Annotated in this window: 48 protein-coding genes (2 of these 48 cut by a window edge); 16 read left to right on the forward strand and 32 right to left on the reverse strand. The window is 33.7% G+C overall.

Annotated features, from left to right (window positions below):
- Nucleotides 1-462, reverse strand: the 5' portion of a protein-coding gene (locus ASF10_RS00965) for an LD-carboxypeptidase (RefSeq protein ID WP_056244143.1). 438 nt of this gene lie to the left of the window's left edge; the window shows 462 of its 900 coding nt (coding positions 1-462); its start codon is at nucleotides 460-462; its stop codon lies off the left edge, out of view.
- Between the two features lie 228 nt (nucleotides 463-690).
- Here ASF10_RS00965 and ASF10_RS00970 point away from each other — a divergent pair, with 228 nt between their 5' ends.
- The 3 genes from ASF10_RS00970 to ASF10_RS00980 all read left to right on the forward strand — a co-directional run bounded on the left by ASF10_RS00970 (nucleotide 691) and on the right by ASF10_RS00980 (nucleotide 3,027).
- On the forward strand, nucleotides 691-1,791 hold the full coding sequence (locus ASF10_RS00970) for a hypothetical protein (RefSeq protein WP_056244146.1): 1,101 nt from the start codon (nucleotides 691-693) through the stop codon (nucleotides 1,789-1,791).
- Nucleotides 1,792-1,904: 113 nt separating this feature from the next.
- A complete protein-coding gene (locus tag ASF10_RS00975; protein ID WP_056244149.1) occupies nucleotides 1,905-2,444 on the forward strand; it encodes a 3-hydroxyanthranilate 3,4-dioxygenase in 540 nt (179 codons plus the stop codon).
- Nucleotides 2,445-2,715: 271 nt separating this feature from the next.
- Entirely contained in the window at nucleotides 2,716-3,027 is a 312-nt protein-coding gene (locus tag ASF10_RS00980; protein WP_056244152.1) for a hypothetical protein, read from the forward strand.
- Nucleotides 3,028-3,036: 9 nt separating this feature from the next.
- On the opposite strand, the gene ASF10_RS00985 is transcribed toward ASF10_RS00980, so the two are convergent.
- Nucleotides 3,037-3,315, reverse strand: a complete 279-nt coding sequence (locus tag ASF10_RS00985) for a type II toxin-antitoxin system RelE/ParE family toxin (protein ID WP_056244155.1) — start codon at nucleotides 3,313-3,315, stop codon at nucleotides 3,037-3,039.
- A gap of 81 nt (nucleotides 3,316-3,396) precedes the next feature.
- Complete coding sequence (locus tag ASF10_RS00990) at nucleotides 3,397-4,356, reverse strand: MBL fold metallo-hydrolase (protein WP_056244158.1); 960 nt, start codon at nucleotides 4,354-4,356, stop codon at nucleotides 3,397-3,399.
- A 181-nt stretch (nucleotides 4,357-4,537) separates the two neighbouring features.
- Here ASF10_RS00990 and ASF10_RS00995 point away from each other — a divergent pair, with 181 nt between their 5' ends.
- Complete coding sequence (locus ASF10_RS00995; RefSeq protein WP_056244161.1) at nucleotides 4,538-6,091, forward strand: aldehyde dehydrogenase family protein; 1,554 nt, start codon at nucleotides 4,538-4,540, stop codon at nucleotides 6,089-6,091.
- Between the two features lie 105 nt (nucleotides 6,092-6,196).
- Here the strand turns inward: ASF10_RS00995 and ASF10_RS01000 are convergent, their stop codons facing one another.
- The 19 genes from ASF10_RS01000 to aspS all read right to left on the reverse strand — a co-directional run bounded on the left by ASF10_RS01000 (nucleotide 6,197) and on the right by aspS (nucleotide 29,645).
- Nucleotides 6,197-9,046 carry a T9SS type A sorting domain-containing protein gene (locus ASF10_RS01000; protein WP_056244165.1) on the reverse strand — a complete coding sequence of 950 codons (2,850 nt, stop codon included), beginning with the start codon at nucleotides 9,044-9,046 and terminating at the stop codon, nucleotides 6,197-6,199.
- Between the two features lie 519 nt (nucleotides 9,047-9,565).
- The gene (locus ASF10_RS01005; protein ID WP_056244168.1) at nucleotides 9,566-12,112 is read right to left on the reverse strand and encodes a T9SS type A sorting domain-containing protein; all 2,547 of its coding nucleotides are present in this window, start codon (nucleotides 12,110-12,112) and stop codon (nucleotides 9,566-9,568) included.
- A gap of 567 nt (nucleotides 12,113-12,679) precedes the next feature.
- Entirely contained in the window at nucleotides 12,680-13,453 is a 774-nt protein-coding gene (locus ASF10_RS01010) for a Bax inhibitor-1/YccA family protein (RefSeq protein WP_056244172.1), read from the reverse strand.
- Between the two features lie 162 nt (nucleotides 13,454-13,615).
- On the reverse strand, nucleotides 13,616-15,007 hold the full coding sequence (locus tag ASF10_RS01015; RefSeq protein WP_056244177.1) for an NADH-quinone oxidoreductase subunit N: 1,392 nt from the start codon (nucleotides 15,005-15,007) through the stop codon (nucleotides 13,616-13,618).
- Between the two features lie 64 nt (nucleotides 15,008-15,071).
- Complete coding sequence (locus tag ASF10_RS01020) at nucleotides 15,072-16,511, reverse strand: NuoM family protein (protein WP_056244180.1); 1,440 nt, start codon at nucleotides 16,509-16,511, stop codon at nucleotides 15,072-15,074.
- Between the two features lie 10 nt (nucleotides 16,512-16,521).
- Nucleotides 16,522-18,405, reverse strand: coding sequence for an NADH-quinone oxidoreductase subunit L (gene nuoL / locus ASF10_RS01025; RefSeq protein WP_056244183.1), 1,884 nt, complete (start codon nucleotides 18,403-18,405; stop codon nucleotides 16,522-16,524).
- 6 nt (nucleotides 18,406-18,411) lie between these two features.
- Entirely contained in the window at nucleotides 18,412-18,732 is a 321-nt protein-coding gene (gene nuoK, locus ASF10_RS01030) for an NADH-quinone oxidoreductase subunit NuoK (RefSeq protein WP_017494599.1), read from the reverse strand.
- Nucleotides 18,732-19,271 (reverse strand): NADH-quinone oxidoreductase subunit J, encoded by a 540-nt coding sequence (locus ASF10_RS01035; protein ID WP_056244187.1) that lies wholly within the window; start codon nucleotides 19,269-19,271, stop codon nucleotides 18,732-18,734. The genes nuoK and ASF10_RS01035 overlap by 1 nt, the downstream gene beginning before the upstream one ends.
- The gene (locus ASF10_RS01040) at nucleotides 19,272-19,817 is read right to left on the reverse strand and encodes a NuoI/complex I 23 kDa subunit family protein (protein ID WP_056244190.1); all 546 of its coding nucleotides are present in this window, start codon (nucleotides 19,815-19,817) and stop codon (nucleotides 19,272-19,274) included.
- Between the two features lie 165 nt (nucleotides 19,818-19,982).
- The gene (gene nuoH / locus ASF10_RS01045; protein ID WP_198529560.1) at nucleotides 19,983-21,041 is read right to left on the reverse strand and encodes an NADH-quinone oxidoreductase subunit NuoH; all 1,059 of its coding nucleotides are present in this window, start codon (nucleotides 21,039-21,041) and stop codon (nucleotides 19,983-19,985) included.
- Entirely contained in the window at nucleotides 21,041-22,072 is a 1,032-nt protein-coding gene (locus tag ASF10_RS01050) for a 2Fe-2S iron-sulfur cluster-binding protein (protein ID WP_056244194.1), read from the reverse strand. Before ASF10_RS01050 ends, nuoH begins: the two co-directional genes overlap by 1 nt.
- Before the next feature lie 97 nt (nucleotides 22,073-22,169).
- Complete coding sequence (gene nuoF, locus ASF10_RS01055; RefSeq protein ID WP_056244198.1) at nucleotides 22,170-23,540, reverse strand: NADH-quinone oxidoreductase subunit NuoF; 1,371 nt, start codon at nucleotides 23,538-23,540, stop codon at nucleotides 22,170-22,172.
- Nucleotide 23,541: 1 nt separating this feature from the next.
- A complete protein-coding gene (locus ASF10_RS01060; protein ID WP_055097774.1) occupies nucleotides 23,542-24,072 on the reverse strand; it encodes a complex I 24 kDa subunit family protein in 531 nt (176 codons plus the stop codon).
- Nucleotides 24,073-24,214: 142 nt separating this feature from the next.
- Complete coding sequence (locus tag ASF10_RS01065; RefSeq protein WP_056244203.1) at nucleotides 24,215-25,453, reverse strand: NADH-quinone oxidoreductase subunit D; 1,239 nt, start codon at nucleotides 25,451-25,453, stop codon at nucleotides 24,215-24,217.
- A gap of 25 nt (nucleotides 25,454-25,478) precedes the next feature.
- Complete coding sequence (locus ASF10_RS01070; RefSeq protein ID WP_056244206.1) at nucleotides 25,479-26,000, reverse strand: NADH-quinone oxidoreductase subunit C; 522 nt, start codon at nucleotides 25,998-26,000, stop codon at nucleotides 25,479-25,481.
- A 1-nt stretch (nucleotide 26,001) separates the two neighbouring features.
- Nucleotides 26,002-26,550: an NADH-quinone oxidoreductase subunit B gene (locus ASF10_RS01075; protein WP_056244209.1), complete on the reverse strand. Its 549-nt coding sequence runs from the start codon at nucleotides 26,548-26,550 to the stop codon at nucleotides 26,002-26,004.
- A 160-nt stretch (nucleotides 26,551-26,710) separates the two neighbouring features.
- Nucleotides 26,711-27,076 (reverse strand): NADH-quinone oxidoreductase subunit A, encoded by a 366-nt coding sequence (locus ASF10_RS01080; RefSeq protein ID WP_055097501.1) that lies wholly within the window; start codon nucleotides 27,074-27,076, stop codon nucleotides 26,711-26,713.
- A gap of 243 nt (nucleotides 27,077-27,319) precedes the next feature.
- Nucleotides 27,320-27,514 carry a cold-shock protein gene (locus ASF10_RS01085; protein WP_007137066.1) on the reverse strand — a complete coding sequence of 65 codons (195 nt, stop codon included), beginning with the start codon at nucleotides 27,512-27,514 and terminating at the stop codon, nucleotides 27,320-27,322.
- A 382-nt stretch (nucleotides 27,515-27,896) separates the two neighbouring features.
- Nucleotides 27,897-29,645 (reverse strand): aspartate--tRNA ligase, encoded by a 1,749-nt coding sequence (gene aspS / locus ASF10_RS01090; protein WP_056244212.1) that lies wholly within the window; start codon nucleotides 29,643-29,645, stop codon nucleotides 27,897-27,899.
- 157 nt (nucleotides 29,646-29,802) lie between these two features.
- On the opposite strand from aspS, the gene ASF10_RS01095 reads away from it, so the two are divergent.
- Both ASF10_RS01095 and ASF10_RS01100 read left to right on the forward strand, forming a co-directional pair.
- The gene (locus ASF10_RS01095) at nucleotides 29,803-30,798 is read left to right on the forward strand and encodes a TlpA family protein disulfide reductase (RefSeq protein WP_056244215.1); all 996 of its coding nucleotides are present in this window, start codon (nucleotides 29,803-29,805) and stop codon (nucleotides 30,796-30,798) included.
- 210 nt (nucleotides 30,799-31,008) lie between these two features.
- Nucleotides 31,009-31,356 carry a toxin-antitoxin system YwqK family antitoxin gene (locus ASF10_RS01100; protein ID WP_056244219.1) on the forward strand — a complete coding sequence of 116 codons (348 nt, stop codon included), beginning with the start codon at nucleotides 31,009-31,011 and terminating at the stop codon, nucleotides 31,354-31,356.
- 437 nt (nucleotides 31,357-31,793) lie between these two features.
- Here the strand turns inward: ASF10_RS01100 and ASF10_RS01105 are convergent, their stop codons facing one another.
- From ASF10_RS01105 to ASF10_RS01135, 7 genes are all read right to left on the reverse strand, one after another.
- Nucleotides 31,794-32,909, reverse strand: a complete 1,116-nt coding sequence (locus ASF10_RS01105; protein ID WP_056244222.1) for a PepSY-associated TM helix domain-containing protein — start codon at nucleotides 32,907-32,909, stop codon at nucleotides 31,794-31,796.
- A 63-nt stretch (nucleotides 32,910-32,972) separates the two neighbouring features.
- Entirely contained in the window at nucleotides 32,973-34,523 is a 1,551-nt protein-coding gene (locus ASF10_RS01110; protein ID WP_056244226.1) for a PepSY-associated TM helix domain-containing protein, read from the reverse strand.
- Between the two features lie 3 nt (nucleotides 34,524-34,526).
- The gene (locus ASF10_RS01115; protein WP_056244230.1) at nucleotides 34,527-34,829 is read right to left on the reverse strand and encodes a hypothetical protein; all 303 of its coding nucleotides are present in this window, start codon (nucleotides 34,827-34,829) and stop codon (nucleotides 34,527-34,529) included.
- 18 nt (nucleotides 34,830-34,847) lie between these two features.
- Nucleotides 34,848-35,180, reverse strand: a complete 333-nt coding sequence (locus ASF10_RS01120) for a hypothetical protein (RefSeq protein ID WP_056244233.1) — start codon at nucleotides 35,178-35,180, stop codon at nucleotides 34,848-34,850.
- A gap of 63 nt (nucleotides 35,181-35,243) precedes the next feature.
- A complete protein-coding gene (locus ASF10_RS01125) occupies nucleotides 35,244-37,727 on the reverse strand; it encodes a TonB-dependent receptor (RefSeq protein ID WP_056244238.1) in 2,484 nt (827 codons plus the stop codon).
- Nucleotides 37,728-37,943: 216 nt separating this feature from the next.
- Complete coding sequence (gene odhB / locus ASF10_RS01130) at nucleotides 37,944-39,188, reverse strand: 2-oxoglutarate dehydrogenase complex dihydrolipoyllysine-residue succinyltransferase (RefSeq protein ID WP_056244241.1); 1,245 nt, start codon at nucleotides 39,186-39,188, stop codon at nucleotides 37,944-37,946.
- Nucleotides 39,189-39,268: 80 nt separating this feature from the next.
- Nucleotides 39,269-42,043, reverse strand: a complete 2,775-nt coding sequence (locus ASF10_RS01135) for a 2-oxoglutarate dehydrogenase E1 component (RefSeq protein WP_056244245.1) — start codon at nucleotides 42,041-42,043, stop codon at nucleotides 39,269-39,271.
- A 116-nt stretch (nucleotides 42,044-42,159) separates the two neighbouring features.
- Here ASF10_RS01135 and ASF10_RS01140 point away from each other — a divergent pair, with 116 nt between their 5' ends.
- Both ASF10_RS01140 and ASF10_RS01145 read left to right on the forward strand, forming a co-directional pair.
- Nucleotides 42,160-42,711: a hypothetical protein gene (locus tag ASF10_RS01140; RefSeq protein WP_056245529.1), complete on the forward strand. Its 552-nt coding sequence runs from the start codon at nucleotides 42,160-42,162 to the stop codon at nucleotides 42,709-42,711.
- A gap of 35 nt (nucleotides 42,712-42,746) precedes the next feature.
- Nucleotides 42,747-43,334: a hypothetical protein gene (locus ASF10_RS01145; protein ID WP_056244249.1), complete on the forward strand. Its 588-nt coding sequence runs from the start codon at nucleotides 42,747-42,749 to the stop codon at nucleotides 43,332-43,334.
- Nucleotides 43,335-43,348: 14 nt separating this feature from the next.
- Here the strand turns inward: ASF10_RS01145 and ASF10_RS01150 are convergent, their stop codons facing one another.
- Entirely contained in the window at nucleotides 43,349-43,702 is a 354-nt protein-coding gene (locus tag ASF10_RS01150) for a hypothetical protein (RefSeq protein WP_056244254.1), read from the reverse strand.
- A gap of 40 nt (nucleotides 43,703-43,742) precedes the next feature.
- The gene (locus ASF10_RS01155) at nucleotides 43,743-44,768 is read right to left on the reverse strand and encodes a LacI family DNA-binding transcriptional regulator (RefSeq protein ID WP_056244257.1); all 1,026 of its coding nucleotides are present in this window, start codon (nucleotides 44,766-44,768) and stop codon (nucleotides 43,743-43,745) included.
- Between the two features lie 163 nt (nucleotides 44,769-44,931).
- Between ASF10_RS01155 and ASF10_RS01160 the strand changes: the two genes are divergently transcribed.
- The 3 genes from ASF10_RS01160 to ASF10_RS01170 all read left to right on the forward strand — a co-directional run bounded on the left by ASF10_RS01160 (nucleotide 44,932) and on the right by ASF10_RS01170 (nucleotide 50,735).
- Complete coding sequence (locus ASF10_RS01160; RefSeq protein WP_056244260.1) at nucleotides 44,932-47,571, forward strand: TonB-dependent receptor; 2,640 nt, start codon at nucleotides 44,932-44,934, stop codon at nucleotides 47,569-47,571.
- An 88-nt stretch (nucleotides 47,572-47,659) separates the two neighbouring features.
- Nucleotides 47,660-48,880: an MFS transporter gene (locus ASF10_RS01165; RefSeq protein WP_056244263.1), complete on the forward strand. Its 1,221-nt coding sequence runs from the start codon at nucleotides 47,660-47,662 to the stop codon at nucleotides 48,878-48,880.
- A complete protein-coding gene (locus ASF10_RS01170) occupies nucleotides 48,870-50,735 on the forward strand; it encodes a trehalase family glycosidase (RefSeq protein ID WP_056244266.1) in 1,866 nt (621 codons plus the stop codon). Before ASF10_RS01165 ends, ASF10_RS01170 begins: the two co-directional genes overlap by 11 nt.
- Before the next feature lie 284 nt (nucleotides 50,736-51,019).
- On the opposite strand, the gene ASF10_RS01175 is transcribed toward ASF10_RS01170, so the two are convergent.
- On the reverse strand, nucleotides 51,020-51,994 hold the full coding sequence (locus ASF10_RS01175; RefSeq protein ID WP_056244269.1) for a polyprenyl synthetase family protein: 975 nt from the start codon (nucleotides 51,992-51,994) through the stop codon (nucleotides 51,020-51,022).
- Nucleotides 51,995-52,261: 267 nt separating this feature from the next.
- Here ASF10_RS01175 and ASF10_RS01180 point away from each other — a divergent pair, with 267 nt between their 5' ends.
- The 5 genes from ASF10_RS01180 to ASF10_RS01200 all read left to right on the forward strand — a co-directional run.
- Nucleotides 52,262-52,783, forward strand: a complete 522-nt coding sequence (locus tag ASF10_RS01180) for a YceI family protein (RefSeq protein ID WP_056244273.1) — start codon at nucleotides 52,262-52,264, stop codon at nucleotides 52,781-52,783.
- A 107-nt stretch (nucleotides 52,784-52,890) separates the two neighbouring features.
- The gene (locus ASF10_RS01185) at nucleotides 52,891-53,490 is read left to right on the forward strand and encodes a TetR/AcrR family transcriptional regulator (RefSeq protein ID WP_056244277.1); all 600 of its coding nucleotides are present in this window, start codon (nucleotides 52,891-52,893) and stop codon (nucleotides 53,488-53,490) included.
- Nucleotides 53,491-53,500: 10 nt separating this feature from the next.
- Nucleotides 53,501-54,835, forward strand: a complete 1,335-nt coding sequence (locus ASF10_RS01190) for a TolC family protein (RefSeq protein ID WP_056244281.1) — start codon at nucleotides 53,501-53,503, stop codon at nucleotides 54,833-54,835.
- 9 nt (nucleotides 54,836-54,844) lie between these two features.
- Nucleotides 54,845-55,912 (forward strand): efflux RND transporter periplasmic adaptor subunit, encoded by a 1,068-nt coding sequence (locus tag ASF10_RS01195; protein WP_056244283.1) that lies wholly within the window; start codon nucleotides 54,845-54,847, stop codon nucleotides 55,910-55,912.
- A gap of 92 nt (nucleotides 55,913-56,004) precedes the next feature.
- A protein-coding gene (locus tag ASF10_RS01200) for an efflux RND transporter permease subunit (RefSeq protein ID WP_056244285.1) crosses the window boundary here: on the forward strand, nucleotides 56,005-57,671 show its 5' portion. 1,504 nt of this gene lie beyond the right edge of the window; the window shows 1,667 of its 3,171 coding nt (coding positions 1-1,667); it begins with the start codon at nucleotides 56,005-56,007; its stop codon lies beyond the right edge, outside the window.

The raw sequence follows: 57,671 nt of genomic DNA on the forward strand, positions 1-57,671 counted from the left end.
TAATGGTTCGCCAAACAAACTTGATTTCATTGAGCTAATAGCGGCAGGAGTGGCACGCGGAATCGTAACAGGCATTACGCCATGAATCGATTTATATCCCATTGTGTTTAAATGATTGTGTAAAACTGTCACATCACTAAACCCTATAATCCATTTGGGATGTTGCTTAAATTTTGTAAAATCAAGTAAATCAATCATTCTTACAGTTCCATATCCGCCACGAACACACCAGATTGCCTTAATATTAGGATTGTCTAATTGATGCTGAAAATCGGCAGCACGCTGTTCATCAGTTCCGGCAAGCTGATTAAAATCAAGTCCGATCGAGGTTCCTACAACAGCTTCTAAACCCCAGCTTTTTAGTAAATCAATAGTTGGTTTTAAGTTATCATCGATATTTTTTCTGGCAGTTGCTAAAATGGCAACAGTATCTCCTTTTTGTAAATAGGGTGGTGTTATCATGTTTTGTTGAGATTGACAATTGAATGAATGCAAAGCAAAAATAAGGAATATGAATGTACAATGAGAAAAGTAATTCTTGAAGTTCTGGATTGGGCTCATTTTCATAGTTTCTTTGCTAGTTCATTATAAAGGTAAACAAATATAGAAATTTAAAAAATTAAAATAATTAGAAAATTCTTACAAATAGATTAATTTACTTAAATTGAACTTTTTAAAATATCAAAATTCATGAGGATTATCAGATTACATTTTTATTTAATTGCATTTCTTTCACTTTCGATTTCGTGGTGCCAGTCTAAAAAATATACAATTCATACCGTTGCGTTTTACAATTTCGAAAATCTTTTCGACACCATAAACGATCCAACAACTCATGATGATGAATGGACACCAAGCGGATCGCAACATTGGACCAAAGAAAAATACGAACTGAAACTGAAAAACCTTGCAAGGGTTTTATCCGAAATTGGAACTGCCGATAATCCTAATGGACCAACATTAATAGGTGGTTCTGAAATTGAAAACCGTGGTGTTCTTGAAGATTTAATCAAACAGCCTAAATTGCAGCATCTTGACTACGGAATCATACATTTTGACTCACCGGACAAACGCGGAATCGATGTGGCGTTGCTGTATCAAAAGAAATATTTCAGACCAACATCGTATTCGAATATACCTTTATATATCTATAAAAATAATGCAATTGAAAAAGAGGAGAATAAAGTAGAAACTGATGATGAAGTCGAAATAAAAACAGTAAATAACAATAGGATATTTACAAGAGATCAGCTTTTGATTACTGGTTTTCTGGAGGGTGAGGAGATTCATATTATTGTCAATCACTGGCCATCGAGATCCGGAGGAGAGAAAAAGAGCAGTCCGTTTCGTGAATTGGCAGGAAGTTTAAATCGAAGAATTATCGATTCGCTACAGCAAATAAATCCCAATGCAAAAGTAATGACTATGGGAGATTTAAACGATGGTCCTTTTAATCGCAGTGTAAAATTGGCGCTCGGGGCAAAAGCAAAAAAAAGTGAAGTTCCGGAATTTGGTGTTTTTAACCCCTTTGAAGAAATGGCTGTAAAAGGTATGGGAACGATCGCTTTTAGGGATTCCTGGGATATTTTTGACCAGATTATCATAACTGAATCTCTTATAAAACCTGATTTCCTGACTTTTAAATTCTGGAAAGCCGGGATATTCAATACACCCTTTCTTATTACAACTTCGGGACAATATAAAGGATATCCGCTTCGGCATACTTTAACCGAAGTTGGTTTTAGCGATCATTTTCCTGTTTACATTTATTTGATAAAAGAGATGAAATAGATCTAATTGTAGTTTTCAGTCGCACTCTCAGTTTTCAGGATATTGTGACCGTAAACTGTGACTGTAAACTGAACACTTTTTATTAACTTAGCTAAAACTTATTACCACTAAAAATGTCAATAGCAAAACCCTTCAACTTAAATAAATGGATCGAAGAAAACCGTCATTTATTAAAACCACCTGTTGCAAATAAAAATCTTTATGTAGATTCCGGCGACTATATTGTCATGATTGTTGCTGGACCTAACGCCCGTAAAGATTACCATTATAACGAAACCGAAGAACTTTTTTATCAACTCGAAGGCAGTATAAAAGTTGTTATTCAGGAAGATGGCGAACGCAAAGAAATGGAATTACATGCCGGAGATATGTATCTTCATCCAGCAAAAATTCCGCATTCTCCCGTTCGTTCAGAAGGTTCTATAGGTTTAGTAATCGAGCGAAAACGCGCCGGAAAAGGATATACAGACGGATTGCTATGGCATTGCGACAATTGTAATCATAAACTTTATGAAGTGTTTTTTGAACTTCATAATATCGAGAAAGATTTCTTACCACATTTTGAGCATTTCTATAATTCAGAAGAATTGAGAACCTGCGACAATTGCGGAACCGTAATGGAATCTGATCCCAGATTTGTAGCGAAAAAGTAATAGATCGAGTCACCGTATCCTAACAGGTTTTTAAAACCTGTTAGGATTTATATTAGAAGTAAAAATAAAATATTCGAATTAGAGCTTTTAGGATTTTAGTTTTTTGGAGCTATTTCCCGCTATCCGTTCCAATCTTTTGTTTTTTAAAGAAAAAAACAAAAGGATTTCCACTTCTATCGGGGCTATGACATCTTTTTTGTAAGAATTATTGTTTGATCAAGAAAAAATATGATTATCTTTGTCTCATAAATGATATAAAATTAAATCAAAAATGATACAAGAAATTATCACATATAAAAATATTGTAAATAGCATTGAAGATTTAATGAATAAGTCTCCACTAAAAAAGAGCTATATTATTGAAAAAGCGGGTATTCCGAGTCCTACTTTTTATAGAAAACTAAAAACCCAGACTTTTACTCCGGATGAGATGCTTTCTATTGCGAAAATACTTTCTCCTGAAGAAAATTTTAGATTAGAGTTGATAAAAGGGATTGAACAAGGAAAACGTGACTTTGAAGAAGGTAATTTTATTACTCATGAAGAAATGTTATTGGAGTTGAAAAGTAAGGGCATACTTTAATTATGAACATTAATTTTTAGGTTTCTGACGATTATCCCAAAAAATAATTAAAACAATAGAATCATTATGTATTTCGTAATGTAGAGAGATTTGCTTAGAAATCAATACAACATTACATTTTAAATCCATTTTATATTTTCCCAAATAAGGATTTTGTATAAGTAGATTGATAGTGTGTATTGTATTTTCTAGGAATTTTTTCGCTGTTTCTTGATTCCAATGATGTAGCAAATAATTTCTATTACTATAAAAAGTATATTTTGCTTCAGCTGACCAAATAATTTTCATTTTGTAAATTTATAAAAATAAACTTACAAAAATGTGTTTTGCTTTCAATAAGATTGAAGAAATTTGTCTTAAAAATAGTTATTACAATTCAAACTTTTTCCCTTGTTCAGGATAAATAATCTTCAATTCTAAATCATTTTGCTTTTGCACTTGTTCTTTAAGTTTGATGATGTTTTTAGTTGGTGGTTTCAAATGCGTAACAATAATATTGAAACCTTTCAAAGTTCCTTTGCCGGATAAATCTTCTAAAGTATGAAGTTCTTTCATTAAATGATTAGGAGTCAAATGTCCGAACAAAAATTGATCCGGTTGTTCATTTGGGAATGAAACTTCAATAAAAATTCCTTTTAGTTGTTTGTTTTTTATAAGAGGAGCAATTGCAGTCCAAAGTAATTTTAACTTATCACTTTTTTCTACCGTGTCCGGTCCTGTGTCTCCTAAATAAAGCACGTAGGATTCTCCATTTCTAATTAGGAAAGCGGTACTTTCAAACGGATTGACATGACTTAACGGAAATGCTTTTGCCGTCATTGTTGTATTGGTAATTGGAGTTTCTTCTCCTATATTTAAAGTCTGAAAACGATATTTTTTTAACGGCTTTCCAAGACCTTTATCGCCAAAATTCGCCCAGGTTTCATCGTTAAAATAATGATTTTCCATCATTTCCATACATTTATCTGTTGCATAAACTGTTTTAGACGAATCAGCAGGAGAATTTATAATCAATCCCGAAACATGATCTAAATGTGCATGCGAAATAAAATATCCTTTAATATATTTTCGTAAAACTTCGCTTGTTGAAACCTTAAAAACCTTGTTTTCGATTGCTTTTTCGATTCCGGCATTTATAGTTCCGGCATCAAGAGAAATAAAATCATTTGTATGTATTGGAGCGACTAAATAAGCGGAAAGATTTTTTTCGTCAATTCCTCCTTTTATTCCTAATGGAACAACCTGAAAAGAAGCTTTTTGCTCTTTTTGTGAAAATGCGTGAAGTGAAATTAAAAAGAAGCAGATTAAAAAACGATTAAAAGCAGACATATTTAAGTAATTTTGTTTTTACAAAGTTCCTGAATTATGCCGAATAAATAGAGGAATATTTCTTTAAATGAGTTTAATTAATCCTAAGTTTACTTGATTTTAACAACTGACTTCGATTAAAATTCAACTCGAAACAATATCTTTACATAAAAATATAACAATTTTAACTAAAAAAGTTACAATGACAACAATAGCATCACAATTTGGAATGAATGAGGCTCTGGAAAAATTGGGCATCAAATTGATAAATGAAGGAACATCGACAGGTGTTGAAAATTTTTCGTCAGGAGAAATTTTAGATAGTTTTTCACCGGTTGACGGAAAATTAATTGCTTCGGTAAAAACATCAACACTTGAAGATTATGAAAAAGTGATGCGTTCAGCAACAGAAGCTTTTAAAACATTCCGTTTAATTCCTGCGCCACAACGCGGGGAAATTGTGCGTCAGTTTGGGCAAAAGTTACGTGAAAATAAAGATGCACTTGGTAAATTGGTTTCTTACGAAATGGGAAAATCATTGCAGGAAGGGTATGGCGAGGTTCAGGAAATGATCGATATATGCGATTTTGCAGTTGGTTTATCTCGTCAGCTTCACGGATTAACAATGCATTCTGAAAGACCGGGACACCGTATGTATGAGCAATATCATTCGTTAGGAATTGTAGGGATTATTTCGGCATTCAACTTTCCGGTTGCTGTTTGGTCCTGGAATACTGCTTTAGCCTGGATTTCCGGAGATGTATGTGTTTGGAAACCTTCTGAAAAAACACCTCTTTGCGGAATTGCCTGCCAAAATATCATCGCTCAGGTTATTAAAGAAAATAATTTACCGGAAGGAATTTCATGTTTGATTAATGGAGATTATCAAATTGGTGAATTGATGACAAAAGATACTCGTATTCCTTTAATTTCTGCTACGGGTTCAACCCGAATGGGAAAAATTGTAGCTCAAACTGTTGCTGGACGTTTAGGGAAATCATTACTAGAATTAGGAGGAAATAATGCTATTATTGTTACTCCTGATGCTGATATTAAGATGACCGTGATTGGTGCTGTTTTTGGTGCGGTAGGAACTGCCGGACAACGTTGTACATCGACTCGCCGCTTGATCATTCACGAAAGTATTTATGATAAAGTTAAAGACGCTTTAATAGCAGCTTACAAACAATTGCGAATAGGAAATCCGCTTGACGAAAACAATCATGTTGGTCCGCTAATCGACACACATGCTGTCGAAATGTATGCAGTAGCTTTGAATAAAGTAGTTGCCGAAGGAGGGAAAATTTTGGTTGAAGGAGGAGTGCTTTCCGGCGAAGGTTATGAAAGTGGCTGTTATGTAAAACCAGCAATTGCGGAGGCTCAGAATTCATATGCTATTGTACAGCACGAAACATTTGCTCCTGTTTTATACCTAATTAAATATTCTGGAGATGTTGATAATGCAATCGAAATCCAGAACGGAGTAGGGCAAGGTTTATCATCTGCAATTATGACGAACAATTTACGTGAAGCCGAAAGATTTTTATCAGTTGTAGGTTCTGATTGCGGAATTGCTAATGTAAATATCGGAACTTCCGGAGCTGAAATTGGTGGTGCTTTTGGTGGTGAAAAAGAAACCGGAGGTGGTCGTGAATCCGGATCTGATGCCTGGAAAATTTATATGCGTCGTCAAACAAATACAATCAATTATACAACGAGTTTACCTTTGGCACAAGGAATCAAATTTGATTTGTAATATTAAATAGATCTAATGAAAACCGCTTGTTTCATTTATCGGAATAAGCGGTTTTTTATAAATAAAAAGGCTTCCAATCTGGAAGCCTTTTAGTTTTTGATCAATTTATTTCTTTAAAATTGTTTGTGTAAACGAACCTTCATTAGTACTTACTTTTACTAAATAAGTTCCCGGAATTAATTGATTCAGATCAATGCTTTCTGTGTCTTTTCCAGCGCTTTTAACCAATAATCCAGATAAATTATAAACTAAAATCTGTTCTACTTTTTGATTTACGTTCGATAAGTATAAAGTGTTCGTTACCGGATTTGGGTATAGAATTACCTTAGATTCAGTTGCCGTTTCTGTTTCAGTCAATTCTGTAGTTTGTGCCATTTTTGCTGTACCGCTATTGTATTTTGTGCTTATATAAAATAAATTGGCAACAGATCCTTTTGTTATAGTGTTAGCACCTGCAGGTATCGAAGCAGTAACTATTCCGGAAGATGCCGTATACGAAACATTATTTACTTTTATTGTACCTGTAAAGTTTGAATCGAATATTAAGGTAAGTGTAGAAGCGCTAGTGGTCGTGTAAGTAATCGATGTGCTTGATTCGATTTTTAAACGTGCCGTTAATGTTAATCCTGCATATGTTACAGACCCGTCAGCCGAATTCATATTACCTGTTATGGTGTAAAATGAACTCGTTTTTCCTGATGTGGTAAAATTATGAATCTGATCTGTACCCGGATTATTTGTTGTTACTGTAATTGTTCCTGATCCTGTAGTTGCTGTTCCTGTTCCGGTTGTAACAATAGAATAGGAGACGGTTGCTGTTGGAGTACCTGAAATAGTGATCGTTTTTGCCGAAGTATTTTTTATAAAACTAATTCCAGACGCTGGTAATCCGGTTACAGTTGCGTCAGTTGCGCTGCCTCCCCAGGTAAAAACGATTGATCCAATTGCTGTTCCGCTTGCTACAGTTTGATTGTTGTTAGAAGTAGAAGTAAGTGTTTGCGCACTTGCTGCCGAAACCGTAATTGTTCCTGATCCTGTGGCAACTGTTCCGGTTCCTGTAGTTGTTATAGAATAGGAGATTGTTGCTGTTGGTGTACCGGAAATCGTAATAGTTTTTGCTGTCGCATTTTTTACAAATGTAATTCCTGATGCAGGTAATCCTGTTACTGTTGCATCAGTTGCAGTTCCGCCCCAGGTAAAAACAATAGAGCTAATTGCAGTTCCGCTTGTTACGGTCTGGTTATTATTTGTTGTAGAAGTAAGTGTCTGCGGGTTTGCGGGTGGAGTTCCTTCACCTTGTACAGAAACTAATGTTGATGTATAATTCGTAAGTGCAGATTTTAATGCTGTAATCACTAACGATGATTTATCATCTACACTATTATTAAAAGTCCATTTTAAATCACCCCCGGAAACACGTCCTGCATATTGTGTTGTTTTTGTTTTGGCGACAGCAGGCTGATCTATCACTAAGTTTTTTACATAGAAAGCAGCGTTTGTATCAAAGTTATTATAGTTATTTGCTCCTGATTTAGATTTTACGTTACTGCTTACAATCTCACCTCGAGTTGAGGCAACATAAGCATCAAAGTCAGTTGTAGAGCTTATTTTTCCTGATATGTTGTATAAAGGGTTTGTATCTCCGTAAGCAACAAAACGCATATTGTTTGTAGCAATATCTGCATCAAAAGTATTGTTAAATGCTTTAATAGAACCTCCGGCTTCACCTGAAAACGTTCCCATTGTTCCGGCATTATTTACTTGATTAGTTTCATCCCAAATATCACTTCCCTGCAATGATGTAAGCATTGGATATTTACTATTTCTATAATAATTTCCTTCTACAAATAAAGAAGAACCCAATGTAGAACCTGATCCGTATTTTGAAACTCCGTCAAAATAATTATTATAGATGTGTGCCGAATAATAACGAACACGTGGATGACGAGAATCTGAATGATCGAACCAGTTATGATGATAGGTGATGTACAGACCACTTGTGGTGCCTTCACTTAATCCTAACAGACTTGCTTTACCACTGTCCCAAAAATGATTATAAGCTAAAGTAATGTAAGTCGATGTTTTATTGTCTAAAGCACCGTCTCCTTTTATTTGGTCAGCATCACTGCCGGCGTTTCCATAAAATAAATCGCAGTTATGTACCCAAACGTGATCATTATCTTGTTGCATGCCAATATTGTCGCCCGCTGTACTATTGCAGTTCATCACGCCAATATTACTAACTTCAATATTCGATGCTGATTTAAGGCGAACTCCCCAGCCATTTGCAACGGCATCTGTTCCAACTCCTTCTAAAGTAATGTAGCTCGAAGCATTATTAGCATTCTCAATTACAACATCTCCGCCTTCCATCACCGTCATGTCAGTAATATTTCCTATCAAACGAATAATAAACGGACGTGTGTCTTTTCCTTTTTTAATCGCATATAAAATATTTTGCAAACCAACACAAGGATTTGAACTGGCACCGGTAATATCCATTGAAATTGTATTTTTTGTATTTTGAGTAATGTACAAAATCACGGCACCTGCTTTTGGAGTTCCATCAGCATTATAACCGCCGGGAATACGTCCTCCATCAAAAGCAAAACCATTACGATCCTGTGCTAATACATTTAAATTGCTTGTTACAGAACCTGTTCCTTCAGTTCCTGATAGCACAGGTTTTACTTTTACAGTATAAGTTCCGGCTTTAAGACCCGGAATATCTGCTCTGTAATACGAGCCATAGTTTCTTATAAGTTGATCGTCGATTTTTTTGTCAACAAAACCATTACCGGTATAATACACATTGTAAGTTTGAGCATTGCTTACGGGTTGCCATTTTACAAAAGCAGATTCCAGCCAGCCCGAAGCTTCGTTAATTTGAACTTGTTGGGCCCATGTTTGAATACTGACTAAAAAGAGCGTCAGAATAAGTAGGTTTTTTTTCATAATTGTGGTTTTTTGTTAATAAAGTTTTTTGTGGTTTTTTGATTATCGAAATTACATGATCAATTGTAATCGATTGCACAAAAATATATTTATTTTCTTAATTATGTAAAAAATGTATAAATAAAAAACATTAACAATAAAAAATTAAGTGTTTAAATAGTGATTATGTAATAAATTACATAAAATGCAATTTATTACATAATGTAGGAAAACTTCGTTAGATGCTAATTTTGTTATGAATGATGAGAAAATAAAACATGAAATTTTCTTCTGTAAATGCTAAATATCATATTTTCAATTGGTTTCAATCTTTAATTATTAAAATAGGAAAAAAGCTATTTTTTTTTAATTTAAGTAAATGTTTTTTTTATGATTTTAATCCTTTTTTAGAAAAATTGCAATAGAATTTGAATGAAAATATCAGCTTTTTAGTTCGATATTAAGTCAGAATTTGACTTTATTTAAAGCAGAAAAGGCTCCCAATTTGGAAGCCTTTTCTGTTGAAATGGATTTTGTAATTTATTTTTTTATAATTTTTTTACTGAATGTACCTTTGTCAGTTGTTATTCTAACAATATAATTTCCAGTGATTAAATCGCTTAAGTCTATAGATTGAGTTTCTTTTACTGTGGTTTTTAATAATGTTCCTAATAAGTTATAAATCTCAACCTTCTGAATGTTTTCTGAAGAGATATTTAGTTCACTAATTACTGGATTAGGGTATAATGATACTTTAGCAGATTCTATATTTTGATCTATACCTAATGTGCTATATGCTGTTTTCACATAAAATAAATTTGCTGTATCTTTTTTTGCAATTGTGTGACTTCCGGCAGGGATAGTTAAGGTTATAATTCCTGAAGTTGCAGTATAATTTGTTCCATCAATTTTTGCAGTTCCCGCAGCTTCAACAAATACGAGTGTTAGTGTACTTGGTTGTGTTGTGGTGTAAGTAACAGTAGTTGCAGTTTCCATTTTTAAGCACTGCGTTAAAGTCAAGCCATTATAAGTAACAGTTCCTTTATTTGTAGCAAGGTTTCCGGTAATGGTATAGAACGTGCTTGTTTTTCCTGACAATGTAAAATCATGAATCTGATTTCCTGGCGCTGGCGCAGTAGTTCCATCAAGTGTTATTGTACCTGATAATTTTGCAGGAGTTCCTCCAGTACCGTTTGTTGTAATAGAAAAAGAAATGCTTGCCGTTGGAGTACCTGTTATTGTTATTGTTTTATCTGTTGTGTTTTTTACAAATGTTATTCCTGATGCAGGTAAACCTGTTACGGTTGCATCTGTTGCATCGCCGCCCCACGTAAAAATCATTGGCTCAATTGTAGTTGCTGCAACTACAGTCTGATTAATGTCACTATCTGTAGTTAAAGTCTGGCTGCTTTCAATAGTTGGAATTTCGTTTTGTACCGCAACTAATGTACTTGTATAATTAGAAAGTGCTGATTTCAGTGCTGCAATTACGTTAGATGATTTGTCGTCTACTGCATTGTTGAATGTCCATTTTAAGTCTCCACCTGTAACTCTGCCTGCATATTGCATCACTTTAGTTTTTGCAACAGAAGGTTCATCTATCACTAAATTTTTTACATAAAGTGAGGCATCAGTGTCAAAGTTGTTATATGTATTTGCTCCCAGAAAAGATTTTACAGTGCTTGGTACCTGATCTCCACGGTTTGTTGGAACATAGGCGTCAAAGTCAATTGTAGCATTTGTTTTTCCTGAAATGTTGTATGAAGGATTTGTATCTCCATATGCAACAAAACGCATACTGTTAGTCGCAATATCAGCATCAAATATGTTGTTGAAAGCTTTAATGTTTCCTCCGGGTTCACCTGAAAATGTTCCTACCGTTCCTGCATTGTTTTTTTGAGCTGCTTCATCCCATGCATCCGTTCCCTGCATCGAAATCATCATTGGGTTTTTGCTGTTGCGAAAATAATTTCCTTCTACAAATAAAGAAGATCCAAGGGTTGATCCTGCTCCATACTTTGAATTTCCGTCATAATAATTGTTATAGATATGTGCAGAATAATAACGAACACGCGGATGGCGTGAATCAGAATGATCAAACCAGTTATGATGATAAGTTATGTATAAACCGACTGTTGTTCCTTCGCTTAGTCCTAGTAAACTTGCTTTTCCGCTGTCCCAAAAGTGGTTATACGCTAATGTAATATAGGTTGAATTTTTATTGTCTAATGCTCCATCTCCTTTTATTTGATCGGCATCACTTCCTGCATCTCCATAAAATAAATCGCAATTATGAACCCAAATATGATCATTATCTTGCTGCATTCCAATATTATCACCGGCAGTACTGTTACAATTCATGAATCCAAGATTGCTAACTTCGATATTTGATGCTTTTTTAAGACGGATTCCCATACCGTTTACAACTGCATCGTTACCAATACCTTCTATGGTTACATAGCTATTGGCATTGTTTGCATTTTCGATTGTAATATCGCCGCCTTCCATTATTGTCATATCCGTAATGTTTCCAATCAATCGTATAATGAACGGACGTGTATCTTTTCCTTTTTTAATTCCGTAAAGAATATTTTGTAAACCAACACAAGGATTTGTACTGGCTCCGGTAATATTCATTGAAATTGTGTTTTTAGTATTTTGCGTAATGTATAGAATTACGGCATTATCTTTAGGAGTTCCATTGACTTTGTATCCTCCCGGAACGCGACCGCCTTCAAAAGCAAATCCTGTTCGATCTTGTGCGATTACCGTTAATGCTGGTGTTGTTGATCCGGATCCTTCTACTGTTGCAGTGACTGGTTTTATGGTTATGGTATAGCTTCCCGCGGCAAGTCCGGGAATGTCAGCGCGAAAGTACGTTCCGTAACTACGAATTAATTCGTTGTCTATTTTCTTGTTAGTTTGTCCGCCTCCTGTATAATAGACATTGTAAGTATCAGTTCCGTTAAGTGGAGTCCATTTTACAAAAGCTGATTCAAGCCAGCCTGATGATTCATTAATAACAACTTGTGACCATATTTGATAAGAAGTCATTAAAAGCATTAGATAAAGTAGTTTTTTTTTCATGTTTGTGGTTTTAAAGTTAGATAAAGCGTGGTTTTTTGTGGTTTAACTTTTTGATCGTCATTTACAAATAAATTGTAATCGATTACACAAACATAATCATAATTTTCATATTATTAATAATTTTGATATAAAAAATATATGACGTAAAAAAACGGTGATATTTTTATTTATTTTGTAATAAATTGCATTAAATGTAATTTATTACATATTCGAGATAGTAGGGCTTAATGAGACTTTTGAAAGATTTTATTTATTTATTATCATAAAATGATTTTTATTGTGATTTTCTAATTTAGATTTAAAAAAATCACTTAACAGTAAGAAAAAAACTATTTATTGTATTGGCTAAGAAGATTTAAGAATGTAGATTTTTTAAATTGCTTCTCTTTCAGAAAGCTAATAATTAAAATGTAAGGAATTAAGAGCTGAGATACTGGCAGTATTATTTATGAATAATAAGATTTTAAAATGCCAATTTTAGTTAATCGAATAATTGGGATAACGACATAAAAAAAAGCCTTTTTGATTTTTCAAAAAGGCTTTGTATATATTAGAAGAAATAAGAAATTAATCTTTACTTGATAATTTAGATAGTAATCTTAAAAATTCGATGTACAACCATACTAATGTAATCATTAATCCCATTGCGCCATACCATTCCATAAATTTTGGCATTCTTTCCTGAACTCCTTTTTCGATTTGATCGAAATCTAAAAACAGGTTCAAGGCAGCAATGATAATTACAAAAACACTAATTCCAATACTCATCATTCCATTTCCGTAATGAACAGGAGTAAAATTAAAAATCAAAGAAGCTATCCATGATATCAAATAATAAGTAGCAATTGCTAAAGTTGCAGCTATAACTACTGATTTAAATTGTTCAGTAACTTTTACGATTTTAAATTTATATAATCCTAAACATACTAAGAAAGTTACTAATGTTGCGCTTACAGCATTAATTACAATTCCAGGATACTTAGCTTCAAAAATTGCAGAAATTCCTCCAATAAATAATCCTTCAAATAAAGCATAGCCCGGAGCTAAATACGGAGAAAGATGAGGCTTAAATGCTGAAATTAAAACTAAAATAAATCCTACTATTGCACCGCCAATTGCAGGTAATAGTGCGTTCATTCCGTTAAATGCCATCCACCACGTTACCATTGCAGATCCGCATAATATTAAAAATAAAATAGCTGTTTTATTGATAGTACCTGACAAAGTCATTTCCTGATTGTAATCAATAATTTGAGCTTGGTGTACTTCTTCAGCTTTTGAAACAGCATTTGATGAAAAACGCTTGTTGCTTAAAAAGGGATTTTTTGAGTTGAAGTTCATGTTTTTAATACATTTAATTGACCTCAAATATATGGAGTTTTTTTGAAGGGCGTATTGTTTAAGCTAAATTTTTAACATGAATTTCTCTTCTGAAACGAGTTGTATAAAATAAAAAATCCATTCGCGATCACAAATGGATTTTTATATATTTTGATTAAAATCTTAGTTTAATAAATCTAACACTAAAGATGGAAACAAACCTAAAGCAATATTCAGAGCAATTGAAATTACTGCAACTGCATAAATAAGAAAAGGTTTTCCGGTACGTTCCTGATTTGGTTCTTTAGAATACATTGCAAGAATTAATTTGAAATAATATCCAACACTAATAATCGAGTTTATAACAGCAACAATTACCAGAACAATATATCCGGCCTGAATAGTTTGATTGAATAAAAATAATTTTGCAAAAAATCCCGAGAAAATCGGAATACCAGCCATAGATAACAAAGAACCAGTAAGTATTGCAGCTAATAATGGATTTGTTTTTCCTAAACCATGAAAATTTGTAATATCTTCATTATCCTGATTTTTGCATACATATAAGATAACACTAAAAGCAGCGATTCCTGCTAGTGCATAAGCAGCAGTATAATAAAGTAAAACACCAGCCGATGTTGCAACGGTTAATAAAGTCATTAACATAAAACCTGCATGCGAAATTCCTGAGAATGCCAACATACGTTTTACATTTACCTGACGTAATGCCATTATATTACCAACAGTCATAGAAGCAATTGAAATAATGACTACAATAGTTTCAAAAGTTCCTAAAAGATCCTGATTATCCAGAGAAGGAACAAGGTTTAAAGCCGATACCAATTTATAAAGTGTTGCAATTGCAATTACTTTTGCTAAAGTACTCATTAATGCAGTAGTTAGCGCTGGAGATCCTTCGTAAACATCTGGAGCCCAAAAATGAAAAGGAACTGCAGCAACTTTAAATAACATACCAATTATCATTAAAATCATACCGATAGGAAACCAGATTGGTAATTCGGCAGATAAAGAACTTTCGTGAATTTCTGCAACATCAAAACTTCCCATTGCTCCGTAAATCAAACAAATTCCGAATAAGATAATTCCTGATGCAAAAGATCCCATCAAAAAGTATTTCATTCCCGCTTCATTGCTTTTTAAGTTTAATCTTTCGCTTGCTGCCAATACATAAAGAGCAATTGAAAGAATTTCGATTCCTAAGAAAAACATCGCTAAATTTCCAAAAGAAACCATAGCAACACCTCCAGCTAACAAAAAGATTTTTATAGCTACAAAATCAGAGATTTTCGTTGGATGGTTTTCGTAAAAATTATGACTTAATGCTACTAAGAAAATAGTTAGAATAATAAATAGTGATGAAAACGTAGTTGAGAACTTGCTCACCGTAATCATATTATTATAGTAACTTGCTGTTGATCCAAATTCGTAATAGTTAAGTGCCAAAACACCCAATAGACCAATAATGGTAATTGGAACAATGGCCTTTCTTAAATTAAGAATTTCAAACAATAGGCAAAAAATACCCAATCCTGTTATAGCTATTAATGTATTCATTTTTGTTTTTTTGATTTAGGAAATCTAAAACTAATGACGCCCTAATTTATTTTTATTTAAAATATTAATTTTTATTGATAACGCTTAGAATTGTTTCTAAACTTGGTGTAATCAAATCTGTAATTGGTTTAGGATAAAATCCAAAGAAAATTAAAACTGCAATAATAGCTATAAATGAAATTCCTTCATTAATAGTAACATCTGCAAAAGTTTTAGAATTAGTTTCTCCTAACATTACATTTTGAAACATTTTAAGCATATAATAAGCTCCTAAAATAATAGTTGTTCCGCCTAAAACAGCAAACCAAATATTTATTTGAGATAGACTGTACAAAACAGTAAACTCACCTACAAAGTTAAAAGTACTTGGCAAAGCTACAGAAGCCAATACCAAAATTAAGAACATAGAAGTAAATTTTGGAGATTGAGTACGAATTCCGCCCATCTCATTAATTTCTCTGGTCTCGTATCTTCTAGAAATAACTTCAGCAGCAAAGAATAATCCAACCACAACAAAACCGTGAGCAATCATTTGCAATACAGCTCCACGCAAACCATCAATAGTTAAAGAGTAACTTCCTGCTGCAATTAATCCAACGTGTGCTAATGAAGAGTAAGCCAGTAATTTTTTTAAATCTCTTTGTCTCAAAGCTACAATTGATCCGTAGATAACTCCGGCAATTCCTAAAGCAATGAAGATATTCATATACTCTTTTGCAGCCAATGGTGCAATTGGCAATTGCCAACGAATAACGCTATACAATCCCATTTTTAGCATAATACCTGATAAAAGCATTGTTCCAACAGTTGGTGCTTTTTGGTATACATTTGCTTGCCATGTATGAAAAGGAATAATTGGAATTTTAATCGCATAAGCAAAGAAGAAAGCTAAGAATATCCATAGTTGTTCACTTGCTGATAAATTTAATTTGTATAAATCTTCGATTAAGAAACTACCAGCTTTTGAATACAGGTAAATAAAAGCTACTAACATGAATAACGAACCTGCAAGTGTATAGATAAAGAATTTAACCACTGCTTTTCTACGTTCTTCAGCATCACCATTACCCCAAATAAGAGCAATAAAGTAAATAGGAACAAGTGCTAATTCCCAGAAAATATAATATAAAAGACCATCTGCAGCCAGGAAAGTTCCTGTCATAGCAAAAGCCATAAATAAAATTAAAGCATAAAAACCTTTAGCATTTTTATATTTATTTCCAAAAGAAGAGAATATAATAATTGGCGTTAAAGCTACAGTTAATAAAACCATCGCCATACCTAAACCATCAGCATTTAAAGCAAATGAAATTTTAGGCTGATTAATCCAGGTATTTATTAAACTGATGTTTTCACCTGCGTAAAAATGATTTAGTAATACAATTGAACAACCTAAAGCCGCCAAACTAAAAAGCAAAGCTACTTTAGATGCTAGTTTATCACCAGCAAAATAAGTGGCAAATGCACCAATTAGAAGAATAATTAATATAAGAGAAACGTTCATAGTTGTAAAATTATTTAGCTAAAAATATATAGGAAACAATAGCGCAAAGCCCCAGAACAAAAGCAAAAAGATATAATCCGATACTTCCGTTTTGTAATTTTTTACCTTGAAAGGCTAATTCATTTGTTACTTTTCCTAATCCAAAAACAAGAGCAGATAAACCAGTCTCAATATAGTCTCTGAAAAATCTTGATAATCCGTTAATAGAGCGAACAAATACAGCGTCGTAAGCTTCGTCTACATAATATTTGTTGTATAAAACTTTGGTTAAACCTGTAATATTTTCATCTGCTTCCGGAACATTGTCTTGTTTGAAGTATTTAATGTAAGCAATTAAAATACCTACTAATCCGCCTAAAACAGCAACTCCCATTAAGGTATATTCTGTTGTGCCTAAGTGATGTTCTTCACCTGCTACTTTCGTGAAAAGTGGAGCTAAATACTCATTTAACCAGCTGTTTCCAGGTAAACTAATAAGTCCGCCGAAAGTAGCCAAAACTGCTAAAATCATTAAAGGAAAAGTAATTAATCCGTCGCTTTCATGTAAATGATGTTTTTGTTCATCAGTTCCTCTAAAATCTTTAAAGAAAGTTAAGAACATCAATCTAAACATATAAAAAGCAGTCATGATTGAAGCAATAGATCCAATTACATAAAGAGGTATACTATGGTGGAAAGCAGTTAATAAAATTTCATCTTTAGAGAAGAAACCAGAGAAAAACGGAACACCTGAAATAGCTAATGATGAAATTAACATTGTCCAGAAAGTAATTGGCATTGCTTTACGCAAGCCACCCATTTTACGCATATCCTGTTCACCGTGTAAACCGTGAATTACAGAACCTGAACCTAAGAATAAACATGCTTTGAAGAAAGCGTGAGTTATAACGTGAAAAACAGCAACTTCGTAAGCACCCAATCCCAAGGCTAAAAACATTAAACCTAATTGAGAAACGGTAGAGTAGGCCAATACTTTTTTAATATCAGTCTGAACCAATCCAATTGTTGCAGCTACTAATGAAGTGATTGCTCCAATAACGGCAATAACAGTTTGAACATCCGGAGCCTGATCGAATACAAAGTTTAATCTTGTAATCATGAAAATACCAGCTGTAACCATTGTTGCAGCGTGAATTAATGCAGAAACCGGAGTTGGTCCAGCCATCGCATCAGGTAACCATGTGTACAAAGGAATTTGTGCAGATTTACCACAAGCTCCAATAAATAAACATAAAGCAGCTAATGCTAATAAAGGTTTATCTAAGTTTGTTGCTCCTGCAATTGCAGTTTTTAAAGTTGCATAATCTAATGTTGAGAACATTGAACCAATAATGAACATCCCGATTAAAAGACCTAAATCTCCAATTCTGTTCATGATGAAAGCTTTTTTCGCTGCATCATTGTAATCCTGGTTTTTATGCCAGAATCCAATTAGTAAGTACGAGCAAAGTCCAACACCTTCCCAGCCAATAAATAAAACTAATAAGTTGCTTCCTATTACAAGCGTAATCATGAAGAATACAAACAGATTTAAATAAGCAAAAAACTTGTGCATATTTTCATCATCATGCATATAACTTATAGAGTATATATGAATCAATGATCCAATACCGGTTACGAATAATAACCAAAGTAATGATAACTGATCTAATAAAAATCCAAGATTGATATGTAAGTTACTAATCTGAATCCAGTCAAATAAAGTAACCTGAACGGCTTGTTTTGTTTGGGTTAATTGATTGAAAAAGAAAAGCGTCACAGCAAATGAAATTACTACAGCAACAGTGCCGATGATTCCTGAAACTGTTTTTCCTAAACTCTTGCCAAAGAAAACATTGATTAAAAATCCTAAAAAAGGAGATAAAACTAAAAGTAAAGCTAAATTGGTATCCATTTTTATTTATCCTTTTAAATTTTTTAAATTATCGATACTAATCGAGCCTAAATTTCTAAAGATCGAAACTAAAATAGCCAATCCAACTGCAACTTCTGCTGCAGCAACTGCCATCGAAAAGAATACAAAGACTTGTCCTTGCGCATCTTGATGATAAGTTGAAAAAGCAACAAATAAAAGGTTAACAGCATTCAACATGATTTCGATAGACATGAAAACGATAATAGCATTTCGTCTGTACAATACACCAAAAATACCAATACAGAAAAGTACAACACTTAAAAAGATGTAGTTTTCAATACCTATTTGATTTAATATATTACCCATTATTTATTTAATTTTTCTTTTTTAGACAATAATACAGTTCCAATCATCGCTACTAAAAGCAAGATCGAAGCAAATTCAAACGGAACCATATATTCGTTCAATAATATTTTACCAAGTACTTTAATCGATTGAAAATCTTCTCCGGTTGAATCATATTCCCCAACAATTGGTTTAGAGTTAATGAAAATGGCAATCAATACAATGCAGATTAAACAAAAAGAAACGATTGCTCCTAAACGTGTAATTCTTGGTCTGTGTACCTGATGGCGTTCGTTCAGGTTCATTAACATAATCGTAAACAGGAATAAAATCATAATTGCTCCAGAGTAGACTATAATATGTACGATAGCCAGGAATTGAGCATTTAATAATAAATAATGACCGGCGATAGAGAAAAAACAAATCACTAAATAAATAGCACTATGAATTGGGTTTCTGCTAAAAATAGTCAGGAAAGCAGTAATCACTGTAATAAATGCTAAGAAACAAAATATAATTTGTACAGTTGTTGCGTGTGCAAAATCAGGAATATGTATCATTTAGTTAGCATTATTAAGTTGAGCATTTTTGATCGCCACATCAAGAGGCATCACTAATCTGTCTTTTCCAAAAATGAAATCTTCTCTTTCATAGCTAGAAGGAACCAATACTTTTGAAGTTGTCAAATAAATGGCATCTTTTGGGCATGCTTCTTCACATAAACCACAAAAAATACAACGCAACATATTGATTTCGTAGATAGAAGCGTATTTTTCTTCTCTGTACAAATGTTTTTCATCAGCTGTACGCTCAGCAGCTTTCATTGTAATGGCTTCAGCAGGGCATGATAAAGCACATAATCCACACGCTGTACAGTTTTCACGACCTTGTTCATCACGTTTCAATTGATGTTGACCACGATAAACCGGACTCATTTCACGTACTTGCTCAGGATAGTGAATCGTCACTTTTTTTCTGAATAAGTGTTTAAATGTGATAAGCAATCCTTTCACAATCGCCACAAGATACAATCGCTCTAAAAAAGTCATCTCCTTATTAGAGACCATCTTTTTTCTACCCGATAATGATATAGTTTCTATTGACATTTTTACTATTATATTTATGATTTAAAATTTGAAGTTAAATCAAATCAAAATCTATTTTATTATTATTTGAAGCTTTTCCCGCTATCCGCTATATCTTTAATTTTTCTAAAGAAAAAAAATTAAAGGATATAGCTTCTATCAGGGCTAGCCTTTATATGACGTTTCTTAAAATCCTAAAGCAGCTGCAATATCGTGTCTTAATATAACAACACCCGTAATCATAATATTAATAATCGAAAGCGGGATCAAAATTCTCCATCCTAAGTTCATTAATTGATCATATCTAAATCTTGGAATTGTCCAACGTACCCACATATAGAAAAATATGAAGAAACATATTTTTGCAAACAAGACTGCAATTCCTATTACATTACCAATATTTACACCAACGTTTTCAACCATCCATTCCATTCCTGGATAGTTATATCCGCCAAAGAACAATACAGAAATAATAGTTGCAGAAGTAAACATACTAGCATATTCCGCAAATAAATAGAATCCCATTTTCATGGATGAATATTCGGTATGGTAACCTCCAATTAATTCGCTTTCACATTCAGCCAAATCAAATGGAGTTCTGTTTGTTTCTGCAAATGAACAAATTAAGAAAATCAAAAAGGATAGAGGCTGATAGAAAACATTCCAGTTCATTCCTTGTTGTTGTAATGAAATTTCTTTTAAACTCATTGTACCGGTCATCATCAATAATGCAATCATTGATAATCCCATAGCAACCTCATAAGAAACCATTTGCGAAGCTGCTCGAACAGCTCCCATTAATGAGAATTTGTTGTTAGAAGCCCATCCACCAATCATGATACCGTAAACTCCTACTGAAAGAACTCCAAAAATGTACAATAATGCAATATTGATATCAGTTGCCTGAAGTATAACATCTCTTCCAAAAACATGCAATCTGTCTCCCCAAGGAATTACAGCACTTGTCATCAAAGCAGTACTCATAGCAATAGCCGGACCTACAACAAATAAAAACCTGTTAGGTGTATTTGGAAAAAATTCTTCTTTAGAAAACAATTTCATACCATCTGCAAGAGGTTGTAATAATCCTCCCCATCCGGCACGGTTTGGTCCTACACGATCCTGAAGAAAAGCCGCAACTTTACGTTCAGCCCAAGTAGAATACATTGCCATAATCATTGTTACGGCAAAAACCACAACAATTACAACACTCTTTTCTATAATAAACGCACCATCTACCATCATTAAGAATTTTTGTTGTTAGTGTTTAATGGAATTTCAGCCATACTAATTTTTTTACGGTCGATATCTCTACCCATAAGGATTGTTTTTTCGGTATCGATTTCTACTTTCTCTAATTTTTGAGTGTAGTTGTTTTGATTGATAACAGAATCTTTTTCAAATTCTCTTGGTCCTTCAATAACCCAGTCGTTCACATTTTTGTGATCAAAACGACAACTATTACAAATGAATTCCTCCACTTCATGATACTCATCTTTACGACCTGTAACACGTTGAATTTCTCCTCCAAACATCCAAACTGTTGTTTTTCCACAACATCCCGGAGTTGTACATTCTCTGTGCGCATTATAAGGTTTGTTGAACCAAACTCTTGATTTAAAACGGAAAGTTTTATCTGTCAATGCTCCAACCGGACAAACGTCAATCATATTTCCGGAGAACTCATTGTCAATGGCTTTTGATATACCAGTTGAAATATTAGCGTGATCACCACGATCTAATACTCCGTGAACTCTATTGTCTGTCAATTGATCTGCAACTTGTACACATCTTTGACATAAGATACAACGGTTCATATGTAGTTGAATATTTGGACCAATATTTTCTGGCTCAAATGTTCTTTTTTCTTCAATAAAACGTGATTTTGGATTTCCGTGCTCAAAACTTAAGTTTTGAAGATCACATTCACCAGCCTGATCACAAACAGGACAATCTAATGGGTGGTTGATTAATAAAAATTCTGTTACAGATTTACGAGCTTCCGTTACTCTGTCAGAAGATTTACTGTTTACTTCCATTCCATCCATACATCCTGTTACACAAGATGCCATCAATTTTGGCATTGGTCTTGGGTCAGCTTCGCTTCCTTTAGAAACTTCAACTAAACAACAACGGCATTTACCTCCGCTACCTTTTAATTTTGAGTAATAGCACATGGCTGGCGGTACTAAATCTCCACCAATCATACGTGCAGCCTGCAGGATTGTTGTTCCTGGCTCTACGTCTATACTTTGACCGTCTATGGTTACTTTCATCTCTTTGTTTTGTTTTTTTAGTTTCCCGTTTAAAGTTTCAGGTTGTTGAACATGAAACTAAAAAAACTTGAAACTTGAAACTATTTTTAACTTATAACTATACGATTACTTTACCGCCTACTAAATGTTTTACTTGCGAAAAAGGTTCAGTAACAAAGTGATCTCTGTTTTTTATTTTTTCAGGAAAACGAACGTGGTATTCAAACTCATCTCTAAAGTGACGAATTGCTGCGGCTACTGGCCATGATGCAGCGTCACCAAGCGGACAAATTGTATTACCCTCTATTTTGCTTTGAATACTCCATAACAATTCTATATCCTCTTCACGGCCCTGACCGTTTTCAATTCTCCACAATATTTTTTCTAACCATCCGGTTCCTTCGCGACAAGGTGTACATTGTCCGCAAGATTCGTGGTGATAAAAACGAGCAAAGTTCCATGTATTTCTTACCACACAAGCAGTATCGTTATAAACGATAAAACCTCCTGAACCTAACATAGATCCGGTAGCAAAACCACCATCACTTAAAGATTCATAAGTCATTAAACGATCTTCGCCATTTGCTGTTTTAAAAATCAATTCAGCTGGTAAAATTGGCACTGAAGATCCTCCTGGAACAAATGCTTTTAAAGGTCTGCTGGAAGACATTCCTCCTAAGTATTCATCAGAATTCATGAATTCATCAACACTTAATCCTAATTCAATTTCATATACACCAGGGTTTTTAATATGTCCTGAAGCAGAAATTAATTTAGTTCCTGTTGAACGGCCTACACCAATTTTAGCATAGTCATCACCAGAATTGTTGATAATCCACGGCACTGTTGCAATAGTTTCCACATTGTTTACCACTGTAGGGTTTGCCCAAAGTCCTGAAACAGCAGGGAAAGGCGGTTTGATACGAGGATTTCCTCTTTTACCTTCCAAAGATTCTATAAGTGCAGTTTCTTCTCCACAGATATAAGCTCCGGCTCCACAGTGTACATGTAATTCTAAATCGTAACCTGTACCTAATATGTTTTTTCCTAACCAACCTGCAGCTTTTGCTTCGGCGATTGCTCTTTCTAATATTTTGAAAACCCACATATATTCTCCACGAATGTAGATATACGACAGGTTAGCGCCTAAGGCAAAACTAGAAGTAATCATTCCTTCGATCAATAAGTGAGGAATAAATTCCATCAAATAGCGATCTTTGAATGTTCCTGGTTCTGACTCATCGGCATTGCAAACTAAATGTCTTGGTTTTCCTGATTTTTTATCAATAAAACTCCATTTCATTCCTGCAGGGAAACCTGCACCACCACGACCACGAAGTCCTGATTTTTTCACTTCTTCAACAACTTCGTCTGGTGTAAGTGTTTTTAAAGCTTTTTCTACAGATGCATAACCGCCATTTTGGCGATAAACTTCGTAGGTTTTAATACCAGGAACATTGATTTTGTCTAATAATATTTTCTGTGACATATTATTTATCGTGTAATATTATTTTATCATCTCTGCAATCAGCTATTAACTGATCGATTTTTTCTTCTGTCAATTTCTCTTTGTAGAAATCTCCTAACTGCATCATCGGAGCGTATCCGCATGCACCTAAGCATTCTACTCCGGCAATGGTAAACATTCCGTCAGGAGTTGTTTCGCCCATTTTAATGCCTAATTTTTCAGAAGTGTAATCCATTAAATTTTCAGCACCATTTAAACAACAACAAGAAGTCTGACAAAATTCGAACATGTATTTTCCAATTGGTTTTTGGTTGTACATGGTATAAAAAGTAACCACTTCGTAAACCTCAATTGGTTTTATATGCAAAATTTCAGCAACTTTATCCTGTAACTCAATACTCAGCCAGTTGTCATGCGCATCCTGCACTTCGTGCAAAACAGGCAGCAAAGCCGATTTTCTTTTGTCCTCAGGATAGTGACTAATCAATTCATTGATGCGGGACATCAATGCTTCAGTCATATTTATTTCTTGTTTGTAATGTTTACGTTCCATTTTTATTTTGGATTTTAGTCCCGAATCTTCGGGATTAGATTTTAGATTTTTCAATCTGCAATCTATAATCTACATTCTGCAATCTTTTTATTTTAGATTTTAGATTCAATCTATAATCTACATTCTGAAATCTACAATCTATTTAGGCGTCTAATTCTCCGGCAATGACATTTAAACTTGATAGAATAACAATTGCATCTGATAATAAAGCGCCTTTTATCATTTCAGGGTATGCCTGGTAATAAATAAAACAAGGCCTTCTAAAATGTAATCTGTATGGAGTTCTGCTTCCGTCTGTAACCAGATAAAATCCTAGCTCTCCATTTCCTCCTTCAACAGGATGGTAAATTTCTGCAACTGGTACAGGAACTTCTCCCATTACAATTTTAAAGTGATAAATTAGGGATTCCATTGAAGTATAAACATCTTCTTTAGGAGGCAGGTAGTAATCCGGAACTTCTGCATGATATTCATTTCCGGCTGGCATTTTATCTAATGCCTGACGAATAATGCTTAAACTTTCCCAAACTTCAGCATTACGAACACAGAAACGATCGTAAGTATCACCTGATTTTCCAACAGGAACAATAAAATCGAAATCTTCATAAGAAGAATAAGGTTGTGCAACACGAATGTCATAATCAACTCCGGCTGCACGTAAGTTTGGACCTGTAAATCCGTAAGCCATTGCTTGCTCTGCTGAGATCGCACCTACGTTTACAGTTCTGTCAAGGAAGATTCTGTTTCTTTCAAATAAGTTTACAAATTCTTGCCAGGCGACAGGAAAATCTTTTAAAAAGACATCTAATTTGCGGAAAGCTTCTGGTGACCAGTCTCTTTCGAAACCACCAATTCTTCCCATATTTGTTGTTAAACGAGCGCCACAAATTTCTTCGTAAATCTCGTATACTTTTTCTCTAAATTGAAATACATATAAGAAACCGGTATATGCACCTGTATCTACACCAAGAATCGAGTTACAGATTAAGTGATCTGTAATACGTGCCAATTCCATTACAATAACTCTTAAATATTGTGCTCGTTTAGGAACTTCAATATTTAGTAATTTCTCTAAAGTCATCCACCATCCCATATTATTAATAGGAGAGGAGCAATAGTTCATACGGTCTGTAAGGGGCGTAATTTGATAAAAAGGGCGATTCTCGGCAATTTTTTCGAAAGCTCTGTGAATGTAACCAATAGTAGGTTCAGCTTCAAGAATTCTTTCTCCATCCATCAAAAGGATATTTTGAAAAATACCGTGAGTAGCTGGGTGTGTTGGACCTAAATTCAATACTGAAAGCTCGCTTCCGTCTTCGTTTAGTTTATCCTGTACTATTTTAGCATAACGATGCTCTGGTGGTAATAATAGTTCTGACATTTTATAATGTTGAATTATTTATTTTTTAGCAATTTGTTGTTGTTCTTCCAAAGAATCTGTCATCTTTATCAGTTCTTCCGCTGTCTTCCATTGGGAATTCTTTACGCATTGGAAACGATATCATTTCATCCATATTCAAAATACGTTTCAATTGTGGATGTCCAATAAAGTTGATGCCAAAAAAATCATATGTTTCTCTTTCCATCCAATTGGAACTCTGAAAAATATTTGAAATGGTTTTTATCTCTGGTTTTTCACCGTTAAGAAAAACTTTGATTTTAATACGTTTGTTTTCGTACCAATTGTGCATGTGGTATACTATAGCAAACTGACGATCTGTTTCGTTGTCCGGATAGTGTACGCCGCATAAATCAGTTAAAAAGTGAAAACGCAGATCAGAATCATTTTTCAAAAAAAGAATCAGGGCTGTGATTTTGTCAGCAGTAGTTTCCAGTGAAAAAATATCTCTTTCTTGTTGAAAGTTAAAAACATTTGCATCAAATGTTTCTGTAAGTTTATCTTGAATCAGGGTATTTTCTAAAGCCATCTTATGAAATGTTATATGAAGCTAGTAATTCTTGGTATTCCGGCGAGCTTCTGCGTCTAACAGATTCACTTCGTACCAATTCCTGAAGTTTCATTACTCCATCTACTATTTGTTCTGGTCTTGGCGGGCATCCCGGAACGTAAACATCTACGGGAATTACTTTATCAATTCCTTGTAAAACTGAATATGTATCGAAGATACCACCTGATGAAGCACAAGCTCCAACAGCGATTACCCATCTTGGCTCTGACATTTGTTCGTAAACTTGTCTTAAAATCGGGGCCATTTTTTTAGAAATAGTTCCCATTACCATTAACATGTCTGCCTGACGAGGAGAAAAACTCACACGCTCAGAACCAAATCGTGCTAAATCGTAATGTGAAGCCATTGTAGCCATAAACTCAATTCCGCAACAAGAAGTTGCAAACGGTAAAGGCCAAAGAGAATTCGCGCGTGCCATACCTACAACATCATTTAGTTTTGTGGCGAAAAAACCTTCACCAACAACACCTTCAGGAGGGGCAACCATATTTACTTTTGAATCGCTCATTTTTATTTTAGATTTTAGATTTCTGATTTTAGATTTAGGTAATCGTAAAATCGAAATCAATATTTAAAAAATCAATATTATATTTTGAGAAATTTATTTTTCAAATCTAAAATTCTAAATCAGGTCAATCTAAAATCTAAATCTGAAATCTAAAATTTCTTTATTCCCAGTCTAATGCTTTTTTCTTAATGATATAGAAAAAGCCAACCAAAAGGAGTGACATGAATACGATCATCTTTAACATTCCTTCTATTCCAAGTTCCTTGAAGTTTACTGCCCATGGATAAAGGAAAATTACCTCTACATCGAACAATACAAATAAAATGGCAACCAGAAAATATTTTACTGAAAAAGGAATACGGGCATTACCAACTGATTCGATACCGCACTCAAAGTTTTTGTCTTTTACTTCAGAGGTTCTTTTTGGCCCTAATTTTCCCGAAATAATGATTGTTCCTACCACAAAACCAACAGCCAGAATAAACTGCATTAAAATAGGAAGATAACTGTATTGATCTGATTGCATAAACTTAGGTTTTTTACTTAAAGAATAAGCCACAAAGATAACTTTCAACTCTGTAAATCACAAGCTAAAAAAGGATTTAAGTGTGTTACAAAAGGGTGATTATTTGTAATTTTTATTCATTATAAATAATAGCTGCCTATTTTAAGATTTTTTTAAGATTTGGGCAAAAAAAAACGTTTCGAAATAAATCGAAACGTTTTTAAAACCATTCAGAGGCAAAAAAAATAAATTGCTATATTTTTCTTAGATTACTGCTACTTTAGCAGCAACTTTCCCTTTTCTTCCTTCTTCTTCTTCATAGCTTACACGGTCACCTTCGCGTAATTCTTCCGCGTTAATTCCTGAAGCGTGAACGAAGATATCTTTTCCTGTTTCTTCGTCTGTAATGAATCCATAACCTTTAGATTCATTGAAAAATTTTACTGTACCTGTACGCATTGTAATTGTAATAATAATTTATAATGAAGCAAATGTAATATATAAATTCATACAAAAGACAATAAGGTGTTAATTTTTTGTAAAAATTATTGATTCACAGTGTTTTCGCTATTTATATTGCATCAATTTTGATATGGAACTACTTTATTTGAGAATCATCAATTGTAAGAATGAAAAGCTAAAAAAGTAGCTTATGTTTTACAAATTTTCATTAGCTTATGCCAAAGTGGTAAGACCAATCTTTGTTTCTGTGGGATAATACTTGTGTTTGCTGGGCTGGTATCTTTTAAGGTGTATTATGACGATATTAAAAAAAGGTAAAAAATAAAAAAACTGCAGCTAAATTTTAGCTGCAGTTCTATAATTGTAAAAATCAAGCAAATTAAATTGCATCAATTTTAATGTGTAATTCTTTTAATTGAGCATCATCAATTTTTGCAGGAGCATCGATCATTACATCTCGTCCTGAATTATTTTTTGGGAATGCAATAAAATCCCTAATCGTTTCCTGACCTCCTAAAATAGCAACTAATCGATCAAGACCAAATGCTAATCCGCCGTGAGGAGGTGCTCCAAATTGAAAAGCGTCCATTAAGAAACCAAATTGAGCTTTTGCTTCTTCTTCAGTAAATCCTAAATATTTAAACATTAATTGTTGAGTCGCCTTATCGTGAATACGAATAGATCCTCCGCCAATTTCATTTCCGTTTAAAACCATGTCATAAGCATTTGCGCGTACTTTTCCTGGTTCTGTTTCTAACAAAGCCATGTCTTCTGGTTTTGGCGATGTAAATGGGTGGTGCATGGCGTGGTAACGACCGCTTTCTTCATCAAGTTCTAATAATGGGAAGTCTACAACCCATAACGGAGCAAATACTTCCGGATTACGCAATCCTAAACGAGTTGCTAATTCCATACGAAGTGCCGAAAGTTGTGCGCGGGTTTTATTAGCAGGACCAGAAAGTACAAATATCATATCTCCTGGTTTTGCACCAGTAATTTTTGCCCATTGTGCTAAATCTTCCTGATCGTAGAATTTATCTACAGATGATTTAAAAGTTCCGTCATCATTACATTTTGAATACACCATTCCTGATGCTCCAACTTGCGGACGTTTTACCCAGTCAATTAATCCGTCAATTTCTTTACGGGTATAATTTCCTGCTCCGGGAACGGCAATTCCTACCACTAATTCAGCAGCATTAAATACGGGGAAATCTTTGTGTTGTGCAAATTCGTTTAACTCACCAAATTCCATCCCAAAACGAATGTCCGGTTTGTCATTTCCGTATGTTTTCATAGCATAATCGTAGGTAATTCTAGGGAATTTATCTACTTCGATGCCTTTAATTTCTTTAAGTAAATGTCTTGTAAGTCCTTCAAAAACATTCAAAATGTCTTCTTGCTCCACAAATGCCATTTCGCAATCGATTTGTGTAAACTCAGGCTGACGGTCTGCACGTAAATCTTCGTCACGGAAACATTTTACAATCTGGAAATATTTATCCATTCCACCAACCATCAATAATTGTTTGAAAGTCTGTGGAGATTGTGGTAATGCATAAAACTGTCCTTCGTTCATACGACTTGGTACAACGAAATCTCTCGCACCTTCCGGAGTCGATTTGATTAAGTAAGGTGTTTCAACTTCGCAAAAATCTAAATCAGATAGATATTTACGAACTTCCATTGCTACTTTATGACGGAATAACAAACTGTTTTTTACAGGATTTCTACGAATATCTAAATAACGATATTTCATTCTGATATCTTCTCCTCCATCAGTTTCATCTTCAATTGTAAAAGGAGGCGTAAGTGCTGCATTTAAAATGGTCAATTCTGTCACAAATACTTCAATATCTCCTGTTGGTATATTTGGATTTTTAGATTCTCTTTCTATTACCGTTCCTTTAACTTGAATTACAAATTCACGTCCCAGAGTTTTGGACTTTTCAAAAATGAACATGTCTGTTTTATCATTGAAAATAAGTTGTGTAATTCCGTAACGGTCGCGTAAGTCAACCCAATTCATAAATCCTTTATCGCGTGATTTTTGAACCCAACCCGCTAGTGTAACTTCCGTATTAATATTTGAGGCATTTAACTCGCCACAATTATGACTTCTATACATGATCAAAATTTTAGACTGCAAAAGTAAACACAAAATTCAAGATAATATAGTAAAGTGATAAAGTTGATGTATAGAATTTTAAATATTTTGTTAATTCTGAAATTTGGAAGGTGTTATTTTTTTAGATTTGAATCACTAAAAACAAACTTTAATTTATATGAACAAATTTTTTGTAACTGGTCTGTTGATTTTTAGCGCTTTGAATGTCATCGGTCAAGCCAAAAATCAAATTAAATTTACTGCTAAAATAACCAACAGAAATAGCGATACTTTAGTGATAAGAGGGAGGGATAATTTTAAACAAGTTATTCCTATTGATAAAAAAGAGGTTTTTGCTGCAAATTTTGAAGCTGCAAAAGGTTTTTATGTGTTTTCTGACGGGACAGAATCTTCGAATTTATACTTAAAACCCAATTCTGAGATTAATCTAACGATGAATGCTAAAGAATTTGATGAAACAATTCTATATAAAGGTAAAGGAGTTGACGAAAGTAATTTTATGGCGCAACAAGCTTTAAAAGATGAACAATTTCAAAAAGAAGCTTTTACTAAAGAACCTGCGGAATTTGCATCATTATTAGCTGCTAAGAAAAAGACAGATATAGAGAATGTAGAAAAGGGAAATTTTGATCCGGAATTTAAAACTGCCTTAAAAAGTAGTTTTGAAAGTTTTAATCAATATGCTGCACAGGAATATGACAGGGCTTCGAAAGCAAATAAATTAAATGGTAAGCCTTCTCCTGATTTTGATTATGTAAATCATAAGGGTGGAAAAACCAAGCTTTCTGATTTAAAAGGGAAATATGTGTATATCGATCTTTGGGCAACGTGGTGTGCACCTTGTAGAGCTGAAATTCCGTATTTACAAAAAATCGAGGAAAAATATCACGGGAAAAATATTGAATTTGTGAGTATCTCAATTGATAAAGTAAAGGACAATGAAAAGTGGAAAAAATTTGTAACGGATAAAAATTTAGGCGGAATACAATTGTTTGCAGATAAAGATTGGGAATCTGAGTTTGTAACGGGTTATGGAGTTACCGGAATTCCGAGATTTATAATTGTTGATCCAAAAGGAAATGTTTTAAGTGCAGATGCTTCAAGACCTTCATCTCCAGAGCTTCAAACGCAATTAGATGCATTATTGAAATAATTTATTTACGAAATTGATAACGTTGTAGTAAAATTATATTTTTATAAAAACCCAGTAAAACCAGTGCCTGAGCACTGGTTTTTTTGTATGTGGTGAATTTCCAATGTTAAGTTTTTATTCAATGTTACCAAATTGTTAAGTAAAAGTTTGTTTAATGTAAACAATTAATTATATTTGATAACGATTTGATAACATTAAATACCTAAAGATATGAAAAAGTGTGTAATTTTAGTTGCAATATTGTTCTCTGGAATTTTAGTTGCACAAGAAACAAAACCGGAATTAGAAGCTGTTGGAAACAAAGTAAAAGCTACTTATTACTATGAAAATGGTAAAGTACAACAAGAAGGCTTTTTTAAGGGCGGTAAATTAGATGGCGTTTGGGTATCGTATGATGAAAAAGGAAATAAAGTTGCCGTAGGAGAATACACAGACGGATTGAAAACTGGAAAATGGGTTTTCTTCAATGAAAAAAATCTTTGCGAGGTTGCTTATGAAAACAGCAAAATAGCTTCGGTTAAAAATTTACAAAAAAATGCTTTAGCAAATAGAAATTAATACGATTTCGAATAATTTAGAAAACCGCTTTTATTAGCGGTTTTTTTTTGGTCAATACAGAATGTTGTTGTAGAGAAACATAAAATATTTTGGCTAATCATTTTAACCGCAAGGAACGCAAGTTTTTATTTATAAGATTTTATATAAACGCAAAGTTCGCAAAACTATAATTTAAGTTTTGCGAACTTTGCGTTTGTAATCAGAATAATAAGATAAGGACTTGCGTTCTCCTATATTTGCAAAGTTAATTTATGACTTGTAATATTTTAATCTCGCAAAAACACATTCCCGAGGCTTCGGGAGCATAATTTTTTAAACTTTATATTATTAAATTTCGCTAAAATAAAAGACATCAATAATATAAACTTTGCGTCCTTGCGCCTTTGCGAGATTATTTTAGCCCAGTAAAAAAACTTGCGTTCCTTGCGGTTAAATGTTTATGCCTTTATTTTTTTACAGGACTTATTTCGTCTTCCGTACCAAATTATAAAACCTGTAACTGGTAAGGCTGCAGCAATCAGGCTAACTATAAAAGCAATAATTTTTCCTGGCAGATCTAAGATTTGTCCCGTATGGATTCCGTAATTCATTTCGACAACCTGAAGACCTAAAGTCTTTTTATCAAAGGTTTGGCTTTGAATTAATTTTCCGTTACCCGGATGAAAATAATAGTTGCTTTGATGATCATATCTCAAAGTATGCGGATAAGCGCCGGTATTAATAATGTCACCTTTTTGCTGAGGACAGGTTACAAAAATCATTTCGGCTTTTGGCTGTAGTTTTATAGTTTCTGTAAAAGCACGATCGACAGCGGTAATTTTGTTATTGTCAAATTTAGTAATATCGATTACTGGGGCTTTTGTTTCTAAGGCTTTATCACCACCAAAATTAAAGCTTTTGTAAATACCATCTCCAACCCACTCATAAGTAAAAGTGAGTCCAGTAATAGCAATAATAACAGCGACAATAGAAATGTAAAATCCGGATGTATTGTGCCAGTCATAGTTTACACGACGCCATTTTGCAGACCATTTTACTGTAAAACTTCTTTTTATATCGCTTTTGCGTTTTGGCCACCATTGAATAATTCCAGAAATCAGTAATAAAATAAAAATAATTGTTGCACTGCCAATAATGTGTTTGCCTATATAATCCGGCAAAAGCAAATACAAGTGAATATATTCGACAATGATAAAAAAGTCAGTTTCGGGATTTTCTGTTTTTAAATATTTTCCTGTATATGGATTAAAATAGAGATAGAGATTTTCTGTATCAGAATACGTATAGACAATTGCAGATCTATTTTTGCCGTAATACGAAACCATGCTCGATTTATTCTTTGGAGCAATTTCTTTGGCTTTTTCAAATAAAACCGAAGGCAATACAAAAGGTTTATTTTGAGGTTCAACCAATCGCGATTCTTTTCTGGTTATGTCTTTTATCTCATCATGAAAACAAAAGATGCAACCGGTAATGCTGATTATAAAAACAATAAGCCCGGAAATTAATCCGAGCCATTTATGTAGAAAACGTATTTTTTTTTTGAATCCCATTTTTTGAATAAAGCGTAAAAGTATATGCTAAATCAATAGAGGGCAAATTATTTAAGGTAATTTTTACAAAACTGCTTTTTTTGGTTTTAAGGAATAAGCAACATATAGAGATACAGATGCTAAAACAATCCAGAAAACATCAATAAAAAATACCTGAATCTGGTTTTGCATAAACGAATTCCAGAACCAATTTCCGGAAACAATTCCGTTTGTAACAGGAATTAAAAATCCAAAAATACTTCCTGAAACCAAGCAGAATTTATTGGTAAAAGCATCGTTCTTTTTAAAGATAAAAAAGACTGCAAGAATCAGCCATCCTCCAAAATATACAAGGAAAAGATTGCTTTGTGACAACGGATAAAATATTTTGGAGGCAATAAATGCAAGCGCCGTAATAGGATACATGCTCAGGCATATTGCCAGATAAATACGAACTACTCCGGCATTAAAACGTCTTTTTTTCTCAGGCAGATTGTTTTTTTGTCTGGCAACTAACCAGATCATTACGCCCGAAATGATAACGAAGCAAGTGATAATTCCTAAAACGAAACTCACTATTTTTAATGGATAACCTCCATAATCACCAAAGTGTATTCTGTATAAAACATTTTTCACACCATCTAAATAGTTGTTTTGAGTAACAGGATTTTTCCTTGCAATTTCTTTTCCGTCAGCGATCCTGTAAACTACTTTTCCTATTCCGGTGAATTTTTTATGGCTTAGCATTTCGCCTTCTACCAAAACGTGCATATTAGCATCGCCATAATTCTGAATAAAAACGCGGGTGATTTCAAAATCTTTCCAGTTGCCTTTTGCTTTTGCAACCAATTGATCGATATTAAAAGGTGTTGCCAGTTTTTTATTATCGAATTTATAATCCGGATCTTTATACTCTAGTTCTTTGTATAATTTATCCTGATCACCTTGATACAATGCCATTACAGCTGGTGCAACAATAAGAAGTTTGATCATAAAAAAAGCTCCTGTTACAGCATAAACAAACTGAAAAGGAAGACCAATCATTCCTAATGCCGTATGTGCATCTGTCCACAACGTTTTTAATTTTTCCTTAGGTCGAAAAATGTAAAAGTTAGAAACAATTTTTTTCCAATGTAATAAAACCCCGGTCACAATTGCAAATAAGAAAAACAAGGCAACAAAACCGGAAAGATAATAACCAACCGGATAAGGTATTTGTGCCAGGAAATGTAATCTGTATAAAAATTCACCTAATGAATAAGATTCTTCGTAAGTGAATGTTTTAAAGGTTTTTGTATCAAGATAAAAGAATGTTCCCTCTTTTTGTTTTGCTGGAGCCAAAGTGTCTTTGGTACCTTCCATATAAACGGCAACTCTTCGTTCGTTGCTTGGTTTGGATATGGTTATATTTCTTCCGTGTAAAACATATTCTTTGTCAAGTTTGTTTAAAGTTGTATTATAGTCTAATTGAATTTCTCTGGTAATGGCTGTAGATTCATTTCTTTCCCAATTGATAATTTCGTCTCTGAAAAAAGAAAAAGACCCTGCGAAAAAAATCACAAAAAGCACCACACTGATCACGATTCCGCTTACAGTATGTGTATGAAAATAGATGTTATAATGACGGTTATTCATGAGTTATTTTGCTATCGGATTATAGGTTTGACCCAGATAAATAAAAAGAGAAAAAACTAAAGTAAGCAGGATATAAATACCCCAAATTTTCCATCCGCTTTTTGCTAAAAAAGCAAGTACCATAAGTGCTACCCAAAGAATAAATCCGGTAAAAGCCATTGTCATCAAAATATTAGCACGGTTGAGCCAGGATGCCAAAGCCAAATGAAAAGTGACTGAAACAAAATAGCCGCCTATTATAGCAGCTGTAATTTTGGCAAATCGTTGCCATTTTGATTGTGTTAGATATTTAGGATTTGCTGGCATATTTTGGTTAGAAATAAGTTAGTTGTAATAGAATTCCAGTAAAGCGACAATAATAAAAAGTCCGGCAATAGCGAATCGGCTTATTTTTTTTAGTGGAGTTAAAATGATAATTAAACTTCCAATTGTCATTAGCTGAATAAAAAACATTAATGTGCCACAGCATAATGATTGTGTAAAAAGCCAAAGAGAATAAGCTAGTAAAAGAAGTCCTAAACCTAAAAATTTTGTTGGTTTTGGATTGCTTTTCATCCATTTTTCAAAACCTAAATCATAAGATAAAGTGGCTCTTTTTGAAGTGTAATAAAGCGTATAAAATGCTAAAAAAACGATAAGGCTTGCTATTGTTATCATAATTGCATAGAATTTAAAAAACACCTTTCCGGTTAAAAGGAAAGGTGTTTTTATGATTTTTTATTAGAATCTGTACGAGAAACTTGCCGCAACAGTTCTCATGTTTCTTGGATGAATTGTAGACCAACCATCATAAGTATCAACATTACCAATGTTGTCTAATTTTAATGTCAATGTGTATTTTTCTGTTCCGTAGAATACAGAAGAATTAAGCACTGTATATTCCGGAATTGTAAATTGTCCAACAATTGTACGGTTCATGATTTTGTTTTTGCTGGCATAATTTCCTCCAAAACCTAAACCAAAACCTTGTAAATCTCCTTCCAGGAATTTATAACTTGCCCAAAGATTGGCTAAGTTTTGTGGTCCTCCGCTTTCTGGTCTGTGACCTACGAAGTCTGGATCACCAGCTAGTAAAACTGCATCATTATAGCTGTAACCAGCAACAATGTTTAATCCGTCAATTGGGTTTGCAACGATTTCTGCTTCAAAGCCTTTATTTTTTTGTGCTCCATCCTGGAAAGCTGTTTGCGTTGTAGCGCCATAAACAACATAAACCTGATCTTTTACTTCGATGTTATAGTAACTAAATGTTGCGTATAATTTATCTTTGAATACGTTTAATTTTGTTCCAATTTCAAATTGATTAGCATGCTCTGGTTTGAAAGTTCTTGGTCGTGTACTTCCGTCTGATAAAATTTCTGTTACAGGAGCTGAATTAGCAAAACCGTCCATGTAATTAGCAAAAAGAGATACTTTATCAATAATTGGCTGATAAACTAATCCAAATTTTGGTGAGAAAGCAGTTTGATTAAAATCATCTGCGTTTGTGCTTAAATCGCCCGCTGTAATAAAACGGTCAACACGTAAACTTGCCATTGCTAATAAAGAAGGAGTAAAGTTAATTACGTCTGATGCATAAACACTATATACTTCTTGTTTTGTTTTATTGGTACTTATACCTGCATCGGCTATAAGAGCGTCAGTTCCGGCTTTCGTTAAGTTTCCATTATCACCATTAGTGATGTATTTTGCAGGATCAGTAATCTGATATAGATATTGATTTACAGTTGCTACATCCAGGTTACCAATATAAATATTACCATTTGATACGTAGTTAGAACCATTGTCAATTGCACCTCTGTTGAAATAATCCAAACCAACAACAATTCTGTTTCTCATTTCTCCGATTTTAAAATCACCAATGAAATTTTGTTGAATATCAGTTGTAAGTGTTGTAGAGTTTTGGTAATTCATAGAACGTCCTAAAACAATTCCTTCACTTATTTGAGTTGGTGCAAATCGTGTACCTTCATATAAATAAGAATAATATCCTTGTGATGAAGACGAACCTCTAGAAACTACAGTTTGAGAAGTCCATTGGTCATTAAATTTGTAATTCATTTGCCCTTGAAGACTGTAAGATGGAGTTTCAATAGCAAGTTGATTACTGGTGTAAGAACGTTTATTGTCATAACCCAATTCATTCATGTTGTGAACTCTTAGAGCAGTCCCTCTGTCTAAAAACAACATTGTTGCATTGGTTTGTTTGTTGTTCATGAATTCGGTATTAATGAAAAACGAAAGTTTGTCACTAACCTGATAAGATAAAGATGGAGCAAAAAAGAATGATTTTTTAAATCCGGCATCTTGAAAACTGTTCTCTGTGTGGTAAGCACTATTTACACGGAAATTGATTTTATGTTCTTCGTCTAATGGAGTGTTTACATCTACAGTAACTCTGTTTAACCCGTTGCTTCCTGCAGTATAATTTACCTCACCACCAAAATGATCGTATGGTTTTTTTGTAGTAATGTTAATTAAACCTCCGTAAGAGATTAAGCTGCTTCCAAACAAAGTTCCTGATGGCCCTTTGATTACTTCAATTTTATCAATGTTTGCAGGATCTAAACTTCCATTTGTTAATCCTGGCAATCCGTTGATCATAGTTGGCTGAACAGCAAATCCTCTTAATGAAAAATATCCTGCTCCGTCACCTCCACGTCCTGTAGAAGCCCAAAGTGGTGTTAATCCCGGAGCATTTTTTAATGCATCATCAAGATTGGTAACAACTTGTTCTTTTAAAAGTTCACTTGTGATAGTGGTATAAACTTGTGGGTTTTCAAGATTTTTAAGTGGTAATCTTGATACTTGTTGTGTCTCTTTGCGAGCTAATGGATTCTTTTTTCCATTACCGTTGATTACAATTTCGTCTAATTGCTCAGAATTTGAACTAATAGTGAAGTCTTCTACTATATCATCACCAGCATTAAGAGAAACGCTTTTTTCTTTAGATGAATGTCCAACTGCAGAAACTTTTATAACGTAGCTTCCCGGTTTTAGATTTTTAATTTCATAAAAACCATTACTGTCTGTATTAGTTCCTATTTTAGTTCCTTTTAATATAATCGAAACATTATCTGCAGCCTGATTATTGTTTAAGCTAATTTGACCTTTGATGCTTGCTTTTTCCTGTGCTGAGATACTTGTAGCTGTTAATAGAAAGAAACAAAAGCTCAAAAAAGAAATTGTAAATTTATATTTCATTTTTATTTAGAATTGATTTTAATAGCGCAAATTTAGTTGTTGATTATCAACTATACAAGCTATTCTTATTTATTCTAAATAAAATACTTAATAAAAGGTAAAAATCACATTTCTTTAAAAAATTAACAATTATTTACAGGTATAATTTTATTTAAACTAAAAAACCCTGTTCAGTTAAATGAACAGGGTTTTTATTTATATTGAAAAGGATTACAATTACAATTCTAAAGCACGTTTAGCATCGCCATTTAATAATAATTCCAATGGATTTTCTAATGCTTCTTTTACAGCAACTAAGAAACCAACAGACTCACGTCCGTCGATAATTCTGTGGTCATAAGAAAGTGCCACGTACATCATTGGGTGAATTTCTACTTTGCCGTTTACAGCAATTGGACGCTCAATAATATTGTGCATTCCTAAAATTCCTGATTGAGGAGGGTTGATAATTGGAGTACTTAACATACTTCCAAATACACCACCGTTAGTAATTGTAAAAGTTCCACCAGTCATATCGTCAACAGTAATTTGACCGTCACGAGCTCTAAGTGCTAATCTTTTAATTTCAGCTTCAATTCCGCGGAAAGATAAGTTTTCAGCATTACGAACAACAGGAACCATTAAACCTTTTGGTCCTGAAACTGCGATAGAGATATCAGCAAAATCGTAAGCTACTTTATAATCACCATCCATCATAGAGTTAACATCAGGATATAATTCTAAAGCTCTTGTAACTGCTTTTGTAAAGAAAGACATGTAACCTAAACCAAGACCACCATGTTTTGCTTTAAAAGCATCTTTGTATTCGTTACGAATCAAGTTGATTGGCGTCATGTTAACTTCGTTGAAAGTCGTTAACATAGCAGTTTCGTTTTTAGCAGCAACTAATCTCTCTGCTACTTTACGACGCAACATTGATAATTTTGTACGCTCAGATCCACGGTTTCCTCCAGTTGGAGTTCCCATAGAAGGCACTGCATTTACAGCATCATCTTTAGTGATTCTTCCGCCTTTACCAGTTCCTGAAACAGTTGCTGGTGCTATATTTTTTTCGTCTAATATTTTTCTTGCTGCCGGAGATGGAGTTCCTGCTGCATAACTTGTAGCTGCCGGAGCTTGTACTGGTGCTGCTTTTGGCGCCTCAGCTTTTACTTCAGCCTTTGGAGCTTCGGCTTTAGGTGCTTCTGCCGCTGGTGCAGCCGGAGCATCACCTGCAGGTTTTACACCATCTGTATCAATTAAACAAACTACAGCTCCTACAGCAACTGCATCACCTTCTTCTGCTTTAAGCGTAATAATTCCGCTCATTTCAGCAGGTAATTCAAGAGTTGCTTTGTCTGAATCAACTTCAGCAATAGCTTGATCTTTTTCTACATAATCTCCGTCTTTTACTAACCAAGTTGCAATTTCAACTTCTTTTATTGATTCCCCTGGTGATGGGACTTTCATTTCTAAAATCATCTTATTTTTTGTTTAAGGTTTTTATGGTTTAAAGTTTCCTGTTAGCTTGAACCTGAAACTTTAAACTTGAAACATTCTTTTTATCTGAATAAATTTTTATCGAATACCATTCTAATTGCATCTGCATGACGACGTTTTGCACGTGTGTAACTTCCTGAAGCCGGTGCAGCGTAAGCTTTTAGTGAAGCTAATCTCCATTTTACAAGATCAAAGTTCATTAACATAAAGCTGTAAGCTCCCATATTTTTAGGTTCTTCCTGAGCCCAAACATAATCGTCAGCATTTGGATATTGTGCGATAATTGCTTTTAATTGCTCAACTGGTAAAGGGAATAATTGCTCAATACGAACAACTGCAACATCATTTCTTCCGTTGTTTTCTCTTTCTGCAACGATATCATAGTAGAATTTACCAGTAACAAAAACTAATGTTTTTACTGCTTTTTTATCTACTGTATTGTCGTCAATAGTTTCCTGGAAACTTCCGTTAGCTAATTCATCAGCTGTAGATACGCATCTTGGATCACGCAATAAACTTTTTGGAGAAAAAACTATTAAAGGTTTACGGAAATTCGTTTTCATTTGTCTTCTCAACAAGTGAAAGAAGTTGGCTGGCGTTGTACAATCTGCAACATACATATTTTGTCTTGCGCAAAGTTGTAAGTAACGCTCCATTCTTGCCGAAGAGTGTTCAGCACCTTGTCCTTCATATCCGTGAGGTAATAATAAAACGATACCATTTTGGTTGTTCCATTTATCTTCACCACATGAAATATATTGGTCAATCATGATTTGCGCTCCATTAGAGAAATCTCCAAATTGTGCCTCCCAAATTGTTAATGCGTTTGGATTTGCTAATGCATATCCATAATCAAAACCAAGAACTCCGTACTCAGATAAAAGTGAATTGAATACGCCGAATTTTCCTTTTTTGTTTTCGATAGAATCCAATAAAATTACTTCTTCTTCAGAATCTTCCACTTTAACAACAGCATGACGGTGAGAGAATGTACCACGCTCTACGTCCTGACCAGAAATACGAATATCAAATCCCTCAGTCAAAAGTGAACCGTAAGCTAATGCTTCTGCAGTTCCCCAATCGATAGTGTTATTGTCGTATCCTGCTTTTCTGTCTGTAACAATTTTAGTTATTTTATTAATGAACTTTTTGTCTTCAGGTAATGTTGAAATTGTAGTGATAATAGAATCCAGTCCTTTTTTGTCAAAAGTAGTGTTTACTTTTTCAAGCATTTGAGTATCTGTTACCTGAACAAATCCATCCCATTCGTTTTTCATGAATGGAGTTATAATAGTCAAATCTTTTTTACGGGAAGCTTCTAAATTCTCCTCCATCAAAGATTTGTATTCTTTTTCTAAAGCATTTACATAAGATGCATCGATTACGCCGTCTGACAATAATTTCTCTGCATAAATATCTCTTGGATTTTTATGTTTTGCGATGATTTTATATAAAACCGGTTGTGTAAAACGTGGTTCATCACCTTCGTTATGACCGTATTTTCTATATCCTAATAAATCGATAAATACGTCACGTCCAAATTGCATTCTGTAATCTAATGCAAAAGATACGGCGTGTACAACAGCTTCAGCATCATCAGCATTTACGTGTAATACTGGCGAAAGTGTAACTTTTGCAACGTCTGTACAATAAGTAGATGAACGAGCGTCTAAATAGTTTGTTGTAAAACCAACCTGATTGTTGATTACGATATGAATTGTTCCTCCGGTTTTGTAACCGTCAAGTTGCGCCATCTGGATGATTTCATACAAGATACCCTGACCTGCGATTGCAGCATCTCCGTGAACGGCGATAGGTAATACTTTAGAGAAATCATTAGCATAATATTTATCTTGCTTCGCTCTTGTAATTCCTTCAATTACAGCTCCAACCGTTTCTAAGTGAGAAGGGTTTGGTGCTAAATTGATATTGATATTTTTTCCTGTTCTTGTTTTTTTGTCAGCCGTAAGACCTAAGTGGTATTTTACGTCACCGTCAAAATATTCCTGATCATAATCTTTACCGTCAAATTCACCAAAGATATCTTGGGTAGATTTACCAAAGATGTTTGCCAAAACGTTCAAACGACCGCGGTGAGCCATTCCCATTACGAATTGTTCAACACCTTTTTCCGCAGCTTGTTCGATCAAGGCATCTAAAGCCGGAATAATAGATTCTCCACCTTCTAATGAAAAACGTTTTTGACCTACGTATTTAGTATGTAAAAAGTTCTCGAAAGAAACGGCTTGATTTAATTTGTTTAAGATAGTTTTCTTTTCTTCAGAATTGAAATTAGGCTGATTAACATTTACAGCTAATTTATCCTGAATCCATTTTACAACGCCAGGGTTTCTGATGTACATATATTCAATGCCAATATGCTGGCAGTAAATAGATTGTAATCGTGTTACAATGTCTTGTAATGTAGATGGTCCCACTCCAATTGTCTGAGCAGCATCAAAAACTGTTGAAAGATCAGCAGTTGTTAATCCAAAATTTTCAATGTCTAAAGTTGGAGAAGATGTTCTGCGGTCACGAACAGGATTTGTTTTTGTAAACAAATGTCCGCGAGTACGGTATCCATCAATTAATTTTAGAACGTTAAATTCTTTTTGCAGTTTTTCTGAAACTTTACTGTAATCTGTGTTGTCGCTAGTCACATATTCAACAATCTGTTGAACCGGATTTTCGTCATTATAAGTCGTTTGTCCAAAGTCAAAACCTTGAAAAAAACTTCTCCAGCTTGGCTCAACGCTATCTGGATTTACTAAATACTGATCATATAATTGTGCGAAAAACTCTGTATGCGCTGCATTTAAAAATGAAAACCTATCCATAATATTAGTGAATATACTTTTTGTTAAATAGAATGGCAAAAGTACAACAATCGACTTTATTTAAACCTTTTTTTTACGTACTTTTACGTAAAAATTTGTTAAAAATAGACTCAACTATGAATAAAATTCAATTTTCAATCGATTGCAAACTATTTTTTGTGATTTTGACAGTCTTATTTTCTAGTTCAGCAATTGCACAACAAAATTATGTAATTGATAACAGCAATCATTTTTGGGACAAAGTACAATTTGGTGGAGGTCTTGGTTTAGGAATAGGTTCCGGCTATACAGATATCTCCGTAATGCCAAGTGCCATCTATAATATAAACGAAATTGTAGCAGTAGGTGTTGGGCTGCAATTTGGTTATTTATCGTCTAAAAGTTATTACAATTCCTTTGTTTATGGTGGGAGTGTAGTGGGACTTGTAAACCCGATTCCGGAAATTCAGCTCTCGGCAGAATTAGAGCAGGTTCGCGTAAATACCGATTATAATTCGACTCCATACAGACCAAGTTATTCAGATAATTATTGGAACACTGCCTTATATCTTGGTGCAGGTTACAGAGCCGGAAGTGTTACCATTGGTGCACGTTACGACGTTTTATATGATCCTGACAGAAGTCTTTACGGATCAGGATTTATGCCTTTTGTGAGAGTATATTTTTGATAAAAAAGACACTAAGGTTCTAAGTTTTTAAAATCATGATAGTGAGAAAATATCTTTTTATACTTATTGTTATTATAATTTCGAGTTGTAATGATTCTAAAAAAGTAGAAGTAATAGAAAAAAAAGTTGTAAAAAAAGAGCTGAGACCTTTCTTTGATTCGGATAAAATCGATCATTATCACGTAGATTACACTCTTGAAAAGATAATTGATTTTGAACTCGAAAATCTAAAATCAAAAAAGAATAAAGAGTTTTCAGATTTATTTATGGGATATTTTCCCGATAGTATTCCTAAAAAAGATTTTGAGAAAATTTTGCTAAGTCATAATTACAAGAAATCTAACCTAACGATTAAGCAACAAAAGGAGATCGAAAGTGTATTCAGTGAAAAAGATTCTTTGCAAATGAATGCGTATGCTTGTGTTCCTGAATATCGTGATATTTTTATTTTTAAGAAGAAAGAAAAAACAGTTGGAATAGCAAAAATTTGTTTTAAATGTGGTCGTTTCCAAATAATAGGAAGTAAACTAGATGTAAGCGGGTTTGGACTTTGGACGGAATTAGAAAAATTACAAAATATAGTTCCAGCCAATAATAAAAAACTTAGAGCCTCAGAGCCTTAGCAACTCAGAACCTTCTATTTATAATGATTTCGAAACCAAACTTTTTGCCATTCTCTTTTTAAGACCAAAAAAGAAACCTGTTCAGCAAGAATTACCAAATCTGATCCGTCTAATTTTTTGATTTCAATTTCAGAAACATCAATAATATAAAGCAGATTAAGATATTCAGCAAATTTGTACTGAATCATTCTGTAAATTTTTTCGTGAAGCTGGATTTTTAATTCTTCGGGAGAAATACTCAAAGGAAAATCAATTCCTTCATTGGCGAGATTAAAGTCTTTATTGATTTGCTCAATCAGACTTAAATATAGATTTCCACTTTCGGCATCAGCCAATAAAATATCGGTATTTTCAGGAATCGGAAACATTGATGCTTTTTAAGATTGACGCAAAGTTAAAACTAAAAAATCATTTAACTGTCGATTCTCTTTCAATGATTCTTGTAGGAAGTTCAATAATTTGATGCGTTACCGGTCGATGCTCTTTTATGTCTACAATTTCATCAATTAAAAGCGAAACTGCCTGATGTCCCATTTCGAATCCCGGTTGGTCAATTGTTGTTAGTTTTGGTGAAATTACCGTACTCATAAACCAATTGCTGAATCCAAAAACAGCAACTTGTTCAGGAGTTTTTATTCCGGCTTCATTAAAGTATTTAATAATCCCGATAGCGACCAAATCAGTAATCGCAAAAATGGCGTCGATATCCGGATTTTCGGTCATTATTTTTTGGGCATTTTCGTAACCATCTTCAAAATCAGTATTGTTATCACAAACGTAAACCAATTTCGAATCGTACTCAATTCCGTGTGCTTCCAGCGCTCTTTTATATCCTAAAAAGCGATCAATTGAATTTTGCGGAACATAGGAACCTCTAAAATGCGAAATTTTTTTATATCCTTTATTAATAAGGTACGAAACAGCATCAAAAGCCGCTTTTGCATCGTTAATAACAACTTTAGAACAATCAACTCTTTTTGCAATTTTATCAAAGAGAACAACAGGAGTATTTTTTCGGATGGCATCATTAATATGAGTGAAATCATCAGTTTCATTTGAGAGTGACATTAAAACCCCGTCAACACGTTTTTGAATTAATAAAGCAAGCTGCTTTTTCTCTAATTCATATTTTTCGTTAGATTGTAGAATAATGACCAGATATCCTCTTTTTTCGGCTTCATCCAGAATACCATTTAAGACACTCGAAAAAAAGTGATGAACGGTGGCGGGAATAATAACGCCAATTGTTTTGGTTTCATTGGTTCTAAGGTTAACGGCAACAGAATTAGGGATGTAATTCATTGTTTCTGCCATTTCCAGAACTCTGGCGCGTGTAGACTTACTAATATCAGTATATCCTTTTAACGCTTTTGAAACCGTTGTAACCGAAATTCCTAATGCCGAGGCTATATCTATTAATTTTGTGTCATTCATGAAATAAAAGTACTAAAAATAAACTGCATCGATAAAAAATTAACTTCCGAAAACGTTTTAGGTGTTTTCGAAAACGTTTTCGATTTTTAATTCCTATATTCCTTATAATTTGTTGTTAAGTTTGACAGTGATAACCATAATTACTAACTAACCAAACAAAAAAATGAAAAAGCTACACCAATATTTTGGCACATTACTTTTAATGTTTTGCCTATTTTCTTTGCCAAATAATATGTTTGCCCAAAATCAAAATACTGTTTCAGGAAAAGTACTCGATGATAGCGGCGTAACAATTCCCGGAGCAAACGTATCGATTAAGGAAACTGGCAAAAGCACTGTTACTGACGAAAACGGAGGATATACATTCTCTAACATCGAAGCTGGAACGTATACTATTGTTGCAACAAATGTGGGTTACAAAACTTTCGAGAAAAAAATTGCCATAAAAGAAGGAGAAACCCTGGAGGTAAATTTACTTCTTGAAGGAGAATCGCAAAGTTTAAAAGAGGTTGTTGTTACCGGATCATCAGCGCCAAGATCTAAATTGGAATCTAGTGTTGCCATTACAACAATGGGCGCAAAAGCGATCGAAGACAGAGCGCCGTCAAGTACAGCCGCTTTGCTTCAAACGATTCCGGGATTTGTGGTTGAGGCATCTGGAGGAGAAATAGGAAACAACCTTTTTGCAAGAGGAATCCCGTCAGCGGGAGCGTATGAATATGTACAAATTCAGGAAGACGGATTGCCGGTTTTTGAAGATGGAGCTTTGCAATTTGCCAACGCCGATACTTTTTACAGATTAGATGAAACAGTAAGCAAAATGGAAGCTGTTCGTGGAGGTTCTGCCTCAATTTTTGCTAATAATGCTCCGGGTGGAATCATCAATTTTATTTCGAAAACAGGTCAGAATGATTTTAAGGGAAGAGCAAAATTTACGACTTCAGATTACGGAATGTTCAGAACTGATCTTAATTTATCAGGCGCTTTAATTCAGGACAAATTGTTTTTTAATGTTGGAGGTTTTTACAGAGCTGATAATGGTGTAAGAAACACTGGTTTTACAGCAAATAAAGGCGGACAAATAAAAGGAAATATTACTTATAAAATTGATGAAGAGGATTATTTAAGAATTAACTTCAAACATCTTGACGACAGAAATACATTCTATCTGCCAATTCCATTAAAAAGTAATAACGGAAAAGTAGAAGGCATTTCAGGTTTTAATCCAAATTACGGAACATTGACTTCAGTAAACTTCAGTCGTTTAAATGTGCCTCAATATGGCGGTGGAACTTTTAGTGCTGATTTAGAAGATGGTTCTCACCCAATTATCAACTCTATTGGAGCTGAATTCAAGAAAAAAATATCAGATAAAGTAACTTTCAAAAATGCTTTCAAACAAACGAATATCGATTTAAATTACAATGCAATTTTCCCAAATGGAGGTCCTTGGACACAAGATGCGTATGCAACAAGCGTTCAAAATACAACGGCAAGTAATTTGACTTATTCTTATGTTGATAATGGAGCAACGCTTGATCCAAATGCTTTGATTATGAGAGCAGATCTTTGGCATATCGAGAAAAAGATGAACAATTTTGCGAATAATTTCTCTTTCAATTTTGATTTAGATCCTGTAAAATTAACAGCTGGTTACTATTATTCTAACTGGAAATCGAACCAATACTGGAACTGGAACTCGTATTTAGTAGGCGTTTCAGACAATCCGAGATTATTAAATGTAAAAGACAATACAACCGGAGTTGATCATACCTGGAATGGTGTAGAAAGAATTACCTGGTTAGAAAGAGATGCGCAAACCAAAGGTCTTTTGAATGATATTTATGCTGACGCTGAGATTAAAGCTACAGATAATTTGACTTTTAATGCTGGTTTAAGATACAACAAAGACAAATATTCAGGATATAGAGACAACGCTAGATTTTTTGCAGAAAACTTAGAAATTTTAGACAATAATACGGCTGATGATGCAGTAACAACTGTAAAAGGAAATCCATACACCTATTGGAGATATGATGTTAGTGAATGGTCATATACAGCTGCAGGAAACTATAAATTTAATGATAATATGGCTTCATATGTTCGTTACAGCCATGGATTTAGATCTCCAATCGAAGAATCATTTTATGACAATGCAGCAGATTTAAGCAAACTGGAAAATACCGAAGTAAATCAGTTTGAGTTAGGTTATAAATATTCTAATTCATTCTTTAATGTGAATGCCAATTTATTTCATATGGGTTTAAAAAATGTTGCTTTCACGGATATTTTATCTGACGGATCTTCAGAAAATAAATTTGCCGATGTAAACAATATTGGTCTTGAAGTAGAAACAAATGTGAGATATAGTATTGCAAAACTAAACTTTACTTTCACCGTTCAAAAACCGGAATACGATAATTTTACAGGAACAAATGCTGATGGTTCTACATTTGATTTCAACGGAAATACAGCACGAAGAATCCCTAAATTTTTCTGTAACTTAAGACCAGAAGTTGATATTACAAAAGATTTTACGGCTTATGTTCAGTTTTCTTATTACGATAAAAAATTCACGAATCAGGATAACAAACAAGTTTTACCGGCTTATAAAGAAGTTGGAGCAGGTTTAAATTATACCTATAATAATCTTCGTTTTGCAGTAGATGCTTCGAATTTATTCAACGAAATTGGTTTAACAGAAGGAGATCCAAGACAAACAACATCAGCGGCAAGCGATGTGTTTATGGCAAGACCTATTTTAGGACGCGCATTTAGATTTTCGGTAGCGATTAATTTCTAAATTTATAAATCAACATAACGTTACTGTAGAGGCGCACAGCAGTGCGTCTCCGCACAGTAACCACAAAGGATAGACAAACAAACTAAAAATGAAAAACATAGGAATCAAAATCTCACTTTACCTTAATTATTTTGTCTTTGCTATTTTATTAAACAGCGTGGGAATTGTGATTTTAAAATCGCAAAAAAATTACGGAGTCGATGAAGTTCAGGCAAGTATTTTAGAAGCTTTTAAAGATATGCCAATTGCTATTGTATCCTTTTTTATAGCCTCTTTTTTACCCAGAATAGGCTATAGAAAATCGATGTTAATAGGTTTGGCTTTAGTTACTCTGGCTTGTGTTTCTATGTATTTTGGAAACTCATTCGATAATGCTAAAATTCTTTTTGCAACAGTTGGAGTTTCCTTTGCTTTGATTAAAGTTTCGGTTTATTCGTTAATAGGAACTGTAACCGAAACCAAAAAAGAACACAATGCTTTGATGAGTAGTATTGAAGGTTTTTTTATGGTTGGGATTGCATTGGCTTATTTTTTATTTCCAGCTTTTAATAATGAAAACGATCCTAATTCATGGCTAAATGTCTATTGGTTTTTAGCTGCATTATCGTTCCTGTCATTTCTGTTTTTGTTTTTTGTAAAATTTAAAGAGCCGGAAGTTGCAGCAGGAGCAAACCTTAAAGATGATTTCCTGCAAATGTTCAGATTAATGGCAAAATTACTTACTGTTATTTTTGTTATCAGCGTCTTTTTGTTTGTTATGATCGAACAGGGAATTCTTTCGTGGTTGCCAACATTCAACACAAAAGTGCTTCATTTACCGGAGAATATCAGCATAATGATGGCAAGTATTTTGGCAATTTCATTAGCAATTGGACGAATGATTGCCGGTATTGTAACCAAAAAAGTCAACTGGATCTGGGTTTTAAGTGTGTGTATTTTTTCGGCGATGTTAATTGTAGTCTTTGTACTTCCTAAAACTGTTGGTTTAGAAGTTAAAAACATCAATACACTTTCGGATATACCTTTAATTGGTTTTGCATTTCCGTTAATCGGATTGTTTATTGCACCAATTTATCCCTTGCTAAACTCGATTGTATTAAGTGCTTTACCAAAGAATTTACAAAGCTCCATGACCGGATTAATTGTCATATTTTCTGCTCTTGGGGGCACATTAGGTTCCAGAATAACAGGCTGGCTGTTTAAAAATGAAGGACCGGAAAATGCATTTTACTTTACTTTAATTCCAATGTCTTTATTATTAATATCCTTTTTTATTCTTAAAAAAATAACTGCAAAAGATGAAATTTAAATTACATATAACCCAAACCATCGAAAAATTATTGGCTCAGGAAGATACTGATGGCGATAAAAAAATAACGATTGATGATCATGGTCCTAAGCGTTTTTTATTGAAAGATGAAAGTGGAAATTCTGCTTTAATTGAGGGAACTTATCAGCTTTCGAATTTATTGCAGGAATTGGCTTTGGCTAAAAAAAACAATACCGAATTTGCAGAAATCAATCTGGATGAAATCACCGAAGATCCTGTAAAGAGAATCTCAGGAAAAATAAAAAACCTGTATTGGAAAGGTCTTACAAGAACAATTGATGCCGATGGTGTAAAGAAAATTCTGGAAGACAATAAGATCGAAAATGAATTGGCTTATTTGTATGTGCCTTTTGGTGATGAAATTGTTTTTGATTATTTCAAGAAATTAGAAGCTACCACGCCAAAGTTAAAAGTGGTGCAAATGCCTAAAAATATTTCACCGGAATATGTTCTTTCACTGAATAAACGACCCGGAATTTTAGCTTTGGCACTTCAGATAAAAAACAATGAAATTTCAGGAGTTCCGTTTGTGGTTCCCGGCGGAAGATTCAACGAAATGTACGGTTGGGACAGTTATTTTATTGCCAAAGGACTTTTGATCGACGATAAAATCGACCTTGCGTTAGGCATTGCGGAGAATTTTAAATATCAGATTGATCATTACGGAAAAATCCTAAACGCAAACAGAAGTTATTATTTAACCCGTACACAACCGCCACTTTATACGTCGTTGATTATGGATGTTTTAGAAAAGTCGAATCCGGATATTTTTTGGATAGAAAGACATTTAAAAACCGCCATAAAAGAATATCAAACCGTTTGGATGGAAGAAGGAAAACGTCTTACAGCAAATGGTTTAAATCGATATAAAGCAGAAGGAATCGGACTTCCGTTTGAAGTTGAAGAAGGACATTTTGATGATATTCTGGAACAATATGCGCCAAAATACAATCTTTCAACCCGCGAATTCGAAAAGAAATATCTGGAAAGAGAAGTTGTAGATGCTGAACTTGATAAATATTTTATTCACGATCGAAGTATGCGCGAAAGCGGACATGATACAACGAATAGATTGGTTGGAGTTTGTGCCAATTTGAATACGGTTGCGATCAATAGTTTGCTTTATAAATATGAAACAGACATTGCTTTTTTGATTAAAAAGTACTTTAAAAATGAATTTCAATATTTTGAAGATAAATCTTTTTCAAGTGAATATTGGATTTCAAAAGCCAATTCGAGGAAAGAAAAAATCAATAAAATGTGCTGGAATTCAGAATATGGATGTTATCTCGATTATGATTTTGTAAACGAAAAACAACATTTTTTTGAAGCCGCGCCAACATTTTATCCGCTTTGGGCGAAAATAAGTACGCCGGAACAAGCAGAAATTTTGGTTAAAAAGACGCTTCCAAGGTTTAAAATGAAAGGTGGGATTGCAGGTTGTACCAAAGAATCAATTGCTGATGTTGACGAAAATGCACCAATCAGGCAATGGGATTATCCGTTTGGATGGGCGCCACATCAAATGCTTTTATGGGAAGGTTTATTGAACTATAATTTTAATGAAGAAGCGCAGGAAATGGTTTATCGATGGCTTTGGTTAATTACCAGAAATGCGGTTGATTATAACGGAACCATTCCCGAGAAGTTTGATTTATCAATTAGTTCACACAAAATTTTTGCAGAATACGGAAATGTAGGAACTGAATTCGATTACATAACCGAAGAAGGTTTTGGCTGGATGAATGCTTCTTACCAATACGGATTAACGATTTTAGAAGACAATTTGAAACAAAAATTATCTGATTTAGTTGATCCTGATGATTTGTTTTAAAATAGCCACAGATTAAAAAATTTTCAAGATTATATTAGTTTCCAAATGATAAACCCGACAGGTTTTTATCCCGAGACTTCGGGACTGTTGGGTTTATTATGTAACGAGCCTTGGACTTCGCTCAGGGTGACACTTGTTTTTATGATGACATTTGTCAGGCTGAGCGGAGTCGAAGCCTTTTTTTGTTTACAAATGTGAATTTTTTTGCCACGAATTTCACCAATTTTCACTAATTTAATTAGAATAAAAATTCGCGGAGATTCGTGAAATTCGTGGCGAAAAAACTAAACTTTTCTTCCCATTAAGTTCTCGCCAAAAGTTCTAAGAATATCTTTCTTTTCGGCGTTAATATCCATTTTTCCTAAAGTTTCAAAAGCTTTAAAAGTGTACATTTCAATAGCTTCCTGTGTAGCTTTTGAAGCGCCTGATTCATTAAAAATGTTTTTTGCAGTTTCTATTTTATCTGTATTATCTTCTAATTGCAAGCTGAATAATTTCTCCAATTCCGAAGCTTTTTCAGCCGATGAAAATTCACGTGCTTTTAGATATAAATAGGTTTTTTTGTTCACCATTATATCACCGCCAACTTGTTTTCCGAAAGTTTCCGGATCTCCAAAAGCATCCAGAAAATCATCTTGGAGCTGGAAGGCTAAACCTAAATTCAATCCGAAATCATAAATTAAATCACCTTCTTTTTCAGATGTTTTGGCTACAATTGCACCCATTTTCATGGCAGCAGCAACTAAAACCGCGGTTTTATATTCGATCATTTTTAGATATTCCGGAATTGTAACGTCGTTTCTTTTTTCGAAATCAACATCCCATTGTTGTCCTTCGCAAACTTCAAGTGCCGTTTTGCTAAATAGTTTTGCTAAATCCCTAAAAACAGATGGTTCGTATTGTTCAAAATACTGATAGGCCAGAATGAGCATTGCATCTCCGGAAAGAATTCCGGTATTGAGATCCCATTTTTCATGCACAGTTTGCTTACCTCTTCGCAAAGGCGCATCATCCATAATATCATCGTGAACCAGCGAAAAATTATGAAAAACTTCAACTGCCATTGCCGCCGGAAGAGCCACTTTATAATCTGCATCAAAAACTTCTGAAGCCATTAAAGTTAGTACAGGACGCATGCGTTTTCCGCCAAGACCTAAAATATATTCAATTGGTTCGTAAAGGTTTTTAGGCTCTTTGCTGATGCTTTGTTTTTCTAAATAATTGATAAAAAAATCCTGGTATTGGCTAATATCGTGCATAAAATATAATCTGAATTACGTGCCTCAAAGATACGATTCATAATGAATTATTCCTTTCTTAAATTTTAAATGATAGTTTCCGTTTAAAATTGGTCTTGAATGTATTAATTCTTAAGGAGTTAAAATTATTTTAAAAAAACTTGGAAACTTTTTTGGTGTTTAGAGTTTCCTGTTTATATTTGCACCGTTAATTGGAAACTCTGAACACTGGAAAAGTTTCCGTGAAAGAGTTTGAGTAATTTATAAACTCAATAAAATCAAATATTTATGAAAACAACATGGACCTTAGATTCTAGCCAGTCAGATGTTTTAATTAAAATGAGACATTCGATAATTGCCTATATGGGAGGAACTACCAATAAATTTGATGGTTATGTGAACATCGAAGACAATGAAATTGAAGATGCTTCGGTTGAGTTTTCTTTAGACATTAATAATAAAAAAGATAGTTTTCAACAGATCGATACATATTTACAGCTTCAGGATTTTTTTGATGTAAATGAGCATCCTATTATTAGTTTTAAATCAACTTCTTTTCAAAAAGTAAACAATAACATCAATTTTTTTAAAGGAGATTTAACGATAAAAGATGTTACCAGAGTAGTAGAACTTGATGCTGAGTTTATTGGTGTTAACAATTATAATGGCGAAAGAAAAGTTGCTTTTGAAATCAAAGGAGATATTAAACGTCAGGATTTTGGATTAGATTATAATTCCTTCAATCATAACGGAGGTCTGGCTTTAGGGAAAGATATTAAGCTGATTGCAAATTTAGAATTCAGTATATAAATCTTACATGAAGAATAAATTAATGTAAAATTATTACAAATATAGTGGAAACTATTTTTTTGATTTTAGTTTCCTAAGTATATTTGTGATGCAATTTGAAATTTAAAATGAAAGAGAAAATCATATCAAAAGCAAGTGAATTATTTTTAAAACTAGGTTTTAAAAGTGTTACAATGGATGATATTGCAGGGGAAATGTGTATTTCTAAAAAAACGATTTATAAATATTTCTGTAATAAAGAAGTTCTAATCGAAGAAAGCACCTCAACGGTTCACAAGCAAGTACATGAAGTTATTGATACTATTGTTGCGAAAAATTATAATGCGATTCATGAGAATTTCGAAATTAGAGAAATGTTTCGCGATATGTTTAAAAATGCAACCGATACTTCTCCTCTATATCAGTTAAAAAAGCATTATCCTGAAATTTATCAAAATGTAATGACCCACGAAATAGATCAGTGCAACCATTATTTTAGGGATAATATTCTAAAAGGCATCGGTGAAGGTTTGTACAGACCGGATTTGAATATAGACTTATATGTGAAGTTTTATTACACTCTGATTTTTCATATTAATGCAACAACAGATTCAGAAAGAGAAGCACAAAGAATAGAATTAGAAGCACTGGAATATCACACCAGAGCAATGGCAACAGAAAAAGGAATACTGGAATTAGAAAAACAACTTAAAAAAATTATCATTTAATCATCAATCTATGAAACGAATAATTCTTATATTTTTGTGTTCAATTGGCTTGTCTGCCAACGCACAAGTCAAAAAACTAACCCTGAAAGATGCACTTATATATGCGCTTGAAAATAAAGCTGATGCAATAAAAGCAAAGCTGCAGGTTGAAAATAGTGAGTACAAAATTCAGGAAGTGCGTTCCAGAGCGTTGCCTCAAATTTCTGCAAACGGAAGTTTAACTTATAATCCTGTAATACAAACTACGGTTATTGACGGAGCAGGATTTGGTGCGCCGGGAACTACTATTCAGGCAGCATTTGGTCAAAAATGGACTTCTGGAGCAGGACTTTCGCTAACACAGACAATATTTGATCAATCTGTTTTTACCGGATTAAGAGCTGCAAGATCTACACGTGAATTCTATCAGATAAACGAACAATTAACAGAAGAGCAAGTAATCGAAAGAGTGGCTAATAACTATTATTCTGTTTACGTGCAACGTGAAAGATTAATTTTATTAGACAGCAATTATGTTAATACTACTAAAGTTCGTGACATTGTAAAAGGACAATTTGATAATGGTCTGGCTAAAAAAATTGATTTAGACCGTATTGTGGTTAAAATGTCAAACATTGATACAGAACGTCAACAAATTAAAAATCAAATTACATTACAAGAGAATGCTTTAAAGTTTTATATGGGAATGCCGATTGAAACTGTAATAGAGATTCCTAAAGAAGAATTTGAAGTTGTGCCTGCTGCATTGACAGAAGTTCCTAATACAGAAAACAGAACAGAATACCTGCTTTTGAAAAAACAAGAAGAGCTTTTGGTATTCAATAAAAAAGCTGTTGAAGCCGGATATTATCCAACACTTTCTTTAACCGCAGGATACAATTATATTGGTCAGGGACCTCAAATGCCTTGGTTTGCAAAACCTAAAGATGGTGTTTATTGGTCAGATTACTCTGCAATTGGTTTAAATCTACATGTTCCAATTTTTACTGGATTTGGAACCCGTGCAAAAGTAAAACAAGCTGATATCGAAATCAGATCGCTTCAGGAAGATATGAAAGACACCAAACTTTCGCTTGATTTAGATTATAGAAATGCAATGGCTGATATAGACAATAACCTTGTAACTATTCAGAATCAAAAAGAAAACATGCAGTTGGCAACTGAAATCTTAAGCAATACAAAAAACAATTATCTTCAGGGATTAGCATCATTAACAGATTTGTTAGATGCAGAAAATGCACAGCTTGAAGCTCAAAATAATTTTACCAGAGCAGTCTTGAATTACAAAATTGCCGAAGTAGCACTAATCAAATCAAAAGGCGAACTTAAAACTCTTATTAAATAACTAAACAAAATGAAGAAAACTATTATAACAATCGTAATCATAATCGCAGCGCTGGGTGTGATTGGATATGTCTTAAATAATAATAAGAAGGAGAATAAAGCAAAAACAGATATCGTAGCAGAGAAAAATGCTGCAGTTTCAGTAAAAGTAGCTCCGGTAAAAACAGAAGAAGTTTCGTTAGACTTCGTTGCTAACGGAAATTTTCAACCAATTCAACAATTGACTTTCTCTGCTGAAAAATCAGGAAAAGTAATTAGTGTTTTGGCAAAAGAAGGTGATTACGTAAGAGTAGGTCAGACTTTGTTGACAGTAAGAGGTGATGTTATTAATGTAAGCGCTCAACAAGCACAAGCTGTTTACCAAAATGCAAAATCTGATTACAGTAGATACGAAAATGCTTTTAAAACAGGTGGTGTTACCAAACAACAATTAGATCAGGCAAAATTAGCATTGACAAATGCTGAATCCAGCTTGAAACAAGCTAATATTAATGTTGGAGATACTAAAGTAAAAGCTCCAATAAACGGATTCATCAACAAAAAATATATTGAGCCGGGATCTATTTTAGCCGGAATGCCTGCAACTGCATTGTTTGATATTGTAAACGTTTCTAAATTAAAATTAGTTGTTACAGTAAATGAAAATCAGGTAGCAAGTTTAAAAGTTGGAAACACAACTAATGTAACGGCAAGTGTTTATCCTGATAAAACTTTCTCTGGAAAAATTACATTTATCGCTGCAAAAGCAGATGAGTCTTTGAATTTTCCTGTTGAAATCGAAATTGCAAATAATGTAAATAACGACTTGAAAGCAGGGATGTACGGAACTGCAAAATTTGGTTCAAAACAACAAAAACAAAACTTGATGGTTGTGCCTAGAAATGCTTTCGTAGGAAGTGTGAGCAGCAACGAAATTTTTGTAGTTGATAAAGGTATTGCAAAATTAAGAAAAGTAACTGCCGGAAGAATTTTAGGAGATCAGGTTGAAATTATTAATGGATTATCTGATGGAGAAACTGTAATTGTTACAGGTCAAATTAACTTACAAGACGGTAATACAGTAGAAATTATTAAATAATTGGAGGCTATAAGCCGTAAGCTATAAGCTTTAAGCATTTCTCAAAAAGCCTAAAGCCTATAGCGTAAAGCCTAAAGCATAAAAAAACATATATGAAATTAGCCGAAATATCCATAAAACGTCCGTCGTTAGTAATTGTATTGTTTACAATTCTGATACTTGGTGGATTGTTCAGCTACAGCCAGTTAGGCTATGAGCTGATCCCGAAATTTGAACAAAACGTTATTACAATTTCTACTGTTTATCCTGGAGCTTCTCCAAGTGAGGTAGAAAATACTGTAACCAAGAAAATTGAAGATGCGATTGCATCGCTGGAGAACGTTAAAAAAATTGACTCAAAATCGTACGAAAGTTTATCTATTGTTTCGATTACTTTGACATCAAATGCAAAAGTCGATTTCTCTCTAAATGATGCACAGCGTAAAATAAATGCCATAATTAGTGACTTACCGGACGATGTTAAAACTCCGGCACTGACCAAGTTCTCTTTGAGTGATTTACCAATTATGACTCTTGGTGCCAACGGTAAAATGGACGAAGCAGAATTTTATGACTTAATTGACAAAAAAATTGCTCCTATTTTATCTCGTGTACAAGGTGTTGCCCAGGTAAATATTATTGGTGGTTCTGAGCGTGAAATTCAGGTAAATCTTGATGCATTAAAAATGCAGGGTTACGGATTATCTGTTCCTCAGGTACAACAAAATATTTTGACTTCGAACTTAGATTTCCCAACAGGAAACATCCAGACCCGTAATCAAAAAATATTAATTCGTTTAGCGGGTAAATATAAAAGTGTTGAAGAATTAAGAAACTTAGTAGTTTCTTCTCAAAACGGAATTCAGGTTCGTTTAAGTGATATTGCCGATGTTCAGGATACTCAAAAAATTGCTGAAAAAATATCACGTGTAGATCAAAAAAGTGCAATCGTTTTACAAATCGTAAAACAATCTGATGCGAATGCGGTTGCGGTAAGTGAGCAATTATTAAAAACGATTGCTATTCTTGAAAAAGATTATAAAGTAAACCAGCTAAAATTAGAAGTTGCAAAAGACAGTACCGTTTTTACTCTTGAAGCAGCAGACTCTGTAGTTCACGATTTATTAATTGCAGTAGTTCTGGTAGCATTAGTAATGTTGTTTTTCTTGCACAGTATTAGAAACTCATTGATTGTAATGGTCTCTATTCCTGCATCGTTAATTGCGACCTTTATTGGTATTTATTTAATGGGATACACGTTAAACTTAATGAGTTTACTTGGATTATCTCTGGTGGTAGGTATTCTGGTCGATGATGCGATTGTGGTCCTCGAGAATATTTACAGGCACATGGAGATGGGTAAAAATAAAATCCGTGCTTCTTATGATGGAACTGCAGAAATTGGTGGAACCGTAACTTCGATTACTTTGGTAATTGTGGTAGTGTTCCTGCCTATTGCAATGAGTTCAGGATTGGTTTCTAATATCATTACGCAATTTTGTGTTACGGTAATTATATCTACTTTATTATCACTTTTAGCTTCATTTACAATTATTCCTTGGTTATCATCTCGTTATGGTAAATTGGAACATATTGAAGGAAAAAATTTCTTTGGAAGAGTTATCCTTGGTTTCGAAAGTTATTTAACTCGTTTTACAAACTGGATTTCTGTATTGTTGACCTGGTGTTTGGATAATTACGGAAAAACTGTTGTCCTTGTATTAATATTGTTCTTTGGATCTATTTTTGGTCTTGGAGGATTTATTGGAGGAGAGTTTTT

The organism is Flavobacterium sp. Leaf82 (assembly GCF_001422725.1).
Taxonomy (GTDB): domain Bacteria; phylum Bacteroidota; class Bacteroidia; order Flavobacteriales; family Flavobacteriaceae; genus Flavobacterium.

Coding starts and splice junctions, on each gene's coding strand:
- ASF10_RS01000 (WP_056244165.1), bottom strand. CDS start 9,046: ATGAAAAAAAACCTACTTATTCTGACGCTCTTTTTAGTCAGTATTCAA.
- ASF10_RS01155 (WP_056244257.1), bottom strand. CDS start 44,768: ATGAATGACACAAAATTAATAGATATAGCCTCGGCATTAGGAATTTCG.
- ASF10_RS01035 (WP_056244187.1), bottom strand. CDS start 19,271: ATGATACATATTCCTGATTTTGCACACGCAACAACTGTACAAATTATA.
- ASF10_RS00980 (WP_056244152.1), top strand. CDS start 2,716: ATGATACAAGAAATTATCACATATAAAAATATTGTAAATAGCATTGAA.
- ASF10_RS00990 (WP_056244158.1), bottom strand. CDS start 4,356: ATGTCTGCTTTTAATCGTTTTTTAATCTGCTTCTTTTTAATTTCACTT.
- aspS (WP_056244212.1), bottom strand. CDS start 29,645: ATGTATAGAAGTCATAATTGTGGCGAGTTAAATGCCTCAAATATTAAT.
- ASF10_RS01150 (WP_056244254.1), bottom strand. CDS start 43,702: ATGTTTCCGATTCCTGAAAATACCGATATTTTATTGGCTGATGCCGAA.
- ASF10_RS01190 (WP_056244281.1), top strand. CDS start 53,501: ATGAAACGAATAATTCTTATATTTTTGTGTTCAATTGGCTTGTCTGCC.
- ASF10_RS01195 (WP_056244283.1), top strand. CDS start 54,845: ATGAAGAAAACTATTATAACAATCGTAATCATAATCGCAGCGCTGGGT.
- ASF10_RS01065 (WP_056244203.1), bottom strand. CDS start 25,453: ATGTCAGAACTATTATTACCACCAGAGCATCGTTATGCTAAAATAGTA.
- ASF10_RS01165 (WP_056244263.1), top strand. CDS start 47,660: ATGAAAAACATAGGAATCAAAATCTCACTTTACCTTAATTATTTTGTC.
- ASF10_RS01010 (WP_056244172.1), bottom strand. CDS start 13,453: ATGAACTTCAACTCAAAAAATCCCTTTTTAAGCAACAAGCGTTTTTCA.
- ASF10_RS01115 (WP_056244230.1), bottom strand. CDS start 34,829: ATGCCAGCAAATCCTAAATATCTAACACAATCAAAATGGCAACGATTT.
- ASF10_RS01125 (WP_056244238.1), bottom strand. CDS start 37,727: ATGAAATATAAATTTACAATTTCTTTTTTGAGCTTTTGTTTCTTTCTA.
- ASF10_RS01185 (WP_056244277.1), top strand. CDS start 52,891: ATGAAAGAGAAAATCATATCAAAAGCAAGTGAATTATTTTTAAAACTA.
- ASF10_RS01060 (WP_055097774.1), bottom strand. CDS start 24,072: ATGGAACGTAAACATTACAAACAAGAAATAAATATGACTGAAGCATTG.
- ASF10_RS00975 (WP_056244149.1), top strand. CDS start 1,905: ATGTCAATAGCAAAACCCTTCAACTTAAATAAATGGATCGAAGAAAAC.
- ASF10_RS01135 (WP_056244245.1), bottom strand. CDS start 42,043: ATGGATAGGTTTTCATTTTTAAATGCAGCGCATACAGAGTTTTTCGCA.
- nuoK (WP_017494599.1), bottom strand. CDS start 18,732: ATGGGTAATATATTAAATCAAATAGGTATTGAAAACTACATCTTTTTA.
- ASF10_RS01110 (WP_056244226.1), bottom strand. CDS start 34,523: ATGAATAACCGTCATTATAACATCTATTTTCATACACATACTGTAAGC.
- ASF10_RS01145 (WP_056244249.1), top strand. CDS start 42,747: ATGATAGTGAGAAAATATCTTTTTATACTTATTGTTATTATAATTTCG.
- ASF10_RS01040 (WP_056244190.1), bottom strand. CDS start 19,817: ATGTCAATAGAAACTATATCATTATCGGGTAGAAAAAAGATGGTCTCT.
- ASF10_RS01120 (WP_056244233.1), bottom strand. CDS start 35,180: ATGATAACAATAGCAAGCCTTATCGTTTTTTTAGCATTTTATACGCTT.
- nuoF (WP_056244198.1), bottom strand. CDS start 23,540: ATGTCACAGAAAATATTATTAGACAAAATCAATGTTCCTGGTATTAAA.
- ASF10_RS01175 (WP_056244269.1), bottom strand. CDS start 51,994: ATGCACGATATTAGCCAATACCAGGATTTTTTTATCAATTATTTAGAA.
- ASF10_RS01100 (WP_056244219.1), top strand. CDS start 31,009: ATGAAAAAGTGTGTAATTTTAGTTGCAATATTGTTCTCTGGAATTTTA.
- ASF10_RS00985 (WP_056244155.1), bottom strand. CDS start 3,315: ATGAAAATTATTTGGTCAGCTGAAGCAAAATATACTTTTTATAGTAAT.
- ASF10_RS01075 (WP_056244209.1), bottom strand. CDS start 26,550: ATGAGCGATTCAAAAGTAAATATGGTTGCCCCTCCTGAAGGTGTTGTT.
- ASF10_RS01140 (WP_056245529.1), top strand. CDS start 42,160: ATGAATAAAATTCAATTTTCAATCGATTGCAAACTATTTTTTGTGATT.
- ASF10_RS01005 (WP_056244168.1), bottom strand. CDS start 12,112: ATGAAAAAAAAACTACTTTATCTAATGCTTTTAATGACTTCTTATCAA.
- ASF10_RS01105 (WP_056244222.1), bottom strand. CDS start 32,909: ATGGGATTCAAAAAAAAAATACGTTTTCTACATAAATGGCTCGGATTA.
- ASF10_RS01080 (WP_055097501.1), bottom strand. CDS start 27,076: ATGCAATCAGATCAATACAGTTATCTTCCTATTTTAATGCAGTTTATT.
- ASF10_RS01180 (WP_056244273.1), top strand. CDS start 52,262: ATGAAAACAACATGGACCTTAGATTCTAGCCAGTCAGATGTTTTAATT.
- ASF10_RS01070 (WP_056244206.1), bottom strand. CDS start 26,000: ATGGCTTTAGAAAATACCCTGATTCAAGATAAACTTACAGAAACATTT.
- ASF10_RS01015 (WP_056244177.1), bottom strand. CDS start 15,007: ATGAATACATTAATAGCTATAACAGGATTGGGTATTTTTTGCCTATTG.
- nuoH (WP_198529560.1), bottom strand. CDS start 21,041: ATGATGGTAGATGGTGCGTTTATTATAGAAAAGAGTGTTGTAATTGTT.
- ASF10_RS00995 (WP_056244161.1), top strand. CDS start 4,538: ATGACAACAATAGCATCACAATTTGGAATGAATGAGGCTCTGGAAAAA.
- ASF10_RS01160 (WP_056244260.1), top strand. CDS start 44,932: ATGAAAAAGCTACACCAATATTTTGGCACATTACTTTTAATGTTTTGC.
- ASF10_RS01020 (WP_056244180.1), bottom strand. CDS start 16,511: ATGAACGTTTCTCTTATATTAATTATTCTTCTAATTGGTGCATTTGCC.
- ASF10_RS01170 (WP_056244266.1), top strand. CDS start 48,870: ATGAAATTTAAATTACATATAACCCAAACCATCGAAAAATTATTGGCT.
- ASF10_RS01050 (WP_056244194.1), bottom strand. CDS start 22,072: ATGAAAGTAACCATAGACGGTCAAAGTATAGACGTAGAGCCAGGAACA.
- odhB (WP_056244241.1), bottom strand. CDS start 39,188: ATGATTTTAGAAATGAAAGTCCCATCACCAGGGGAATCAATAAAAGAA.
- ASF10_RS00970 (WP_056244146.1), top strand. CDS start 691: ATGAGGATTATCAGATTACATTTTTATTTAATTGCATTTCTTTCACTT.
- ASF10_RS01095 (WP_056244215.1), top strand. CDS start 29,803: ATGAACAAATTTTTTGTAACTGGTCTGTTGATTTTTAGCGCTTTGAAT.
- ASF10_RS01085 (WP_007137066.1), bottom strand. CDS start 27,514: ATGCGTACAGGTACAGTAAAATTTTTCAATGAATCTAAAGGTTATGGA.
- nuoL (WP_056244183.1), bottom strand. CDS start 18,405: ATGGATACCAATTTAGCTTTACTTTTAGTTTTATCTCCTTTTTTAGGA.